This is a genomic window from Mesorhizobium sp. Root695 (genome assembly GCF_001428185.1).
Taxonomy (GTDB): Bacteria; Pseudomonadota; Alphaproteobacteria; order Rhizobiales; family Rhizobiaceae; genus Mesorhizobium.
This window is the reverse complement of sequence record NZ_LMHO01000001.1, coordinates 392990-449214: the sequence shown is the minus strand read 5'-3', so window position 1 is coordinate 449214 and position 56225 is coordinate 392990. Positions and strand designations below refer to the sequence as shown.

Genomic DNA, 56225 nt, shown 5'->3' with positions numbered 1-56225 from the left:
CCGCCCCCGGATCCGGGTGTCTGATGCGGAAAGATGCTCCGAAAGCGGTCGAGGCGAACGCTTGCGTTGCCTCAACCGGCGCTCTCAGCCGGCAAGATGCGGGAAAAGCCCGAGCAGCCCGACGACGATCAGATAGAGCGCGACGATATAGTTCAACAGCCTTGGCATCACGAGGATCAGCACGCCGGCAATCAGCGAGATGAGCGGGGTGAGCGCAAGCGTGGAAATGGTCATGTCGAGTTCCTTTTGGCAGATCCGTCGAAATGAAGACGCGGAACGTCAACGCGTCGCCGTCCTCGGAACGCGCATCCAAGCGAAAAGCTCCGTACGCTCTGCAAAAAGCGGTGACCTCAGGCGGCGTCGCGATAATATTTCGCTGTCGGCACGATGGACAAGGGGGTCAGTCGGTTGATGGCCGGATTGGCAAACATCAGCCGCTGTTCCATCGGCGTCGATCTAAAGAATGGGAACCGTTCGAGCGTCCGACGCATATTCTCGCCGGCGGGGATTTCGAACAGTGCTATCGGGGTAAGAACGCCCGGAAATACTTTTCCTTCGGTCCTCTGCACGGCATTGAAGTAACGGGAATAAAAATTGGAATGCTCGATCTTGACCGGTGTAAGCACCGAGTTCTGGCCAAAGTAGCGCGAGGCGACCATGGCAAGCCTGAGTGTCAGGAAAGGCAGCACTCCGGGCGCCGGCGCGCCGTCGGGATCGGTTGCGAAGCGGGTTCCGTCGATGAAGGTTTCTCCGCGGGCAAGTCGCTCGATCAGTATTTCCGGATAGGCTTCGACGGACGGCGAATGCGGGTGCTCACTGGAAATGTAATGAAAGCGGATCGTGCTGACCAATTCGCCATAGCAATAGACACCGAACCGGTAGGAATTGGGCAGATTGTCCCAGCGATCCTCGAACATCCCGCTGGCGATTGGGCCGCACATGCCTGAGCGCAGATAGGATTTATAGCGAAGTCGGTAAATCGCCTCCAAATCCTCGCCTCCGGTAATGAGGCGATAATCGACATGCTCCAGCAGTTGCATGATCGATCGGTTCAGCACCGAATCCCCTGCTGCGCTGACCGCACCAGACGCATTCCTTGCAGCCCTTGCAGCATCCATTATCTGTCCTCGAAATTCCGCCTACGGATAAGCTATTCGAGTCAAAATGAGACACAAGCAGAAATTTAGATGTTGTTAATTTACTTTCTGTTAACCTTAACAGGTGAGCGCCAAGTAGACATTGGTGAGCAATGCGCCGCCCGGAGAAGGATGTGGGTCACGGCCTCCGAGACATCGCACCTCCGTCGACAAACAGGTGCTTGAGCTAGGCTAACTTGGGTTGAGGATCATCTTGGCGCCCGCGCCAGCGTTCAATCCATTCGAAAGCTGACTCTGGGAAAGACCACTTTTAGCAGCATTGCGCAAAAGCAAATCGCGGCGGAACAGATATCCGGAGTAATTCGCATGAGTTCGAGATCAGGGCAGTACTTGAATCGAAGCACGCCAGGAATCAAGCGAGCTTTGAAATCACAGCACTAAATGGCTGTCCGTTTGCCGGCGAGACGCAGGTCAGCGGCGAATGGCCAAGTGACATTTGACATCGTTTCGATACCCGACGCACTGAGCGCGGCGCCGAACAGGAAGCCTTGCACGAGATCGGGTTTGACCTGCAGGGCCAGGATTTTGAGCTGTTCGAAGGTCTCGACGCCTTCGACAGTTACGGCAAGCCCCAGCGGCCGCGACAGGTTGACTATGCCCTTGAGCAGTTCGAGCGAGCGGGGGTTCTGAGTGACGTCGATCAGGAACGAGCGGTCGATCTTGATCTTGTCGAGCGGCAATTTGTGCAGGTAGCTCAGGCTCGAATAGCCGGTGCCGAAATCGTCGAGCGCGATGCGCACACCAATCTGCTTCAGCTCCTCGATATACTGACGCGTCAGCGACTTGTCGTCGAGCAGCGCCGTTTCGGTGACCTCGATCTCGAGCCGGCTGGCTGTGAGGCCGGAGGCGGCCAACGCATCGCGAACCTTCTGGATGACGTCGCGATTGCGGAAATCCTTGGCCGAGAGATTGACCGAGACGCTGGTCTGGTCCGGCCATTTGGCGCATTCGGTGCAGGCTGCCTGCAGCACGAAGGTGCTGATCTCGGAAATGATGCCCATTTCCTCGGCCAGCGGAATGAAGATGCTGGGAGAGACCGGCCCGAGATCGGGATGGTCCCACCGGCACAGCGCCTCGCAGCTGGCGATGCGCATGGTGCTCATCGCCACGATCGGCTGATAGACCACCCGCAAACCGTGGCTTTCCACGGCGCTGCGCAGATCCGCCTTCATCAGCTGGCGGTTACGGAAGGCGGCATCCATCGCGGCTTCGAACAGCCGCCAGCCGTTCTTGCCGAGTTCCTTGGCTTTGTAGAGCGCAAGGTCCGCCTTGACGATCATGGCATCGACGTCGGTATCCTTGACCCGCGACAGCACCGCGCCGCCGCTGGCCTGGATGCGCAGCCCGTGACCGGCGACGTCGACTTCCCCTTGCAGCCCGGCGAAGATCTCGTCGAGCTGGCTGGTCAGATGGCTCTCATCCTCGACGCGGTCGAAGAAGATCATGAACTCGTCGCCGCCGAAACGGCTGACCGTGATGCCTTGCCCGGCAATGGCGGCAAGCCGCTCGGCAACGGCGTAGATCAATCCGTCGCCGATCGGATGGCCAAGCGTGTCGTTGACGCTTTTGAAATCGTCAAGGTCGAGCACCGCCAGGCCACAGAGACGATCGCGATCGCCTGATACCATGGCCTCGCCGATCAGTTCGTGGAAATAGGCGCGGTTGGGCAGGCCGGTGAGGTTGTCGTAGCGTGCCATGAAGCGGATCTTGTCTTCCGCCTCGACACGGGCGGTGACATCCTCGAAGGTGATGACGCCCAGCTCCTGGCTGCCTTCGCGAGCCGAGAATTCATAGTGCTGGCCGTTGGCGAGGGAAACCAGCACCTTGCGGTCGCGGCCCTCGCGCAGGGCGCGCGTCAGTTGCGCCTCGATATAGCGGCAATCCTTGGGCGCCAGCATGCCGCCGGCGACACCGCGCATCAACAGACCATGGATCGACCGCCCGAGCAACGCATCCCCGGACTTGAGCGACATCAGATGCGCGGCTTCGGCATTGGCCACCGCCACCCGGCCGTCCGGGCCGAGCATGACGAGGCCGTGCGACATGGTGTTGAGCGCGCGATCGAACCTGAGCGCGAGCTTCCTCGCTTCCTTGTGGCCGATGACCGCCGAGAAAAGCACGTCGCGGACGTGGTCGGCGCTGTTGATCGTGACGAAAGTCAACGGAATGATCATCAGCCCGAGAATAACCGAAGGGGCATCCATGCGCAGCAAGAGTGCAAGTGCTGCAGGACCAATGAAGGTCACGGAAAAAATCCGCACCATGAGCGGAGATCCGTAGTTCCGGCCAACAACCGTCACCAAGGTTGCGATGGCCAGCGACGTCGCGGCCAGTTCGGCAAAGGGATCGGGATAAACATAGATCGATATGAAGCACAGCGCGCCCAACCCGAGGCCCTGCAGGCTGCCCTTGAGGATGTAGTTGCGCTCCCACCGCTGCGCCTCCTGGACGTCGGCTATCACACCGCCCGCCTTCCGGAAGCTGCGAATGCCGAAATAGCGGAAAAGGCAGATGGACAGCAGGACAAAAGAGAAAGCCAGGAACAACGGATTGTTCGTGCGCAAGTAGATCATGAATCCGAGGATCCAGTAGCACACGCCGCCAATCACCAGCATGTGGGCGTTGTCGAACAACGACCGCACAAACTGGATATAAACATCCGCCGGGATGTTTTCGGTCTTTGTTCTGCCCATATCGTCGGCCCAACGCTAAGCCTCGTCATCCCACATCCGCCTTAAGAAAGGCTTAGAACAGTGTTTTGGCTGGGTTGCTGAAGGAGCGCAAAAGCAGGACAGACCGGGAAATCAAGCTTCAGGTAAACAAGGCCTTCACTCGGCGGCCTGAAGTGCCGGCCCCGCCGGTGCGTTTGCGAGGCGCTGGAGCAACCGGGAACGTTCGCCGGCTGCCTTTTCGGCACTGGCCTGCCGGACGTGGCCGTAGCCGCGAATGAGAGCCGGCACCGAGGCCAGCGCAAGCGCCGCATCGATCCTGGGCGGGGCCAGCGATCGGGAGATGAGCTCCAGATCCGCCTCGTACTGCGCCAGCAGCCGCCGCTCCATGCGCCGCTCGGCGGTGTAGCCGAACAGGTCGAAGGCTGTGCCGCGCAGACCCTTCATCGCCGCCAGCAGGCGGAAACCCTTCATCATCCAGGGGCCGAAACTCGATTTCCTAGGGCTGCCGTCATTGCCGCGGCGGCCCATGATCGGCGGCGCGAGGTGGAATTCGAGCTTTTCGTAGCTCTGGAACTGTTTTCCGAGTTCGGCGGCGAAAGAACCGTCCGTGTAAAGACGCGCCACCTCGTACTCGTCCTTGATCGCCATCAGCTTGAACAGATTTCTGGCGGCAGCTTCCGACACCGCGCTGGAACCGGGCACGGCCTTCGCTTCGGCCGCACGCAAGACGGCCAGTTTCTCGGCATAACGCCTGCCATAGGCGGCATTCTGATAGGCGGTCAGGAATGCGACACGGCGGGCGATGATGTCGTCCAGCGTCTCGGCGACATCGGCAGCTTGGCCGGTCTTTCCAGCGACGGTTGGGCCCGGCTGGGCGACGAGGCCGCGTACGAAATCCGGCTGATGGGCAGCGCGACGGCCCCAGCGGAAGGCGGCGACGTTCATCGCCACGGCTTCGCCATTGAGCTCGATCGCCTTCTCGACCGCCTCGGCCGACAGCGGCAGGCCGCCATGCTGGAAGGCAAAGCCGAGCATGAACATGTTGGCGCCGAGCGAATTGCCGAAAAGTGCCGTGGCGGTGCGGGTGGCGTCGAAGAAATGCGCCTTGTCGTCGCCCGCGGCCGCACGGATCGCCTTCTTCAGCCGCTCTATCGGCAACGAGAAATCCGCCGAACGGGCGAATTCGCCAGGCATGATCTCGGCGGTGTTGGCGACGAAGATGGTGTGCCCCTCGCGCACCGCGGTCAGCACCTTCTTGGCGCCCGACACGACGAGATCGCAGCCAAGCACGAGATCGGCCTTGCCGGCCGAAACGCGGATGGCATGGATGTCGTCCGGGGTGCGGGCGATGCGGACATGGGTGAACACCGAACCGCCCTTCTGGGCGAGGCCGGCCATGTCGATCATGCCGCAGCCCTTGTCCTCAAGATGCGCCGCCATGCCAAGCACCGCACCAACGGTGACGACGCCGGTGCCACCGACGCCGTCGATGATCGCCGCCCAACCCTGTTCGCCAAGCGGGAACTCGGCCGGCACGGGCACGCCGTCGAGCGGATCAGCCTTGCCGGCCAGACCTTCGGCCTTGCGGATCTTGGCGCCGTGCACGGTGACGAAGGACGGGCAGAAGCCGTTGACGCAGGAGAAATCCTTGTTGCAGCTCGACTGGTCGATCTTGCGCTTGCGGCCGAATTCGGTTTCAACCGGCTGGATCGAGACGCAGTTCGATTGCACGCCGCAATCGCCGCAGCCTTCGCAGACCAGCTCGTTGATGAAGACCCGTTTGTCGGGATCGGGGAATGTGCCGCGCTTGCGGCGGCGGCGTTTTTCGGCGGCGCAGGTCTGGTCGTAGAGCAGCACGGAAACGCCTTTGACATCGCGCAGCTCGCGCTGGACGAGATCGAGATCGTCGCGGTGATGAATGCTGGCGCCGGCCGGGAATTCAGCTTTGCCGGCATATTTATCGGGCTCGTCGGTGACGATGGCGATGCGATCGACGCCCTCGGCGCGCACCTGCCTGGCAATCATGTCGACGGTCAGGTCGCCTTCATGCGGCTGGCCGCCGGTCATGGCGACGGCGTCGTTGTAGAGAATCTTGTAGGTGATGTTGGCGTCGGTCGACAGCGCGAAGCGGATCGCCAGCGTGCCGGAATGGTTGTAGGTGCCGTCGCCGAGATTCTGGAAGATGTGGTCGCGTTTGGAGAACGGCGCCTGGCCGACCCATTGCGCGCCCTCGCCGCCCATGGCCGTGAAACCGACGGTGTTGCGATCCATCCACAGCGCCATGAAATGGCAACCGATGCCCGCCGCGGCGATCGAGCCGTCCGGCACCTTGGTCGAAGAATTGTGCGGGCAACCGGAACAGAAGAAGGGCGTACGCGAGCCGATGTCGGTGGCGTCGGCGAGCATTGCCTGGAACTGGCGCAATTTTGCCACCCGCGCCAAGATCTCTTCAGATGGGCCGATGGTCCTGACGATCCTCTCGCCAAGCGCGATGGCGATCTCGTTGGGATCGAGCGCGCCCTTGGCCGGGAACAGCCAGTCGCCGCGCTCGTCCTTCTTGCCGATAATGACCGGTTGCGTGGCGGTGCCGTAAAGGCTCTCGCGCAGCTGCACCTCGATCAGCGAGCGCTTCTCCTCGACGACGACGATGGTGTCGAGGCCGCGGGCGAAGTCGGCGATGTGATGCAGGTCGAGCGGCCAGGGGCAACCAACCTTGAACAGCCGCACGCCGATGCGGTTGGCGGCCGCCTCGTCGATGCCGATATCCTCCAGCGCCTGGCGGACATCGAGATAGCTCTTGCCCAGCGTGATGATGCCGATCTTCGGGTTGCGGCCGCCCGAATAGACGATCCGGTTCAGCCCGTTGGCATGGATGAAGGCGGAGGCCGCGGCGCGCTTGTGCTCATGCAGCCGCTCCTCCTGGCCTAGCATGTCGATCTCGTGGCGAATGTTGAGACCGCCGGGCGGCATGTCGAAATCCGGCACGACGATGTTCAGCCGCTCGAGCGAGGCATCGACCGAGGCCGTCGATTCGATGTTGTCCTTGACGCATTTGATGGCCGCCCAGGTACCGGCAAAGCGCGACATGGCAAAGCCGTAGAGCCCGTAGTCGATGATCTCCTGGACACCGGCCGGATTGAGGATCGGCACCATGGTGTCGACGAACAGGAATTCGGTGGCATGCGCGTTGGTCGAGGATTCGGCCATGTGGTCGTCGCCCATCAGGGCGAGCACGCCGCCATGTCTGGACGAGCCGGCGAGATTGGCATGGCGGAACACATCGCCGGAGCGATCGACGCCCGGCCCCTTGCCGTACCAGACCGAAAAGACGCCGTCATGGGTGCCCTCGCCCAGCAGTTCCGTCTGTTGGGATCCCCAGCAAGCGGTGGCGGCAAGCTCCTCGTTGAGGCCGGGCTGGAAGACGATGTCGGCCTGCGCGAGCTGTTTCTTCGCCTTCCAAAGCTGCATGTCGAGGCCGCCGAGCGGCGAACCGCGATAGCCGGAGACGAAACCGGCCGTATTCAAGCCGGCGCGGCGGTCTCGCTCGCGCTGCATCAGAAGCATGCGGATGACCGCCTGCGCGCCGGACAGGAAGATGCGCTCCTTTGCAAGGTCGAACTTGTCGTCGAGCGCGACGTCGTGCAGCGTCATCGGGAATTTCCTCTGCGGAGGCCACGCGGGGGCAGGCAGCCAACGTCGGGGTCGGATGACGTATCCTTTCTCCCCTTGCAAGGCAGGTCAAACAAAATCGTAGTTACCAGGCAACGCGCAACGAACAGTCCGTGACCATCTCGAAATCGGGTACGAAAGCGATCGGCGGGCATTGTCCAGCGGACGAAAATTTCAGCCGCAGCCAGGGCTGGCAGCGATGCGTCAGCTGCCCTTCGAGCAATCCGGCTTCGGTTCGCCCGGCAGCTTGCCGTCGGGATGGCCTACGAGATCGGGATTGGCGGTATAGAGCTGGTCGATGACCAATGGCCGGTCGGGCAGCACCGACTGGTCCTCCGTCGACATCAGCGTAGTGTCGATCTTCTGCAGAACCGCGCCGTCGGCGCCCTTGATGCTGATGGCAATCGCATAGGGCTTGTTCTTGACGACGCAGGTCAGCGCCGGGCTCTCCAGCGTCACCTTGTCGAGCTTCGGCCACACCTTCTGCTCGACCACCAGAGGCGCGCCGCCAGCGGGATCCTGGAAACTGGCGACCGCGACCTGGCGCTCTCCCATCGGCTGCAGCGGCCGCAGCGTCACCACATAGGTCGCCCTGGCGAGGCGGTAGTTGAAGACGAATATCTTGCCGGAAATCTCGAACAGCTTGCCTTCGGCGTTGCCGGTATCACGACAGGCGCCGAGCGCCACGACGGCAAAGAGTGCCGCGCCGACAACGATCGAAGGGGAAAGACCTCTAAGCATTCTTGACCTCATTTTCCGCCATGCGGCGGCGGCGATAGTGACGACTTGCCTTCTGCCTGTTGCCGCACACCGCCATGTCGCACCAAAGGCGGCTGGAATTGCGGCTTCTGTCGACGAACAGCCAGGTGCAGTTGGGACAGATCCTGAGCCTTGCGACGGTGTCGTCGCGCAGCAGCGACAGCGCGGACACCGCCAGCGCCGCCTCGAAGGCGATCGGCGTCACCGGGTCGCCGAACGGCCTTCCCGGCGCACCGATCTCGGTCCGGCTGCCGGCCAGACCCTCGGCGCAGGCTCTCAGGAACCCCGGCAGATCGGTGGTGACAACCGCGCCCTTCGACACCGCGCCGCGAAATAGCCGGTCCGTCGCCTCGCGGATCGACAGCACGACGGGTGCGATTGTCTCCGGTGACGGTGCAGCCAGCGGCCTGTCGCCAAGCTCGGCGGCGCGAAAGCGGCTCGCGGCATCGGCGAAGCGGGCAATCTCGGACGGATCATCGAAACGGTCGAAGGTCCGCTCCGGATCGCCGCGGAGCACGACGGTGTTCGCCGTGTCGAGCGCAAGCAGGCCGCCGGTGAAGCGGTGCGGGGTCCAGGATACCGTCATGCCATAAATCTAACCTATAAATCGCATTTGACAAGTTAGATTCAGCGATGCAGTTTCTCCACCAGGCGCGGACTCCGCAGCCTTTGTCTTGAGCATGTCGTTGCCCCAAAACTGCTTTGCATTTTTGGGCGACATGCTCCGAGGGTTTCGCATGCTCTACTTCTTCCAGCAGGTCCTGAACGGGCTGCATTCGGGCGCGCTCTATGCGCTGCTCGCCTTCGGCTATGTGCTGACCAACGGCATCCTCCACCGCACCAACCTCGCCTATGGCGCGCTGTTCGCCTTTTGCGGCCAGACGATGATCCTCACCGCGGCCTTCGGCTATCAGGTGCTATGGCTGACGCTGCTTGCGGCGGTGGCGCTCGGCGTCGTCACGGCTTTCCTCTATGCCGCGCTGATCAGCCACGTCCTGTCGCGCAGCGTCTTCGAACCGTTGGCCGACCGTACACCCAACGCCATCGTGGTGACGACGCTGGGCATATTGCTGCTGTTGTCGGAGGCAAGCCGCATCGCCGCCGACACCCATGACCTGTGGCTGCCGCCGATGCTGGCGCAACCCATCGTTTTCGCGCAGGGCGCGACCTTCAAGGCAACGCTCACGCTCATCCAGCTCATCGATTGCGCGGTGGCGCTGGCGGCAATCGCGCTGGCCAGCTGGGCGTTTGCCCGTTCGAGCTTCGGCCGGCTCTGGCGCGCCGTCTCCGACGATCCCAAGGCGGCGGCGATGTGCGGCGTCGACGTGCGCGCGGTGTTCCGGCATGCGGTGCTGTTCGGCGGTTTCTGCGCCGCGCTGGCCGGCGTCATGGCCGGACTCTATTACGGCAATGTCAGCTTCGGCTCGGGCCTCGTCTACGGGTTGAAGATCCTGTTCGTGACGGCGGTCGGCGGCTATCTGTCGCCGCCACGGGCGGCCCTCGGCGCGGCCGCCTTCGGCATGGCCGAATCGCTGTGGGCCGGCTATTTCCCGGTCGAATGGCGCGATGCGTGGATGTATCTGTTCCTGGTCGCCACCCTGGTGCTGATCGGCGCCGGTCGCGACACCGGCAAGATCGCCTGAGCCATCAGACTTTGGTTGCATGACGTCACGGCAAATGTCCCACAGCCGGCGCTCGCATCTATTTGATGGTGTTTTGTTGCTTCCATCCTTGTTGACCCGTCAGTCCACGCGCGGCATACCGTTGGACCACGCGGCGTGACGGACAAGAAGGGGGAAGCCGGCACGCCTCTGCTACAAGGGAGGAATGCATGGCAGGGCTGCTCGCTCTATCCAGAACCATTGATCGCGCGAACGAATTCATCGGCAAATGGATATCGTGGCTGATCCTGCTGGCGATCCTGGTGAGCGCCGCCAACGCCATCATCCGCAAGGTGTTCGACATATCCTCGAACGCCTGGCTCGAGCTGCAGTGGTATCTGTTCGGCGCCGCCTTCATGCTGGCCGCCGCCTATACGCTGAAGCAGAACGAACATATCCGCATCGACATCGTCTACGGCCTGTTTCCACGCCGCGTGCAGCACTGGATCGACCTTTTCGGCCATGTCTTCTTCCTGATGCCGTTCGTGACGCTGATGGTGATCTATTTCGTTCCCTATGTGTCGCTGTCGTTTCGCAGCGGCGAGATGTCCAACAATTCCGGCGGGCTGATCATCTGGCCGGCCAAGGCCATCCTGCTCGTCGGCTTTTTCCTGCTCGCGCTGCAGGGCATTTCCGAAATCATCAAGAAGATCGCCATCATGCGCGGCGACATGGACGATCCCAATCCGTTCATATCGGCACATGAGCAGGCCGAGCTCGAAGCCAAGGCACTGGCCGACGAGGTGCGCTCGTGATGGAGTTCATCGCGCAGAACATGGCGCCGGTCATGTTCGCCTCGCTGATCATCTTCCTGCTGATCGGCTATCCCGTCGCCTTTTCGCTGGCCGCCAACGGCTTGATGTTCTTCTTCATCGGCGTGCTCCTGTCGCCGTATTCCGGCGGATCGATCAACCTCGCCTGGCCGCTCCTGCACGCATTGCCGGATAATTTCTACGGCAGCCGGGTGATGTCGAACGACACGCTGCTGGCCATTCCGTTCTTCACCTTCATGGGCATCGTGCTCGAACGATCGGGTATGGCTGAAGACCTGCTCGACACGATCGGCCAGCTGTTCGGTCCGATCCGGGGCGGCCTCGCCTACGCAGTGATCTTCGTCGGCGCGCTTTTGGCGGCAACCACCGGCGTGGTGGCGGCTTCCGTCATCGCCATGGGCCTGATCTCGCTGCCGATCATGCTGCGCTATGGCTACGACCGCCGGCTGGCATCCGGGGTCATTGCCGCCTCGGGCACGCTTGCCCAGATCATCCCGCCCTCGCTGGTGCTGATCGTGCTTGCCGACCAACTCGGCCGCTCGGTCGGCGACATGTATGCCGGAGCGCTGATTCCCGGTCTCGTCCTGACCGGCCTCTACGCGCTCTACATCCTGATCGTTTCGATCTTCTGGCCAAAAATGGCGCCGGCGCTGCCCCTGGAAGCGCGCACGCTCGGCCATGGCGTGGTGTCCCTGCTGGTGGCCTTGGCGGTCACGGTTGCTGCCTCCTACGCGGCGTATCGCTATCTGGCGCCGGCGCATGGCGACAATGCCGACATTCTCGGCGCCACTGCCGGGGTGCTCTTCATCTACATCGTGGCCATCGCCGACAAGCGCCTGAACGTCAACATGATGTCCAGGCTCGCGCAGCAGGTGATCATCGTGCTGATCCCGCCGCTGGCGCTGATCTTCCTGGTGCTGGGCACCATCTTCCTCGGCATCGCCACCCCGACCGAAGGCGGCGCCATGGGCTCCGTCGGTGCCTTGATCATGGCGGCGGCAAAGGGCCGGCTGTCGCTGGACGTGGTCAAGCAGGCCCTGACCGCGACGACGAGGCTGTCGTCCTTCGTGCTGTTCATCCTGATCGGCGCGCGGGTGTTCTCGCTGACTTTTTACGGCGTCAACGGCCACATCTGGGTCGAACACCTGCTGACCTCGCTGCCGGGCGGCGAAGTCGGCTTCCTGATCGGCGTCAATCTGCTCGTCTTCTTCCTCGCCTTCTTCCTCGACTTCTTCGAGCTGGCATTCATCATCGTGCCGCTGCTGGCGCCGGCCGCCGACAAGCTCGGTATCGACCTGATCTGGTTCGGCGTGCTTCTGGGCGTCAACATGCAAACCAGCTTCATGCATCCGCCGTTCGGCTTCGCGCTGTTCTACTTGCGTTCGGTGGCCGCCCGCGTGCCCTATCTCGACCGCCTCACCGGCAAGCAGATCGCGCCGGTCACCACCGGGCAGATCTATTGGGGCGCGGTGCCCTTCGTCTGTATCCAGGTGATCATGATCGGGCTGACCATCGCCTTCCCGCAAATGGTGATGCACTACAAGGGAACGACCGTCGATCCGGGCACCATCGACTACAAGGTGCCGGAAGTACCCGGCCTGTCGCCGCTCGGCACGCAGCCGGCCGGCGGCGGCGCGGCACCGGCCGCTCCCGCCGCCCCCGATCTGTCGCAGCCGCCTAGCTTCGGTGACGCACCGCCGGCCCAACCGGCAGCGCCACAGCCGGACCTGTCGCAACCGCCAAGCTTCAATTGAAACCGGCATGGTGACGATGATGAAAGCAGTGCGGCTTGAAGCGGTGGGCAGCATCGTGCTGCGCGAAGTCGACAAGCCTGACATCGGGCCGGACGAGCTTCTGGTGCGGATCGAGGCCTGCGGTGTCTGCGGCACGGACCGGCATCTGTTTCACGGTGAATTTCCGTGCACGCCGCCGGTGACGCCCGGCCATGAATTCTCCGGCATCGTCGAAGCGATCGGAGCATCCGTCTCTGGTTTTGCCGTCGGCGATCGCGTCACCGGCGACCCCAACATCGCCTGCGGGCGTTGCGCACATTGTCATGCCGGGCGGGTCAACCTCTGCAGCAATTTGCGGGCCATCGGCATTCATCGCGACGGCGGCTTTGCCGACTATCTTGCCTTGCCGCAGAAGCAGGCTTTTGTCCTGCCTGCCGACCTGAAGCCGACACATGGCGCCTTCTGCGAGCCGCTCGGCTGTTGCCTGCATGGCGTGGACCTTGCCGGGATCAAACCGGGCAGCTCGGTGGTCGTGCTTGGCGGCGGCGTGATCGGCCTGCTCACCGTACAACTGGCAAAACTGGCCGGGGCCACGACCATCGTGCTGTCGACCAGGCAAGCCTCGAGGCGCGCCCTTGCTAGGGATTTCGGCGCGACAGCGACGGTCGATCCGACCGCCGCCGATGTCATCGATGCCATCGCCGGGCCAGCCGGCCTGATGCCAGGTGGTGCCGACGTCGTCTTCGAATGCGCAGGCGTGCGAGAGACCGTCGAGCAGTCCATGCGGCTGGCCCGCGCCGGTGGCACGGTCGTCATCGTCGGCGTGACGCCGCAAGGCATGAAAGCGGAATTCGAGCCCTTCGACTTGCTGTTCCGGGAACTGAAGGTGCTCGGCTCCTTCCTCAATCCCTACACCCATCGCCGCGCCGCCGAACTCATTGCAGCAGGTGCAATCGAGATCGACAGGCTGATCTCGAGGCAGGTGCCGCTCGAGGACGCGGCGGCAGTGATCGCCAATCCGCCGGCACCAGGCGAGGTCAAGGTGCTGGTGGTGCCGCGCCGGGACTGAGCTGCCCGGGCCGTCATCTGACCTTGTGCGCATGCCTGCTATCCTGGCGGCTTTCACATCGGCTTCTTCGTTGGCGAACCGGACATCGTGCATGCAAAACAGGCCGAGCTTGCCGATGCGGGCCTCGCGCCGGGCGAGGTGCAAGAGCTGACGCGCGGCGGCGTCAGTTCGACGACCTTCTACTGTCATGCGCCGGGTGGAATGCTGATCGAGGTCAGCTCCTCGCTAGCCTGAAAAGAATGACCCCGGGCAAGCAGGCCCGGGGTCTTTTCAAATGAAGGCGATAGGCCGACTACAGTTTGCCGTTGCGTTGCTGCACCATCATGAAGGTGTCGTAATTGTATTCTGCCACCTGCGCCCAGAGATAATGCTCCTTGCGGAAGCCCTTGATCGACTCCCAGATCTTCTTGAACGGGGCGTTGGAGGCTTCCATTTCAGCATAGACGTCGTTGGCCTTTTCGAAACAGGCGGCCATGATCTCCTGGCTGAACGGACGCAGTTTGGCGCCGCCGGCCACCAGCCGCTTCACCGCCGCAGGGTTCAAATAGTCGTATTTCTGCAGCATGTTGGCGTCGGCCGCTTGTGCCGCGGTGCGCAGCAGCGACTTGTACGCCGGCGAAAGCTCGTCGTATTTTGCCTTGTTGAACATCAGATGGACGGTCGGACCGCCTTCCCACCAGCCGGGATAGTAGTAATAGGGCGCGACCTTGTAGAAGCCGAGCTTCTCGTCGTCATAGGGGCCGACCCATTCGGCGGCGTCGATGGTGCCTTTTTCCAGCGCCGGATAGATATCGCCGCCGGCGATCTGCTGCGGCACGACGCCGAGCTTCTGCACCACCTTGCCGGCAAAACCGCCGATGCGCATCTTGAGGCCGGAGAGGTCGGCAACCGTGTTGATTTCCTTGCGGAACCAGCCGCCCATCTGCACGCCGGTGTTGCCGCCCGGCAGGCCAAAAAGGCCCTGCGTGGCGAGAAACTCGTTGAACAGGTCGATGCCGCCGCCATGGTAGTGCCAGGCATTCATACCGCGCGCGTTGAGCGAAAAGGGAACCGCTGCACCGAGCGCCCATGTCGGGTCCTTGCCCCAGTAATAATATGCCACCGTGTGGCAGGCCTCGACCGTACCGGCCGTGGTGGCGTCGGCGGCCTGCAGGCCTGGCACCAGCTCGCCGGCGGCGAAGACCTGGACTTGGAAATTGCCGTCGGTGGCTTCCGACAGCATCTTGGAGAACACCTCGGCGCCGCCGTAGATGGTGTCGAGCGACTTCGGGAAGGACGACGCCAGCCGCCACGTCACCTTAGGATTGGACTGGGCTATTGCGGGCGCCGCCAGCGTGGCCGCCGCCGCCGCGGCGCCGACGCCGGTGACACCGGCCTTGCGAATGAATGAACGACGATCCATGCAGTTCCTCCCTTTTGGATCAAACAGACCGAGACTCGGGAACATCCTCGATATCCCGGCTCAGTCTGGGGCAAAACAATACACAGGCAAGAAGTCGAGTCCAGCACGCCGGCCCGATTTGACGGCGAAGCCCAGCTGCCCTGCAACTATAGTCTAACAGGCCTTTTCGTGGCCCATGCCCACGCTGAAACTTGGCATGGAAAAATAACCAGGGATCGCCTATTTTAGAGGCAGGACATCCCTGCCCAGATGGAACACAGAGCCAAAATGCATCAGCCGCTCGTCGCCATATCGACCGACGTCCGTCAGTTCGACAACTACACCTGGCATGCCGCCCCGCAGCAATATCTGGAAGCGGCAGTTACCGGCGCCGGCGTGTTCCCGCTGCTGGTGCCATCGTTCGGCGACCGGCTCGACTTCGACGAACTTCTGTCGTCGGTCGACGGCGTCATGGTCACGGGCTCGAAATCCAATGTGCATCCTTCGCTCTATGGCGGCGACGCCAGCGAAGCCAATGGCCCCTATGACCCGGCGCGCGACGCCACGACGCTGCCGCTGATCCGCCGGGCGATCGAGCGCGGCGTGCCGCTGCTCGCCATCTGCCGCGGCATCCAGGAATTGAACGTGGCGCTCGGCGGCACGCTGGGCACCGAGATCCAGGAGCGCGAGGGTTCGCTCGATCACCGTGCGCCGGTGAGCGACAATCAAGACGAACGCTTCGCCATCCATCAAACCGTTTCGATCAAGCCCGACAGTTGTCTGGCCGGCGTGTTCGGTGCCGGCGAGATCAAGGTCAATTCGGTACATCGCCAGGCGATCGACCGGCTCGGCCCGAAGCTGCAGATTGAGGCGGTCGCCACCGACGGCACGGTCGAAGCGGTTTCGGTGCGCGACTCCCGCGCCTTCGCCGTCGGCGTGCAATGGCATCCGGAATATTGGGTCAAGTCGGACAGCAACTCGATGAAAATATTCCGTGCCTTCGGCGATGCTGTAAGAGGCCACGCCTTGGCCCGCCAAGCGGCGCGCACGGCGGCAGAGTAGAGACTATCGGGATCCGGCCCTTGGCGCGGATCCCTCGATCACCCCAAATCAGAACTTGTAACTGACGCCGACGCGGACAGCCTGGGTGGTCACGTCGGTGGGATAGAGGTAGCCGCTGTCGGTCGCCGGATTGTCGGTGAATGTGCCGAAATCGCTGTAGCGATACTCGACACGGGTCGTCCAATTTTGCGCGAAGGCATATTCGATACCGGCGCCCACAGTCCAACCTGCCTTTGTGTTGGACGAGTTATCCGTCGTGGTGCCGTCGTCATATTTTGTGTCGAAGTGAGCGACGGCCAGACCGCCCGTGGCGTACAAGAGGGCAGGTCCCGTCGCATAGCCAAGACGTGCGCGCAGCGAACCCTGAACGTCGATCTTGGTTTTGATGTTGCCGGCATATGCCGAATCCACGGAGCCGCTCGCTCCCGAGGCTTCGAGATCGGCTTCGACGCCCACAACGATCGAATTGAAGGCCTGATTGTAGCCGGCGTGGATACCGCCGATCACCCCGTCGGACTTCCACGAGTCAGCCCAGTCGGAATTGCCGTCGTCGATGTTGGCATCGTGGCTATCGACGTGCCCCCAATTGTATCCAAGCTGCGCGCCAACATAGTAGCCACTCCATTCGTAAGCCACCGGAGCTTCGACAAGCGCGTCCGCAGCGAAAGCGCCACCCGAAAGGGCGACAAGAATGGTGGATGCGAGAAGGATGGATTTCACGTTACGCCCCCGGTTGAATAGCGGCATAACGGTCTATCTTCTGCTCTATTACAAGATGCTAAAATATCGCGGCGCTGTTTTTACAATTGGCGTGGCAGAACGGCCACTCCAACTGGCTGGCTGAACCGCCACGGCGGTGCGATACCTGCCCCTTGCAGCGGCAGAATAGGCCACTGGGCATTAATAGCTATTCAGCGACAGCAACGGTAGCGCCGGGGCATAGGATTCGTAGCCGTCGCCATCGGCAACCGCGAAAGTGACGATTGGATCGGTGCCATTGGCGCTGAAGGCGACAGTGCCGTCGTTTTGCTCGCGCCAGAACCTCGCCTGCTCTATGCCCGGCAAGAGCCGGCGGCATTTCGGAGCAACGGTGAGCAGCGACAAACCGTTCGAAATTTCGGCCCCCCGGCTGACTGCACAGGCCGCCTCATCGCCATTGGCGACCAGCCTGTAGCTGTTGGGTGGGGCGGCCTCGTTGGCCACGCTTTCCCCGCTGCCTAGATGAAACAGCTGAACGCCGCCAAACAGCGCCGCGGCAGCGATCAATGCGGAAAGTGCTTTCATCATTCTTCATCCACGCACACGGACAGGATGAAGAATGATTCCAAAGGGTTAAGCTGACGTTAATAAGTGTGGCGGCCAGCCGATCAGCATCATTCTCTGTGTTGACGCAATTCCCAAGGGAAAGCGCTTCGCGCTTTTCCCGGGAAAACCGCTCTACACTTTTCCTGGAATTGCTTTGGCCTTCACATGCGCCGTCTCGGGCACCGGCGTCAGCGGCCGGCGCTCGGTGAACCACGACACCAGATTGTCGACGCACAGATCCGCCATGGCGCGGCGCGTGTGGTCAGATGCCGAGCCGACATGCGGCAGCAGCGACGTGTTCGGCGCGTCGAGCAGCGCCTTGGGCACGTTCGGTTCGTCGGCAAAGACATCGAGGCCGGCAGCGGCGATGGTGCCGTTGGCAAGCGCCGCCGCAAGCGCTGCCTCATCGACCGTGCTGCCGCGGCCGATATTGACGAAGACGCCGCTGGCGCCGAGCGCCGACAGGATTTCGGCGTTGACCGCCTTCTCCGTCGAGGCGCCGCCCGGCGCCACCGAAATCAGCGTGTCGACGGCTTCGGCAAGCCCTTTCAGGGTCGGGTGGTACCGATAGGAAAGGCCTTCGACACGGCGCCGGTTGTGATAGGCGACCGGCAGGCCGAAGGCTTCGAGACGCCGGGCGACGGCTTGCCCGATGCGACCCATGCCAAAGATACCGACCTCGCGCCCGCGCAAGGTCAGCCGGCTTAGCGGATAGTTGCCCTTGCGCACCCAACTGCCGTCGCGCAGCCAGGTTTCGGCACGCGGCAGGTCGCGGATGGTGTTGATCAGCAGCCCGATGGCGGTGTCGGCGACCTCCTCGGTCAACACATCAGGCGTGTTGGTGACCATGATGTTCTTCGCCGCCGCATGGCCGACATCGACCGAATCATAGCCGACGCCGAAGGAGGCGATGAGTTCGAGATTGGGCAGTGCATCCATCATCGCCGCGTTGATGCCGGCAAACGAAGCGATGCCACGCACCTTGCTGCGCATCTCTTCGGTGACGAGGGACGGATCGGCGCGTTCGATCGGGACAGGCCTGAATGTGTGGTTGATGCGGTCGACCGCATGATCGTTGAAATCGCCCGGCACCAGAATGGCGACGGTCTGCAGCTGTTCGGCCTTGGTCATGCACGCTCCACCGGCTTGCCGGTCGACTGACGCACGTGCAGTTCCGGCTTGATCAATTCTTGCGAAGGCCGCACCGTCTGCCCGTTGAGCTTGTCGAGCAGCGCGCTGGCGGCGCGGCGGCCGACCTCGCGCTGGCCGTTCCAGACGGTGGTCAGCGCCGGCGTCGCGATCGCCGCCTCTTCGAGATCGTCATAGCCGGTGACGGAGATATCGACGCCCGGCACCAGGCCGGCACGGGCAATGCCGTTCATCAGGCCGATGGCGACGAGGTCGTTCCAGCAGCAGGCCGCCGTCGGCCTGTCCTTCAGCGCCAGGAACTGTCCGGCGGCCTCGAAGCCGGCCTGCTTGGTGCGCGGGCCGGCGATGCGCCAGGACGGCCTGACTTCCAGCCCGGCCGCCTCCATGGCGTTGACATAGCCCTGGTAGCGGTCGCGACCGGTCGAGGTTTGGTCGGTGCCGCCGATCATGGCGATGCGCTTGTGGCCGAGCGAGATCAGATGATTGGTGGCGAGGCCTGTTCCATAAGAGTCGTCGCCACGAAAGACCGGCACGTCGGCGCCCTCGACGGTACGCGCGATCAGCACCGCCGGCAGGCCGTTCTCCTCGGCCATCACGATGTCGGAAGCCGGTGTGCCGATGGCCGGCGACATGATGACGCCGTCGGCGCCGAGCTGCAAAAGCGTGTCGATGAAAGTGCGCTGCTTTTCGAGCTGATCATAATGGTTGGACAGGATGAAGGTCTGCCGGCTGCGGTCGAGCTCGCTTTCGATCGAGCGCAGGATCTCGGCGAAGAACGGGTTCATGATGTCGTGGACGACGACGCCGACAATGCCCGAACGCGAGGTGCGCAGGCTGGCCGCGCGGCGGTTGTAGATATAGCCGATGGCGCGGGCATGTTCCTTGATGCGGTCGCGCGTCGAGCCGGCAACCAGCGGGCTGTCGCGCAGCGCCAGTGACACGGTGGCCGTGGACACGCCGAGCGCATCCGCGATCGTCGAAAGCTTGATTTTCTGTGCCAGCGCCTTGCGCCCCCCGGACCTGAATTTCCTGACCTAAACTGTTTAAAGGCGGCGTTATGCCATCGATCGAGTGCAAATCAAAGTTTTTTTGCCAGCGCTTCCGCTTCGACATCCGAGGCGGCGCGGCTCTGCAGCCGAAGCCGGTGCTCGCGATGGACGATGTAGAGGCCGCTTGCGACAATGATGGCGGCGCCGAGCAGCGTCCAGCGGTCGGGAAACTGCTTGAAGACGATCCAGCCGGAAATGATCATCCACACCATCTGCGAATAGGGATAGGGCGCTAAGGCGGTGGTCGTCGCCAGCCGGTAGGCCTGGACCAGCAGCCAGTGACCGACGCCGCCGAACACGCCGAGCATGAGCAGCACGAACCAGTGCCAGCCGTCATGCGGCAGGGAAAACGAAAATGGCAGCAAGGGCAACAGCAGCAGCGCCGGCGCCAGCGCCGAAAACAGGATGAGGCTCTCCGACGTCTCGGTCGCCGACATGCGGCGCGTCATGATGACGTAGAAGCAGTTCGACAACATCGAGCCGAGCGCGAACAGGTGCCCGACGCCGAAAACGCCGACGCCTGGCCGGGTAATGATGAGGACACCGGCAAAGGCCGCCAGGATCGCCAGCCAGCGCCGCCAGCCCGCCCACTCGCCGAGCAGCGGGCCGGCCAGCGCCGTGATCACCATCGGCCCGAAGAAATAGATCGAAGTGGTCTCGGCCAGTTGCAGGGAGCGCAGTGCCAGGATGTTGAAGATGGTCGAGCCGAACAGGAACAGGCCGCGCAGGACATGCGCCGGCAGGTTGACCGGGCGAAACCGCACCGGCTGGCGCCAGCCGCGCAGCAGCGTGCCGACCAGCACGACATGCACGGCAAAGCGCACCCAGGCAACGATCAGCACGGAAACCCCGGCAAGGACGAGATACTTGCTGCTGGTGTCGAGGAAGGTGAAGAAGACATAGGTGGAAAGCATGCACAGGATCGCCACCGGGGGCGTCGCGCTTTCTAGATGTCTTTGCGGAGCACTCACTTGCAGGCCGGGTGGGAAGCTGGACTGAAGCTCACCTTTGCGAGAATTGCCGGCTGCCGGCAAGCCAATTGTCGCCTGCCGCGACACCAAAGCCGGCTGGCATAACAAGAGCCCCGGCAGGCTTGGTCCATGCTTCGGAAAACTAGGCGTGCATGCGAGCGCCCTTGGTGATCTTGTCGACCAGCTTCTTGTCGACGCGAAGCGCGATACCGACCACCTTGGCGTCTTCAGGCGCGAATTCGCCGAAGACGGATCGGTTGGCCGCGTCCAAGCCGGTCGCGAACATCTCCTCGACATAGAGCGAGGTGGTTACGCCGCGCTCCAGAGTGCGCCGATGGATGGTGCCCAGTGTTGCCTGGTCGGCGGACAAAACGATGACCGGCTGGATCGACAGCGGGTTGTACAGATTGCCGGCGCGGTCGCGATAGGGCTCGCCGATGATGTCCGGAAACTGGGCCACGATGCCGCTGGTCAGAAAGGCCGTGACGTTGAGTTTCTGCCAGACCGGCAGATCCTCCCTGAGCACGATTGCAAATTTCGTATCGAACATGAGACATTGACCATTTGAGCTTGTGCCCCAATGCGAGGCTGAAGGAGACGATGTCGCACGATCTAGACAGCCAGGCCTTCAGGGGTCTTGGACGTTTGTGCGTCGGTGCGGCGGAAAACTGCATCATTTCCGCCCCCGATCCCGCCGGCATGGAGCGGATCGAGGCGCGCTTCCGTGGCAGCGCGTTCGCGCTGCATCGCCACGACACCTATTCGATCGGGGTGACACTGCACGGGGTGCAGACGTTTCGCTATCTTGGTGCTGCGCGCTACAGCCTGCCCGGTCAGATCATCGTGCTGCATCCCGACGAGTTGCATGACGGCGGCGCGGGTACCGAGGACGGCCTGCGCTACAGGATGCTCTACCTGGAGCCGTCACTGATGCTCGACTGCCTTGGCGGCGCTTCGCTGCCTTTTGTCAGGGATGGCGTGGTGACGGACGCCGCTTTCTGCGCGACGCTGCTTTCTGCGCTGGGGCCGCTGGAGCAGGAACTCGACGAGTTGTTCGTCGACGACTTCCTGACGCAACTGATGCAAAGCCTGACACGGCATGCCGGCCAACCGGCAAAGCCGATGACCAGGACGGCGTGGCGAGCGGCTGCACTTGCGCGCGACTATCTCACGGAAAACCTGACCCGACCGGTGCGCTCCGGCGAACTGGAAGCGGTAACCGGGCTCGACCGCTACGCCTTGTCACGGCATTTCCGCGCCGCTTTCTCGACCAGCCCACATCGCTTCCTGGTGATGCGCGCGCTTCAGCGCGCACGGCGCATGATTGCCGCTGGCGAACCTTTGGCGCAGATCGCGGTCGAAGCCGGCTTCAGCGACCAGAGCCATTTTATCAGGCAATTCAAGAAGGCGTTCGGTATGACGCCGGGGCGCTGGTCGTCGCTGGTTCATGGATTCACTGCGACGGCGGCCTGATCGCCTGCCGCGACGATCGGCTGATCAGTCGTCCGACTCGGCGTCGTCGTCGATGAGCACCAGTTCCTCGTTCGAGAGGTTGGCCTCGATGCGGGCAAGCAGCTTGAACAGCGCCTTCTGGTCCTTCTTGTCGAGGCCCTTCAGTGCCTGCTTCTCTGTCTTCTTAACCGATTTCTCGATGGCGTGGATGATGTCGCGGCCGGTGTCGGTGAGGAAGATGTGCGCCTGGCGAGCATCAGCCGACGAGGCGCGTTTTTCCAGGAAACCCTGGGCCTGCAGCCGGTTGATGGTCTTGGTGATGGTGGGCGGGCGCACACCGAGGCGACCGGCAAGATTGCCAGGCGTCTGGCCGTCCTCGCGGTCGAGCGCCAGCATGATCTGGTCCTGGCCGGCATAGAAGCCGTGCGCCAGGAGCCGTGCCGCCAGCGCGGTTCTTGCCAGCCTTGCCACCGAATGCAGCCGGCTCATTGTCGCAGTCTTGTCCGCCTTGGCCATGGTCATCCCTCTTCGGCCGTACCGGTGCGGGCAGCATAGAGACAGCCGGCCGGTTGGCAATCGACGATCAAAAAGATTCCGGAGCTTCAAACAGCTTTGCCGGCAAGCATTGTGGTGTCCGCCGTGGCTAATGCCAGATGTTTATTTCAGTTAGATGACAAACGAGTTTTCGCGGCCGGAGTTCTTGCCGCAAGCAGGGGCTGAGGGAATGCCGCTCAGCCGGGCTTCTTCGCGACGATCATCAGCGCCTGATAGGCATCCTCCACCTCGCGCAGTGCGGCTTGCGATTGCGGTCCGGCCTGCCTGGCGATGCCGTCGCTGGCATTGGAGGTATCGCGCTTGCCGGGCCGGTCATTGTAGGGTGCGACCGTGGCGAAGATCTGCTCGCTGAGGCTGTCGGGGAAGAACAACTGGCCGGTCATCACCGAACTGTCGTCAGGGAAGACCTTGAAATGGATATGGGTGGTGCGGCCGCGATACCAGCCGGGATAGATGGTAGCGAAGGAAACGATGCCGCTTGCGTCGGTCCTTTGCCAACCACGCAGGAAGGTTTGGCCGACGTGTCGACGTCCCGGCCGTCACCTTGTCCCGGATAGCCGGAATAGGCACCTTGCGCGTCGCAATGCCAGATGTCGACACGAGCGCCGGCAACCGGGCGGCAGCCCGCGTCGACGACCTGCAGCCGGACGTCAAGGGCAATACCCTTCTTGCCTTCGGTGACATCGGCACGTTCGAGTTTCGGGTCGAAATAGAACGGTCCCTCGGTCACTTCAAGCGTAATGGTGCAGACACCAGCGCCGTTTTCGAACAGGGCCAGTCCGGCATAGAGCGAGGCCTGGGTAGCCGAAGATTGGGCGGCCATTGCCGAGGCCGGCAGGAAGGCACCACCTCCGGCCGTGACCGCGATCAAACCAAGCGCCTGGCGTCGGCTCAATGAGAAGGAGGATGGCTTGCCGGACATATCTTGCCTCTCGAATTGGCCTCCCGCGTCCTGATCTAGGCGGTCGCAGCGGCTCTCGCCAGTCTAAATTCGGTAATGTCGGCAAGCCTGTTTGGCCCATCGGTTTGCCCCGTGCAAAAGCCCGGCACACATCCTATATGGAACCGACAATCCCTTTTTCGAGGGCCGGATTTTTCGCGGCCCAGCACCTTCGAGGCAAGCCATGAGCGACGCACAGACGCAGATCCCCGTAACCGTTCTCACCGGCTATCTCGGCGCCGGCAAGACGACACTGCTCAACCGCATCCTGTCGGAAAGCCACGGCAAGCGCTACGCCGTCATCGTCAACGAGTTCGGCGAAATCGGCATCGACAATGATCTGATCGTGGAATCCGACGAGGAAATCTACGAGATGAACAATGGCTGCGTCTGCTGCACGGTGCGCGGCGACCTGATCCGTGTCGTCGAGGGCCTGATGCGCCGGCCAGGGCGCTTCGACGCCATCGTCGTCGAGACCACCGGGCTCGCCGATCCCGTGCCGGTGGCGCAGACCTTCTTCATGGACGACGACGTGCGCTCCAAGACCAGGCTTGACGCGGTGGTGGCGCTGGTCGACGCCAAGCACCTGCCACTGCGGCTCAAGGATTCCAAGGAAGCCGAGGACCAGATCGCCTTCGCCGATGTCGTCGTACTCAACAAGACCGACCTCGTCACCCCCGAAGAGCTCGCCAAGGTCGAGGCGACGATCCGCGCCATCAATCCGGCGGCGAAGATCCATCGCACGACACGCGCCGGCGTCGCCTTGTCCGAAGTCCTCGATCGCGGCGCATTCGACCTGTCCCGAGCGCTGGAAAACGATCCGGATTTTCTCGAGGCGCATGACGACCATGACCATGACGGCCACGATCATCATCACCACGATCATGACGGGCATGACCACCACCATCACGCACATGCTTCCGACATCCATGATGTGACGGTGCAGTCGGTGTCGCTGCGCGGCGGCGAGATGGACCCGAAGAAATTCTTCCCGTGGATCGAGAAGATCACCCAGATGGAAGGCCCCAACATCCTGCGGCTCAAGGGCATCATCGCGCTCAAGGGTGATGACGAGCGCTACGTCATACAGGGCGTGCACATGATCATCGAAGGCGACCACCAGCGCGCCTGGAAGGACGGCGAGAAGCATGAGAGCCGGCTGGTGTTCATCGGCCGCGAGCTGGATGCCGAACGGCTGAAGAAGAGCTTCGACGCCTGCCAGGTGGCTTGATTTCCAAGCCTTATAACGCTAGCGCTGCCCCTTCTGTCCTTCTCCCCTTGTGGGAGAAGGTGGCTGAGCGAAGCTCGGTCGGATGAGGGGTGATCCAGCTTGGCACCGACGGCACTCCGTCCAACACCCTCATTCGTCTCGGCGCTGCGCGCCGATCCACCTTCTCCCACAAGGGGAGAAGGTTGGCGCCACACCTGGCCGCGCTGGCGACTTCTCGGGGATGGCAGCAAACTTCATTGGAATGGTTCTGATGCCCACAGTCGCCCCCCTAGACCTCGAAGGCCATTGCGTCGCCGCCGTCTTCCTCGGCGACGTGCCGCATTTCGCGCTGGCTGACGGCGCGATCCATCGGCTCGACCATGGTCACAAGACGGTTCAGGCCAATGACGGGCTGCTCGCCGCCTTCCACGATGCGGCCAACGACCGGCTCATCACCGGCGGCGAGGACGGCAAGGTGTTTGCTGTGAAGGCGGGCGGCGAAGCCACCGAACTGACCAGTGCCGGAAAGAAGTGGATCACCAGCGTCGCCGCAGGACCGCAAGGCGCGATCGCCTATGCGACGGGCAAGACCGCCTTCGTGCGCTTCGCCGACGGCAAGACCAGGGAATTCGTTCATCCGCGTTCGGTGGAAGGGCTGGCGTTCTCGCCCAAGGGCATGCGCTTCGGTGTCGCCCGCTACAATGGCGCGACACTGCATTTCCCGGCCGCCGAGGGCAAGCCGGTGGAGCTCGAATGGGCCGGCGCCCACACCGGCATCACCTTCTCGCCCGACGGCGCCTTCCTCGTCACCACGATGCAGGAGAACGCGCTGCATGGCTGGAAGCTCGCCGACGGCAAGCACATGCGCATGACCGGTTATCCCGGCAAGGTCAAAAGCCTGTCGTGGAGCGTGAAGGGCAAGTGGCTGGCGAGTTCCGGCGCGCCGGCGGCGATCGTCTGGCCGTTTTCAGGCAAGGACGGGCCGATGGGCAAGGCACCACTGGAACTCGGCACGCGCGGCAACGCCATGGTGACGGCAGTCGCCTGTCACCCCAGCCAGGATGTCGTCGCCGTCGGCTATGATGACGGCATGGTGATGGCGGTGCGCTTTGCCGACGCCAAGGAAGTGCTGTTGCGGCGGCCGGGCAAGGGCGCCATCACCTCGATGATGTGGGACAAGGAAGAGCGCCGCGTCGCCTTTGGCAGTGCCGCTGGCGACTGCGGCGTCATCGACATTTCGGCGTAGTTCAGGACTTATTCAGCCCCGCACGACACCTTGCCCGTCAACTCTTTCGGCTTGCCATCCGTTTCCACGTCGGCGGCATTGTCATAAACGGCAAGTGTGTACTGCCCGTCATAGATCCCTTCGTCGCTGGCCTTGGTCAGGATCGTCAGTTCGACGGAATTGAATGTGTTTGCCACCTCGTACTCGCGGTAGATGTTCAGCCGCAGATCCTTGCCGTCCAGCCAGTACTGGGTCAGGTTGGAATCCTCGAACGTCGTCTTGCGCAGATGATCGTCAACTGACCTCGCCTTGATTTCGAGATCGCCGCGAAAGTTGAAGGTCGGGCCGCCCATGCCCCTGGTGACGCCGGCGCCGACGTCGAATGCCACCGCCGTATCGTCGACGTTGCACCAGATGCCGCCTGAGGCGAAGGCGGCGCTGGCCGACGACAGAAGCATTGTCACACAGATAATCGTCCTCATTTTTGCTGTCCCCACCTCAATTCCCGCTCATATTGGCGCTGACTTCGGCAGCACGGTCAAGCGCCGCTGCCAATGGCTGAGCCAACGCAGGATGGACGCGCGGCCAATTGCGGATGCGGACACGGATTGGCTAAGAGGGATCGACCAGAGGGGTTTTCATGCACAGCGATACTTCCAAGACGTCCATCGGCGGCATCGGTCGCGACCGCATTGCCGAGTTGCGCGAAACCGAGGGGGCAGCCTTCCGCAAGGCGCGGCCAAAGTCGCAAGCCAAGGCCGGCAACGGCCTGCCCGGCTTCTTCGGCGGCGTGCCTATGCACTGGATGAACGACTGGCCGACGCCCTTTCCGATCCTGGTCGACAGCGCCAAAGGCGCGACCATCACCGACATCGACGGGATCAGGCTTGACGATTTCTGCCTTGGCGACACCGGCTCGATGTTCGGCCATTCGCCGCCGCCGGTGGCGCGCGCCATCCGCCGCCAGGCCGGACGCGGCCTGACCTATATGCTGCCTTCGGAAGATGCGCTCGCCATCGGGCCGCTGCTGCAGCAGCGCTTCGGCCTGCCGTTCTGGCAGATCGCGACGACGGCGACCGACGCCAACCGCTTTGCGCTGCGCGTGGCCCGCGCCGTTACCGGCCGGGAGAAAATCCTCGTCTTCAATGGCTGCTATCACGGCTCGGTCGACGAGACGATGGTGCGGCTTATCGACGGCGAGCCCGTCAACCGGCCGGGATTGGCCGGCGAGTTCCGCGACCTGACCCGTACGGCCAAGGTGATCGAGTTCAACGACATTGCCGCGCTGGAAGCCGCGCTCAGGGACAAGGATGTGGCTTGCGTCATTGCCGAACCGGTGCTGACCAATTCCTGCATGGTGCTGGCCGATCCGGGCTACCATGACGCGCTGCGCAGACTGACGCGGGCGGCCGGCACACTGCTTCTGATCGACGAGACGCATACGATCTCGACCGGCCCCGGCGGCTACACGAGGAAGTATGGTCTCGACCCGGATTTCTTCGTCCTGGGCAAGCCGATTGCCGGGGGTGTGCCGGCAAGTGTGTGGGGCATGAGCGACGACGTCGCCTCGCGCTACGCAGACTACAACAGGACCAAGCAGCCGGGCTATTCCGGCATGGGCACGACGCTGTCGGCCAACCCGCTACAGTTCGCTGCGATGCGGGCCACGCTTGAAGAGGTGATGACCCAGGAAAATTATGACCGGATGGATCGTCTGGCGCGGCGGCTCGATGCCGGGCTGTCCGGCGTGATCGACCGCTATCGCTTGCCCTGGCATGTTTCCCGTGTCGGCGCTCGTGTCGAGTTCATCTGTGCGCCCGGTCCGCTGCGCAATGGCGCTGAGGCGGAAGTGGCGCATGCGCCGGAATTGGAGGCAGCCATCCATGTCGCGCTGGTCAATCGGGGCGTGCTGATCGCACCCTTCCACAACATGATGCTGATCTCGCCGGCGACGTCAGGTGCCCAGGTCAACCGGCTGATCACCGCTTTCGGCGCGGTTGCGGCAAAGCTTGCGGCATGAGACAAGCGGCAATGGACCATCCCAATGCCATAATGACCTCACCTTCGGGCTCGACACCCGCCGAGGCGCAAGCCTTTCTCGATGCCCATCCCGAGATAGAAGCCTTCGATATCGTGCTGACCGACGCCAATGGCGTCGGCCGGGGCAAGATCGTGCGCAGGCATGAGCTGAAAAGCATCTTCGAGGGCGGCCGCCATATGCCGATCTCGATCCTCGGCCTCGACATCACCGGCGAGGATGTGCACGAGACCGGGCTGATCTGGACGACTGGCGACGGTGACCTAAGGGCATGGCCGATTCCCGGCACGCTGGTGCCGCTCTACGGCACAAATCCGCCGCGTGGCCAGTTGCTGATGGCGATGTACATGCTCGACGGCCGGCCGATGTCGTCGGATCCGCGGCTGGCGCTTGCGAGGCAAGTCGATATCCTGGCGGCCAAGGGTCTCTATCCGGCTGGCGCCTTCGAACTTGAGTTCTTCCTGCTGGCAAATGAGCGGGACGCCGACGGCAAGGTGCAGCCGGCGCGCGCCGTGCTCGATGGCCGCGTATCGGGCAAGACCGAAGTCTATTCCGTCGATCATCTGCACGGCATGGAGCCGTTGTTCTCCGACATCTATGCGGCAGCCAAGGCGCAGGGCATTCCGGCCGAGACAGTGATTTCCGAATATGCGCCCGGCCAGTACGAATTGACGCTGAACTACCGCAAGGATGTGATGCGGGCGGCCGACGATCTGGTTATGCTGAAGCGGCTGGTGCGGGCGCAGGCGCGCCGCCACGGCGTCACCGCCTGTTTCATGGCCAAGCCGATCGAGAAGTATGCCGGCTCGGGCATGCATTTCCACGTCTCGCTGCAGGACAAGGCAGGCCGAAACGTCTTTGCGGAGGCCGGCGGCGAGAGCTGGTCGCTGCCGTTGCTGCAGGGGCTCGGCGGTCTCATCCAGACGATGGCGGAATCGATGCTGGTGTTTGCACCGCACGCCAATTCCTGGCGGCGCTTCGTCTCGCAATCCTATGCGCCGGTGGCGCCGACCTGGGGCGTCAACAACCGCTCGGTGGCGCTGCGCGTGCCGGCGGGCGACGCCAAGAACCGGCGCATCGAGCATCGCCCATCTGGCGTCGACGCCAACCCCTATCTGATCGCCGCGACCGTGCTGGCCGGCATTATCAAAGGCCTGGATGAAGGTCTCGACCCCGGCCCGGAAACCACCGGCAACGGCTATGAGGCGGCTGTCACGCGCACGACGATGCCTGTCGACTGGCGCGCCGCGATCGAAGCCGCGCGGACCTCCACCTTCCTGAAGAACGCGCTCGGCGAGGACCTGCACCGGACCTTCGTGGCGATCAAGCAATCCGAGTACCTGCGTGTTGCACGCACGGTCAGTGAACTGGATTACCACCTCTATCTGCACGAGGTTTGATGGTTCATGATGGGCGGCGATCACTTTTTCGCCGCCTCCATCAAATGAGGTGGCGTGCCTCTCGCTTAGAACATATCATGAACATATGAGTGCACTCACCGTCCGTGAAAAGCTGGCGATTCTGTCCGACGCCGCCAAATACGATGCCTCCTGCGCCTCTTCCGGTGCGGCGAAAAAGGATTCGCTGAAATCCGGCGGCATCGGCTCGACCGAGGGCATGGGCATATGCCATTCCTATGCGCCCGACGGTCGCTGCATTTCGCTGCTGAAGATCCTGCTGACCAATTTCTGCATCTACGATTGCAGCTATTGCATCAATCGCTCTTCCTCGAATGTACGGCGCGCCCGTTTCACCGTCGACGAGGTGGTGAAGCTGACCATGGATTTCTACCGGCGCAACTACATCGAGGGCCTGTTCCTGTCTTCGGGCGTCATCCGCTCACCGGACGAGACCATGGGCGACATGGTCGAGGTGGCCCGGCGATTGCGGCTGGAGGAGAAATTCTCCGGCTATATCCATCTGAAGACAATCCCGGAAAGTTCGGCGGAACTGGTCGAGAAGGCAGGGCTTTATGCCGACCGGCTGTCGATCAATGTCGAGCTGCCGACCGACGAGGCCGTAAAGCGGCTGGCGCCGGAAAAGAAGCCGGAAACGATCCGGCTTTCCATGGCCAGGCTGCGCCAGAAAATGGAGGAGAAGGCCGAGCCGACACTGAGGACCAAAAAGCGCGAACGCTTTGCGCCGGGCGGACAATCGACGCAAATGATCATTGGCGCCGACAAGACCTCCGACGACGGCATACTGCACACCAGCGCGCGGCTCTATGGCAGCTATCATCTGCGGCGCGTCTACTACTCGGCCTTCAGCCCGATCCCGGATTCGTCGTCGTCCCTGCCGTTGCAGAAACCGCCGCTGATGCGCGAGCACCGGCTTTATCAAGCCGACTGGCTGATGCGCTTCTACGGATTTTCACAGCCGGAGATCCTCGCCGGCAGCGGCGACGGCATGCTCGACCTCGCCATAGATCCAAAGCTGGCCTGGGCCCTGCGCAACCGGGGGCAGTTTCCGGTCGACATCAACCGCGCCGACCGCGAAGCACTGCTGCGCGTTCCGGGTCTCGGCACCAAGGTGATCGCCAAAATCCTGGAGACCCGCCGCCATCGGCGCATGCGGCTGGAAGATGTCGGGCGCCTCTGCCAATCGATCGTCAAGCTCAGGCCCTTCATCATTGCCGAAGGCTGGTCGCCAGGCGCGCTCACCGACAAGGCCGGCTTGCGCGACAAGATCGTGCATCCTTGCGAACAACTGTCGCTGTTTTGACCATGCAACCGGCTGAGCTCAATCTTGCCAGCTACAGCGTGTGGCTCGACAGCGAGACCGACTTTTCCGGCTGGCGCGATGCGGCGCGGCGGCTGGCGCTGAACGAGGTCAGGCCGGAGGTTATCAGTTGGCATGTCGCAACCGGTTCCGACCGACCGCAGAGGGATTTTCCGGCCCCGCCGGCCGGCGCGCAGCTCGTGGTGCCACGCGACTTCATCGGGCATGCGGAAACCGCCTTCTGCCATTCCGATCCCACCCGGTTCGCCTTTCTCTACCGGATGCTGTGGCGGTTGCGCACCGAGCCGAAGCTGCTGGCGATCGCCTCGGATCCAGACACCAAGCGTCTCGAGGCCATGGAAAAGGCGGTACGGCGCGACAGCCACAAGATGCATGCCTTCGTGCGCTTCCGGAAGATCGGCGACGGCGACGAGGAGCGCTATGTCGCCTGGTTCGAACCCGATCATTTCATCGTCGAGCGGAATGCCGATTTCTTCGTCAGGCGTTTCACCGGTATGCGCTGGACAATCCTGACGCCTTATGCCTCCGCCGACTGGGATGGCGAAAGGCTGGCGCTCGGACCGGGTGCGGCCAAGGGCGATGGTCCTGATCAGGACGATATTGAGGCGCTGTGGCGAACCTATTTCGAGAACATCTTCAACCCGGCACGGCTGAAGGTGAAAGCCATGCAGAAAGAGATGCCGAAGAAATACTGGCGGAACCTTCCCGAGGCCTCGCTCATTCCAGACATGATCGCAGGAGCGGACAAGGCAGCCAAAGACATGATTGCCAGAATGCCGACAGCACCCGCGCCGCACCACGCCAAGGTGCAGGCGCGACACTGGCCGAAGCAACAACTAGGCGAGACAGGACAGCACGATGGCGCAAGCACCATTTCCGAACTGGGCGAGGCTTCGAAAGGTTGCCGCCGCTGCCCGCTGTGGCGCGACGCGACGCAGACCGTGTTTGGCGAAGGGCCGGACAATGCCAAGGTGATTTTCGTTGGCGAACAGCCGGGTGATCAGGAAGATCTTGCCGGCAAACCTTTCGTCGGTCCCGCTGGCAAGGTGTTCGATGCCATTCTCGATGATGCGGGCGTGGATCGCCAGAAAATCTACGTCACCAATGCGGTGAAGCATTTCAAGTTCGAGCCGCGCGGCAAGCGCCGCATCCATTCCAAGCCGAATGCCGGCGAGGTTCAGGCCTGCCGCTGGTGGATCGACAGGGAGTTCGCGCTGATCAAGCCGGATCTCGCCGTGGCGCTGGGCGCGACGGCGGCCTTGTCGCTGCTGGGCAAGGCAATCCCAGTGACGAAAACGCGCGGCCAGGTGATCGAGCGCGAAGATGGTTTGCGCGTGTTCATCACCATCCATCCGTCCTTCATCCTGCGCATCCACGAGCCGGCCGACAAGGAAGCCGAACGCGAGCGGTTTTTGCAGGATATGATGCAGGTCAAGCGGCTGATGGCCGCCTAATCCGTTGTTCTGCGCAATTCCGGACGGAAAACCGCTGCACACTTTTCCTTGAATTGCTTCAGCTACCTGATCAGGATTGCCCTGAGGTCGTTGACATTCGTGCCGGTCGGGCCGGGCACGAAGAGATCGCCAACCGCGTTGAAGGCCGTCCAGGCATTGTTGCCGGCGAGCATCGCTTTGGCATCGACGCCCGCTGCAAGCATGCGCTGTACGGTCGAAGCATCGGCAAAGGCGCCGGCATTATCTTCCGAACCGTCTATGCCGTCGGTGTCGGCGGCCAGCGCGTGAATGCCGTCGACGCCATTGATGCCGATGGCGAAGGCAAGCAGGAATTCCGAATTGCGGCCGCCCTTGCCTTTTGCGCGCAGCGTCACGGTTGTCTCGCCGCCCGACAGGATCAGCACCGGCTTCGAAAATGGCCGGTTGAGCGTCGCCACTTCGCGCGCGATTGCCGCATGGACGCCGCCCACCTCGCGCGCTTCCCCTTCGATGGCATCGGAGAGGATGACAGCTTCGACGGCTTGCCGTTTCGCTTCCGCAGCAGCCGCTTCAAGCGACACACCCGCAGAGGCGATCAGATGGACCTCGTTGCGCGAAAAGCGTTCATCATCCGGCTTTGGCGCATCGGCGGCAGGCGAATTGATATGCGCCATGACCGAGGCTGGCAGTTTCATGCCATAGGCCGATATCGATGCCAGCGCGTCTGCGCGGCTGCCAGTGTCCGGTACCGTCGGGCCGGAGGCGACAAGTGCTGGATTATCGCCGGGAATGTCGGAAACGACCAGCGACACCACCTTGGCCGGCCAGGCGGCCGCCGCCAGCCTGCCGCCCTTGATGGCGGAAAGGTGCTTGCGGATGGTGTTCATCGCTGCGATCGGCGCGCCGGAGGCGAGCAGCGCTTCGTTGACGGCGATCTCGTCGGCCAGCGTCAGGCTGCCGGCCGGCGACGGCAAGAGGGCCGAGCCGCCACCCGAAATCAGCGCCACGACCAGATCATCCGCTGTCAGTCCCTGGACCTTGGCGAGCAGACGCCGCGAGGCTTCGAGCCCGGCGGCATCCGGCACCGGGTGCGCCGCCTCGATGATCTCGATGCGCTCGCAGGTTGCGCCATAGCCGTAGCGGGTGACGACCAGCCCTTCGATGGGGCCGTCCCACACCTTCTCGAAAGCCGCAGCCATCTGCGCCGAGCCCTTGCCCGCGCCAATGACGATGGTGCGGCCCTTGGGCTTGGCCGGCAAATGATCCCTGATGGTTCGTTCCGGATCGGCTGCGGCGACGGCCGCGTTGAAGATGGAGGCGAGAAAGGCCTTGGGATCGAGCACGGTCATTCGGCTTCCCGAAGCAATGCCAGCCCGCGCTTGTCGACGCCCAAATGATCGCACAGCGCATCGACCACGACGCCGTGATCCTCGCGCTCCGGCAGTCCGGAAACGGCGATTACGCCAATGACGCCGGCGCCCTTGACGGTAACCGGAAAGCCACCGCCAGCCAGCACATAATCAGCAATATCCAGTCCCTCACCAACCTTGAAGGTGCGGTCGGCGCGCTGCTGTTCCAGCACCATGCGGTAGGTGCTTTTCAGGAACCGTTTAACGACATTGATCTTGCGCCGCGCCCAGTCGGGATTGGAAGCGTTCGAGCCCGGCATCGCCGCATAGAACAGCGGCCTATCGAAGGTCCTGATGTCGACTATAACAGGCAGGTTCTCGGCGAGCGCGCGGTCGCGGATGGCTGAACCGATCTTGAAAGCAGCGGCCTCGTCAAAGGCGGCGAAGACCAGGATCTCTTCCTGTCTCTTGATCAGAGCGATGTCGTCAGCAACGGCCATGTCGTTCCCCTGTCAACTTTGTCGCACGCTTTGACCGATGGCCGCCGCCGGGTCAAGCAAGGAACGCCCCGTAGTGCTCTAATTCGCCATGTCGCTCTTGGCCGACCGGCCTGCGACATAGACCTCGCGCACGGCGCGGTCGTCGCCCAGCGTCTGCAGCAGGAACAGTTCCTGCGCCAGCGTCTCGACCGTTTCCATCCTGAGCCGCATCGCCGGCGTCGCCCTGGCGTCGAGCACGACGATGTCGGCATCGGTGCCTGCCTCCAGCGTGCCGATCTTCTGCGCCACCGACAGCGCCTCGGCATTGCCGCGTGTCATCTGCCAGAAGGACTGGAACGGGTTCAGCTTCTCGCCGTTCAGCGCGATCACCTTGTAGCCCTCGTCCATGGTACGCAGCATGGAATAATTGGTGCCGCCGCCGACATCGGTGGCGGCGGCGATGCGGATCGGCTTGTCGCGGCGGCGGAAGCGTTGATAGTCGAACAGACCGGAACCGAGGAACAGGTTCGAAGTCGGGCAGAACACCGCCACCGAGCCCGAATCCGAAAGCGCATCCGCTTCGCGCTCCGACAAATGGATGCAGTGGCCGAACAGGCTTTTCTTTCCCAACAGCCCATAGTGCTCGTAGACGTCGGTGTAGTCGCGCGACCACGGGTAGAGTTCCTGCGTAAAGGCGATTTCGGCGTGATTTTCCGACAAATGCGTCTGCATGTGCAGGTCGGGGTACTCGCGGCAGAGTGCTGCGGCCATCTCCATCTGCTCCGGCGACGAGGTGATGGCGAAGCGCGGCGTGATCGCACAATGCTGGCGCCCCTTGCCATGCCATTGCGCGATCAGCGCCTTGCTGTCGTCGTAGCCTGATTGCGGCGTGTCGAGCACGCCGTCTGGCGCATTGCGGTCCATCATCACCTTGCCGGCGATGTTGAGCATGTTGCGGTCGTGCGACTCGGCAAAGAAAGCTTCGGCCGAGGCCTTGTGCACCGAGCAGTAAGCGACGACCGTCGTGGTGCCGTGGCGCACCATCTCGTCGAGGAACAGCCGCGCGATGCGGCGGCCATGCTGGGCGTTGGCGAACTTGGTCTCTTCCGGAAAAGTGTAGGTGTTCAGCCAGTCGAGCAGTTCGGCGCCATAGGAGGCGATGATCTGCATTTGCGGGAAATGCACATGCGCATCGATGAAGCCCGGCAGCAGCAGATGCGGCCGATGGTCGATTTTATTCGTCTCCTCGCCGGCCTGCTTTTCGACCTCGGTATAGGTGCCCGTGGCGACGATCCTGCCGTCGCGGATCAGCAAGCCGCCATCCTCCTCGTAGCGCCAGGCGGAATGGTCGTCTATGGTTTCGGGCCAGCGCACAAAGGAGAGCGTGCGGCCGCGCAGAAGTGTCGAGCTCATGCTATTTCCCTGCGCCTTCGAACCAGGCCACCAGCAGCGCCCGCTCCTTGTCGGTGATCTGGCTGACGTTGGCGGGCGGCATGGCGTGGCTGCGGCCGGCCTGCAGATAGATCTCGCGAGCGTGGTTGGCGATGTCGGCGTCGGTGTCGAGCATCACGCCCTTCGGCGCATGATAGATGCCCTCATAGACCGGCTCCGCCGCATGGCACATCGAGCAGCGGCCGAGCACGGTGTCGCGCACAGCCGGGAAATGCGCTGAAGCGACATAGATTTGCGCCGCCGCCGATTCCCTGGGCTCGCCGGTCAGCACCTTCGGCGCGGTCGACAGCCAGATGATGACGATGAACAGGACAAGTGCCGCCATCCAGGTCCAGGTCGGGTTGCCCTTGCGCGCGTGTACGCTGTTGAAATAGTGCCGGATCAGCACGCCGATGATGAACACCAGCGAGGCGATGACCCAGTTGAACTCAGTGCCGAACGCCAGGGGATAGTGGTTCGACAGCATCAGGAACAGCACAGGCAGCGTCAAATAATTGTTGTGCAGGGAGCGCTGCTTGGCGATCTTGCCGTATTTCGGGTCGGGCTTGCGGCCGGCGATCAGGTCGGCGACGACGATCTTCTGGTTGGGGATGATGACCATGAAGACATTGGCCGACATGATCGTGGCGGTGATGGCGCCAAGATGCAGGAAGGCGGCGCGGCCCGTGAACAGGTGCGTCAGCCCCCAGGCGATGAACACCAGCACGCAGTAGAGCACCAGCATCAGCCCGGTGTCGCTTTTTCCAAGCGGCGAGCGGCACAGGAGATCATAGACCACCCAGCCGACGCCGATCGTTGCCAGCGACAGCAGGATGCCGACCGGCACCGACATCGGCAGCACGTTGGGATCGATCAGGAACAGATCGGCTCCGGCATAATAGACGACGCACAGCATGGCGAAGCCGGACAGCCAGGTGGCGTAGGATTCCCATTTGAACCAGGTCAGGTGTTCCGGCATCTCGGCCGGCGCCACCAGATATTTCTGGATGTGGTAGAAACCGCCGCCATGCACCTGCCATTCCTCGCCGAAGGCGCCGACAGGCATGCCCGCGCGCTGGCGCAGGCCGAGATCGAGCGCGACGAAATAGAACGACGAGCCGATCCAGGCGATGCCTGTGACGACATGCAGCCAGCGCACGGCAAAACTCAGCCAGTCCCAGAAAATCGCGAAATCCATCATTGAAGTCGTCCCTGCCGATCCGGTGACTTTACGGGCTGGAGCGCAAACGGAAAGAGGCGGGGTGTGCGATGACTTTCAAAAAAAAATGGAAAATACTAAGCTGTTTCCACGCAGCCGCATGAGAGCCACGACACCGCATGGCCTATCTCGACAACATCGCCGTCTTCGTTCGCGTCGTCGAACTCGGCAATCTGTCGGCGGCCGGCCGTGACATGCGCATTTCACCGGCGGTCGCCTCAAACCGCATCAAGGAGTTGGAGAAGCATCTCGGCGTGCGGCTGTTCAACCGCACCACACGCCAATTGATGCCGACCGAGCATGGCACGGTTTTTTACGGGGGTGCCAAGCAGGTGCTGGAGGCGATCACCGAGGCGGAAGCTGCGGTCTCGGCCCTTTCCGGCCAGCCGCGCGGCACCATCCGTGTGACCGCGCCCCTCGGCCTCGGGCGCCGGCTGGTGGCTTCGGGCATTCCGGATTTCCACGACAAATACCCTGACATCGAGGTGCGGCTGAGGCTCTCGGACCACAATGTCGACATCATGAAGGAAGGCATCGACGTCGCCTTCCGGCTCGGCATCATCGAGGATTCCAGCCTCAGGATGCGCGGCATCATGGAATGCGAGCGCGTGCTGGTGGCGGCGCCGAAATATCTGGAAGCGCGCGGCGAGCCGGTGGAGCCGCAGGAGCTGATCGGCAAGAAACACGACTGCCTGATGCTGCGCTATTCCGGCGCGCGCGAATATGTGTGGACGCTGCAGACCCCCACCGGTCCGCAGAAATTCGAGGTGCACGGGCCTTACGACACCGACGATGGCGACGTGCTGACCGGCTGGGCGCTGTCCGGCCGTGGCATCATCAACAAGCCACGCTTCGAGGTCGAGCCCTTTATCCGCGACCAGCGGTTGAAGGTGATCCTGTCCAGCACCCCGCCGACACCGGTGCAGTTTGCCGCCGTCTATCCGCACAAGAAGCTGCAGGATCCAAAAGTGCGGCTACTGCTCGACTTCATGGCCGAGCGCTGCCAGCGGCTGATCAACGACCTTCTCGCCGGCAAATAGGGACTGGCCGACACATGACCGGCGGTTGGCCCAGCGCCGGCGGTTGCCATCCCAGGACGTGGCGAACATAGTTCCAGCTCCATCTCGTCTCGCAGGAACCGTCGATGGGCGACAACGCCAGAATGCATCTTGCTGTTTCGCTGTTGTCAGGAATCGCCGATCCATCACCGGGGCCGGAATTCGGCCGCCTGGCTGGTTTCGCGCAAAAAGGTTGAAGCAGCCGGCCTGGACATGCTGCTGCTTGCCGATTCCGCGCCGGCTGCCGGTGGTGACGCCGCGAACAGGCCGATGCCCTTCGAAGCAACGACGTTGCTTGCCGCTCTGGCGACCATGACGAGTAGGATCGGCCTGGTCGCAGCGGCGTCGACGATTGCCCATCAGCCCTACAATCTGGCGCGCCGTTTTGCTTCGCTCGACATCATCAGCCATGGCCGCACCGGCTGGAACGCAACCATGATGCAGGGTCCGCAAGAGGCAGCCAATTTCAGCCGGCCGGAAGGGTTTTCATCAGGCGATTTTCGCCGCCGCACGGAGGAATATATCGACATCGTTCAGGGCTTGTGGCGGATGCTGACGCGCTGCTGTTCGACCAAAGCGGCGGTCGCTTCCACGATCCAGAAAAGATGCATCTGCTCGACCACAAGGGCGAGTTCTTTTCGGTGCGCTTAGCCCGCCAGCACCTTGTCCTGCAGGACCTGATGCTCGGCATTTGACTCGGCGGCCTGGACCACCAATGCGGTCATGATCTCGGCCGCCGCCAGCGCCGCGATGACCTGCGGGCGCTTGTCCTTGACGGCGTCGCCGCCGATCGGCGAGACGAGGCGGGCAAACTCGGCTTGGCTGCCGCCCGCCGATTTCAGGAACCAGTTCCTGAACGTCGCTTTCTTTGTCTTCGAGCCGATCATGCCGACATAGGCAGTGTCGCCGCGTTTCAGCGCCTCGGCGACGATCAGGAAATCCAGCGCATGGTCGTGGGTGAGGATGGCGAAGGCTGTGCCAGCGGGGGCGTTTCGCACCTCGGCCTCGGGCATCGGCGTCAGCCGCGTCTCCACGGTTTCCGGCATGCCTTCCAGTGCTTCGGCGCGAGTCTCGATGACGACGCCGTGCACGGGAAGAAGTGCTATAGTCGACGCCAGCGCCTGGCCGACATGGCCGCCGCCGAAGATGTAGACATGCGGCAGGTGCGCCTCCTCGGCTTCCGCAGCCGCAACCAGTTCGGCGGCTAGCGTGGCATCGACGAGCCGGATCAACACTTCAACGCGCCCGCCGCAGCATTGCCCGATTTCCGGCCCGAGCGGGACGTCGAGGGTTGCGCAGATCTCGTCGACCTCGATACAGGCCTCTTTAGCCACCATCTGCCTGGCCTTGTCGATCGCCATATATTCGAGCTGACCGCCGCCGATCGTGCCAAAGATCGTCGTCTGCGAGACGAGCATGAAGGCGCCCTTTTCGCGTGGCGTCGAGCCTTTTGTCCCGGCCACTTCGACCAGGGCAACCCGACCGACGCTGGCGAGAAAGGCTTTCAGGCTTTGCACTTTCGAGTTCATGGTTCACGTTCCCGAATGGGAAATATAGGGTTTTTCGGCCCGAATTGCACGCTTTGCCGAGCCTGGGGCGGGATTCAGGCGACGGCCTCTTTCTTCAGCCGCTCGATCGCCATCAGCACCCGCTCTGGCGTTGCCGGCGCGTCGAGGCGCGGGCAGATCCTGTTGTCGGCGACACTGGCCACCGCGTCCGACAGGGCGTGCAGCACCGACATGCCGAGCGGGAATGGCGGCTCGCCGACCGCCTTTGAACGATGGATGGTAGGCTCGCTGGCTTCCGGCCAGTCGGCCAAGGTGACGTTGAAGATCTTCGGTCGGTCGGAAGCGAGCGGAATCTTGTAGGTCGACGGCGCGTGCGTGCGCAGCCGGCCCTTGGCGTCCCACCACAGTTCTTCCGTCGTCAGCCAGCCCATGCCCTGGATGAAGCCGCCCTCGATCTGGCCGATGTCGATTGCGCGGTTCAGAGATCGGCCGCAGTCATGGAGAATATCGGTGCGCTCGACCATGTATTCGCCGGTCAGCGTGTCGACCGAGACTTCCGAGCACGACGCGCCATAGGCGAAATAATAGAAGGGGCGCCCCTCGCCCTTGTCGCGGTTCCAGTGGATTTTCGGCGTCTTGTAGAAACCCGCCGCCGAAAGCTGGATGCGGGCCATATAGGCTTGCTTGACGAGGTCGGCGAAGGCGATCTCCTGGTTGCCGATGCGCACCCGGTTGGGCAGGAACAGCACCTGATCGCGCGGCACCTGATATTTTTCGGCGGCGAAATCGATCAGCCGATCCTTGATCTGACGAGCGCCATTCTGCGCAGCCATGCCGTTGAGGTCGGAGCCGGACGACGCTGCCGTGGCGGAGGTGTTCGGCACCTTGCCGGTCGTCGTCGCGGTGATCTTCACCTGGTCGAGGTCGATCTGGAACTCTTCCGCCACCACTTGCGCCACCTTGACGTAGAGGCCCTGCCCCATCTCGGTGCCGCCATGGTTCAGATGCACCGAACCGTCGGTATAGACATGCACCAGCGCGCCGGCCTGGTTGTAGTGCGTGGCGGTGAACGAGATACCGAACTTGACCGGCGTCAGCGCCAGGCCACGCTTGATGAAACGGCTGTTGGCGTTGAAGGCCGATATTTCCCGACGCCGCCGCGCGTAGCTGGCGCTTTGCTCCAGCTCAGCGACGATGCGCTGGATGATGTTGTCCTCGACCGTCTGGTGGTAGGGCGTGATATTGCGGTCTGATGTGCCGTAGAAATTCTTCTTGCGGATTTCGAGTGGATCCTTACCGACGGCAAAGGCCACCTCGTCTATGACGCGCTCGGCGCCGACCATGCCTTGCGGGCCGCCAAAACCACGAAAGGCGGTGTTCGACACGGTGTTGGTGTAGAGCGGCGCCGATTGGGCGTGCACCGCCGGCCAGAAATAGGTGTTGTCGCAGTGGAACAGCGCGCGATCGGTTACCGGGCCGGAAAGGTCCGACGAGAAACCGCAGCGCGCCGCGAACATGAAATCGACACCGAGAATGTTGCCCTCGTCATCGAAGCCGATTTCGTAGTCGACGAGGAAATCATGACGCTTGCCGGTGGCGATCATGTCGTCATCGCGGTCGGGTCGAATTTTCACGGCGCGATGGTGTTTCTTCGCGGCGATCGCGGCCAATGCGGCAAACTGATTGCCCTGCGTTTCCTTGCCGCCGAAGCCACCGCCCATGCGGCGGATTTCCACCGTGATGGCGTTGCTCGGCACGCCGAGCGCATGGCTGACCATGTGCTGGACTTCGCTCGGATGCTGGGTCGAGGAATAGATGGTGACGTCCTGGTCTTCGCCCGGAATGGCCATGGCGATATGGCCTTCGAGATAGAAATGCTCCTGGCCGCCGATGCGCATATTTCCTCTCAGCCGGCGCGGCGCCCGACGGATTGCTGCAGCGGCATCGCCGCGCTTCAGCGTGAGGGGCGGCGTGACGAGCTTGTCCTTCTTCGGATCGAGCGCGCCAATGTCGGTGACGAAGGGCAATTCCTGGTATTCGACCTTGGCCAATCTTGTGGCGCGGCGCGCCTGCTCTCGCGTCTCGGCAATGACGCAGAAGATAGGCTGGCCGTAGAATTGCACCTTGCCGTCGGCAAGCACCGGCTCGTCGTGGCGGCCGGTCGGCGAAATGTCGTTCTCGCCGGGCACGTCACTGGCCGTCAGCACGTCGACAACGCCGGGCGCCATACGCACCGCCGAGAGATCCATGCTGGTAATCGTGGCATGCGTGGCGGCAGAAAGCCCGAGGCAGCCATGCAGAGTGCCGGCCGGTTCCGGCATGTCGTCGATGTAGACGGCGGTGCCGCTGACATGCTTGTGGGCGGAGTCGTGGCGCTGATCGGTGGAAACGCCGCCGGCGATCTTTTCAGCCTTGAGGTTGGGGGCAGCGTGCTTGTTCATCATGCCGCCTCGTGCCTTGAAACCTCGACCGGCTCCCCGGTGCCGCTGGTCTCGGCGAAGAAGCGCAGCAAAAGGTTGCGCGCCGCCAGGGCGCGATACTCGGCCGAGGCCCGCATGTCGGTGAGCGGGGTGAAATCCTTGGCATATTCGGCCATCGCCACGTCAACCGTCTGTTCGGTCCACGGCTTGCCGAGCAGCGCTTTTTCGACAGAAGACGCCCGCTTCGGCGTCGCCGCCATGCCGCCATAGGCGATGCGCACCTCCGCGACCGTGCCGTCCTTGGCCAGCGTCAGGAAGAAGGCGCCGAGGGCCGCGGTGATGTCCTCGTCGCGACGCTTGGTGATCTTGTGGACGGCGAATTTTGTGCCCTTGGCGGGAACAGGAACATGCACGGCCTCGACGAATTCGCCCGGCTGCCGGTCCTGCTTGCCATAGGCGATGAAGAAGGTTTCCAGCGGGATCGTGCGCCGCTTCTTGCCCTTGCGCAGGGTGAGGCGCGCGCCGAGCGCGATCAAGGGCGGCGGCGTGTCGCCGATCGGCGAGCCGTTGGCGATGTTGCCGCCGATGGTGCCCATGTTGCGCACCTGTTCGCCGCCGATGCGATCGAACAAAGGCCCCAGCGTCGGGATGCGCCTGGCCAGCGTCGAGAACGCCTCGGTGTAGGTAACGCCGGCGCCGATTGTGATGACGCCCTTGTCTTCCGAGATGGTGCAAAGCCCGTCGAGATCTCCGATGAAAATGGCCGGTGAAATATCGCGCATATGCTTGGTCACCCACAGCCCGACATCGGTCGAACCGGCGACGATGGTGGCGCCGGGATCCTTGTCCAGCACGGCGGCGAAATCATCGACGTTGGCCGGTACAACCAGCCGCGCCTTGCCAACGCCGATCTCGACCCGGGCGCCGTCGTGCATGACTTCCAGCCTCGCGGTGATCGTCTTGCGCTCCGCGGCCAGCGGGTCCTTCGCCGCCTTGCCGTAGCTGGAGATAGCGCGGGCGGCGCGCATGATCGCCTCGTAGCCGGTGCAGCGGCAGAGATTGCCTTGCAAAGCCTTTTCGATGGCCTCGTTCGATGGGTCGGGCGATTTCATCCACAAGCCATAGAGCGACATGACGAAGCCCGGCGTGCAGAAGCCGCATTGCGAGCCGTGGAAATCGACCATCGCCTGCTGCACCGGATGCAACTGGCCGGGTGAACCACGCAGATGCTCGACGGTCACGACATGGGTGCCGTCCAGCGAGCCGAGGAAGCGGATGCAGGCATTGACGCTTTCATAGACCAAGCCGCCCTCCGAGAGCTTGCCGACCAGGACGGTGCAGGCACCGCAATCGCCCTCGGCGCAGCCTTCCTTGGTGCCGCGCAGCGAACGCTCGAGCCGCAGCCAGTCGAGCAGGGTCGCGTCTGATGCCACCGACGAAAGTACCACATCCCTGCCGTTGAGAATGAAACGGATCTCGTTGCGGATATTGACCTTGGCCATGCCTCAGCTCCCCCTGTAGGTCGAGTAGCCGTAGGGCGAGACGAGCAGCGGTACATGATAATGCACCGCTTCGGCCATGCCGAAGCGGATCGGTATCACATCAAGGAAGGCGGGTTTCGGCAGGCTCAGCCCCTGCTGGCGCAAATAGTCGCCCGCGGCGAAGACCAGTTCGTATTCGCCGGTGCGAAACTCCGCTCCGGCCAGCAGCGGCGCGTCGCACCGGCCGTCGGCATTGGTGGCGACAGTCTTCAGATGTGTCCGCGCCTTGCCCTCGACGTGATAAAGCGCGATCGACAGTCCCGCCGCCGGCTTGCCGGTCGCGGTGTCGAGGACATGGGTCGTCAGACGCCCGCCATCGGCTTTCGACGTTTCTGCCATTGGCCGCCTCCCATTTCCGGTACGGGCGAATTGGCCCGGTACGATCAAGTATCAACAGTGAATTGTGCGCCAATTAAAGGCGATGCATAAGCCCCGGTCGAGCGGAGTGCGACAAAAACACTTTCAAAAATTTTCGGGGGAATGCGAGAGGCACCCTTTCGATATCCTGATCTTACTTCGGGCCATGCCCGGCGGGAGGGACGATGCGTTACATCAGAGACATGCGCGGCTATGGAGCCAATCCGCCAGACCCGAAATGGCCTGGCGGCGCGCATGTCGCCGTACAGTTCGTCGTCAATTACGAGGAAGGCGGCGAAAACTGCGTGCTGCACGGCGACAAGGCCTCTGAAGCCTTCCTGTCGGAAATCGTCGGCGCGGCGCCCTGGGTGGGCCAACGCCATTGGAACATGGAATCAATCTACGAATATGGGGCGCGGGCCGGTTTCTGGCGGCTGCTCCGGCTGTTCACCGAGGCCGAGGTGCCAATCACCTGCTATGGCGTCGCCACCGCGCTGGCCCGTTCGCCGGATCAGGTCACGGCCATGCAGGAAGCCGGCTGGGAGATCGCTTCGCACGGTCTGAGATGGATCGACTACCGTGACCATAGCGCCGAAGATGAGCGTCGCGACCTCGAAGCGGCGATCAAGCTGCATTACGAAGTTACCGGCGCGCGCCCGACCGGCTGGTATACGGGTCGCACATCGGTCAACACAGTGCGGATTGTGGCTGAAGAAGGCGGCTTCGACTATGTGTCGGACACCTATGACGACGAACTGCCCTACTGGTTCGAGCACGAGGGCGGCACGCAACTCATCATCCCCTATACGCTCGACGCCAACGACATGCGCTTCGCCACGCCGCAAGGCTTCAACTCGGGCGACCAGTTCTTTGCCTATCTGAAGGACAGCTTCGACACGCTCTATGTCGAGGGCCAGGCCGGCCGACCGCGCATGATGAACATCGGCCTGCATTGCCGCCTCGTCGGGCGGCCGGGCCGGGTCGCGGCGCTGAAGCGCTTCGTCGACTATGTGAAGTCGCACGACAAGGTCTGGCTGGCGCGGCGCATCGACATCGCCCGCCACTGGCAAGAGGTCAATCCTTACAAGCCAGCGGCACTCCGCCCATCGAAGATGGAATTCGAGACCTTCGTCCACACATTCGGCGGCGTGTTCGAGCATTCGCCGTGGATCGCTGAGCGCGCCTACGAACTGGAACTGGGTCCGGCGCATGACACTTCAGGCGGCCTACACAATGCGCTTTGCCGTATCTTTCGCTCCGCCAGCGAAACCGAGCGGCTTTCGGTGCTCAATGCCCATCCCGACCTTGCCGGCAAACTGGCCAAGGCCAAACGGCTGACGGCGGAATCGACCAGGGAACAGGCCTCGGCCGGCCTCGACGCGCTGACCGACAAGGAGCGCGAACTGTTTTCCAAGCTCAACGCCGCTTACGTCACCACCTTCGGCTTCCCCTTCATCATCGCGGTGAAGGGCAAGACGAAGGAGGAGATTCTTGCCGAATTCGAGGCGCGCATCGGCAACAGCCGCGGCGTCGAATTCGAAACCGCCTGCAAACAGGTCGAGCGCATCGCGCTGCTCCGCCTCAAGGACATGCTTCCGCAATAGGTTTGAACCCATGGATACGATCAGGATGCCCGAGCGAACCTATTATGCTCCACACGGCGGCCATTCCGGCCAGAACGAACTTCTGACCGGCCGCGCCGTCTTCACCGAGGCCTACGCCGTCATTCCCCGGGGGGTGATGCAGGACATCGTCACCAGCGCCCTGCCGTTCTGGGACAGGACCCGCGTCTGGATCTTGTCGCGACCGCTGTCCGGATTTGCCGAGTCGTTCTCGCAATACATTGTCGAGGTCGCGCCCGGTGGCGGCAGCGATCGGCCGGAACCCGATGCCGACGCCGAGGGCGCCCTGTTCGTGGTCGAAGGCGAACTGACGGTTCTGCTTGCCGGCAAGAAGCATGTGCTGCGACCGGGCGGCTTTGCGTTCCTGCCGCCGGCCAGCGGCTGGACGGTTCGCAACGAAAGCAAGGCCGACGTGCGCTTCCACTGGATTCGCAAGGCTTACGAGGCGGTCGACGGTCTCGATGCGCCGGAAGCCTTCTTCACTTACGAACAGGAGATCGCGCCGACGCCGATGCCCGGCACCGAGGGCCGGTGGGCGACGACGCGTTTCGTCGATCCGGCCGATTTGCGCCACGACATGCACATGACCATTGTGACGTTGGAACCCGGCGCGGTCATACCCTTCGCCGAGACCCATGTCATGGAGCACGGGCTCTATGTGCTGGAGGGCAAGGCGGTCTATCGCCTCAACCAGGACTGGGTCGAGGTCGAGGCCGGCGACTATATGTGGCTGCGCGCTTTCTGCCCGCAGGCCTGCTATGCCGGCGGCCCGGGCAAATTCCGCTATCTGCTCTACAAGGACGTCAACCGGCATGCCAAGCTCGGCGGCGCAGGCACCGCAAAGCGCGCGCCATGACACGTATCGTCGCGCGGCCGCTGATCCGCGAGAGCTTTGCCCCCTTCGGCGACGTCATCGACATGGGCGGCGACAACCACTACCCGATCAATGGCGGCAAGGCCGAGCGCTATCACGATCTCGCCACCGCCGAAGCAACTGGGCCTAACGCCCGCGTGCTGATCTCCATGGTGCGCGGCACGCCCTACGAATTGCCGCTGAAATTGAGCATGGTCGAGCGCCACCCGTTCGGCAGCCAAGCCTTCATTCCACTGTCGCCGCGCCCCTTCCTGGTCATCGTCTGCCATGACGGCGATGAGGGGCCGAGCGAGCCGCATGCCTTCATCACCGCACCCGGCCAAGGCATCAACTACCGGCGCAATCTCTGGCATGGCGTGCTGACGCCGCTCGGCGAGGCCCAGGATTTCCTGATCGTCGACCGTGGCGGCGACGGCTCCAATCTCGAAGAGTTCCATTTCTCGCACGCCTACGAGATCCATCTCCCCGACGAGAGCCCATAATGACCGATATTTCACTGATCGACCGTCTGCTCGATGTCATCGAGCACGACATCGTGCCGAAGACGGCCGAGGGCGTTGCCCATGGCAACAAGCTGTTCGGCGCGGCGATCCTGCGCAAGGAGGACCGTTCGCTGGTGCTGGCCGAGACCAACAACGAGATGGAAAATCCGCTCTGGCATGGCGAGGTGCACTGCCTGAAGCGCTTCTACGAAATGCCCAAGGCCGAGCGCGTCGATACGAAAGACGCCATCTTCCTCGCCACGCATGAACCCTGCTCGCTGTGCCTGTCGGCAATCACCTGGACCGGCTTCGACAATTTTTATTACCTCTTCAGCCATGAGGATTCGCGCGACAGCTTCGCCATCCCGCACGACCTGAAGATCCTGAAGGAGGTCTTCACCCTCGATCCCGGCGGCTACAACACTGAGAATGCCTATTGGAAGAGTTTTTCCATCCGCAGGCTGGTGCGATCGCTGCCCGAGACCGAGCGCCAGCGCCTGGAGACGCGGATTGGCGAGATCTCGGCACGCTACGACGAATTGTCCGGCGTCTATCAGGCGAACAAGGACGATAACGACATTCCGCTGAATTGACGCGGATTGACCAGCCGAATTCGTTGGCTGGCCCACGACGCGGTACGGCAGGCTCCATCATCTGGCGATCCTGGAGCATGCCATGAAAACCGTCACCGAATTTCCCCGCAAGGTCGTCGAATTCCCGGACATGGCCATCGTCATGCCGGATGGTTGCCGCCTGTCGGCGCGGGTGTGGATGCCGGAAGATGCAGGCGACGATCCGGTGCCGGCAATCCTTGAGCATTTGCCTTACCGCAAGCGCGACGGCACCATCTTTCGCGATCAGCTGACGCATCCCTATTTCGCCGGCCACGGCTATGCCTCGATCCGCGTCGACATGCGCGGCAATGGCGATTCCGAAGGGCTGATGGACGACGAATATTCCGAGCAGGAATTGCAGGACGCCTGCGACGTCATCGCCTGGGCGGCATCGCAGCCCTGGTGCAACGGCAATGTCGGCATGATGGGCATTTCCTGGGGCGGCTTCAACTGCCTGCAGGTCGCGGCCAAGCAACCGCCGGCGCTGAAAGCGGTGATCAGCCTGTGCTCGACCGTCGACCGCTATGCCGACGACATCCACTACAAGGGCGGCTGCCTGCTGATCGAGAATTTCGGCTGGGCCTCGACGATGCTGTCCTACTCGTCGCGGCCACCGGACCCGTTGATCGCCGGCGACAACAGATGGCGCGATCTGTGGCTGACCCGGCTGGAGAACCAGTGCTTCCTGGCGCCGCTGTGGCTGAAGCACCAGCATCGCGATGGCTATTGGAAGCGCGGCTCGATCTGCGAGGATTTTTCCGCCGTCAAAGCCGCGGTGCTGTCGATCGGCGGCTGGCATGACGGCTATCGCAATACCGTCTCGCATCTGGCCAGCAACATCCAAGCCCCAGTCAAGGGCATCATCGGGCCGTGGATCCATAAATACCCGCACTACGCCGGGCCCAAGCCCGCCATCGGCTTCCTGCAGGAGGCGTTGCGCTGGTGGGACCGCTGGCTGAAGGGTGTCGACACCGGCGTAGAGGCCGACCCGGCCTACCGCGCCTATGTCATGGACAGCGTGCGTCCGGCGCGCTGGCATCCCGAGCGGCCGGGCCGCTGGGTTGCGGAAAAGCAATGGCCCTCGCCAGCCATCAAGACGCAAACGGTCGATCTGATCCCCGCAGGCGAAAAACCCGCCATCGTCGCCTCGCCGCAAAGCTGCGGCCTGGCCGGCGGCGAGTATTTTCCCTTCACCTTCGGCCCGGAACTGCCGGGCGACCAGCGCCCCGACGATGCGCTGTCGGTGTGCTTCGACCAGCAGGAACTCGGCGAAGCGATCGACGTTGTCGGCGCGCCGGAAGTCGATCTGCGACTATCCTCCGATCGCTCGCAGGCCAATATCGCGATCCGGCTGTGCGATGTGCACCCGGACGGCGCGTCCGAGCTGATTTCCTATGGCGTGCTCAACCTGACGCATCGCAATTCGCATGAATTCCCTGAAGCACTGGTGCCGGGCGAAACCGTGTCGGCGCGTGTCGTGCTCGATCAATGCGCCTATCGCGTTCCGGCCGGCCACCGCCTGCGTGTTGCCGTTTCGAACGCCTATTGGCCGATGATCTGGCCGTCGCCGGAGCCGGTCCAACTCACCTTGTCGGCGGCGACGCTCAGCTTGCCGCTGCGGCCGCCGGCGACAGACGACGAAGCGACGTTCGCCGAGCCGGAGGGGGCCACTCCCTGGGCAACGGAGACGATCCGCGCCGCCAATTCCGAGCGCCATGTCGATCGGGACGAAAAGACGGGAATCGTGACACTTTCCATAGCAGATGATTTCGGCGAGCTCCGAGATCTCGCCCATGACCTGGCAAACGGCAGCATCGCCCGCGAAACCTGGACGATCCATCCTGACAATCCATTGTCAGCCGCGGGGAAAACACACTGGACGCAGACGCTGTCGCGAAATGGATGGTCGGTGCGTACGGAGACACGGGCCGAGATGCGATCGGACGCACGAAACTTCATCGTCAGCGCCAGAATCGAGGCCTATGAAGGCGAGAAACTTGTTTTCGAACGCTATTTCGAGGAGAAGGTGCCGCGGGCGCTTCTTTGAGCGCCGCTATCATTAGTCCAATTGCGACGCACGATTTACGCCACGGCATGTCGCATTCGGTCTTGCTTACCGCTTTCCCTTGCGGTCATTATTCTCCTCACAAGAAATAAGAAAAACGACCGCAGAGTCGAACCAACAGAGTGAGGAACTCAATATGTCGAACGAACTCGAATTCCTTAGCCGGCGTGTCGCATCGGGCAAACTGAGCCGTCGTGATTTTCTCGGCCGGGCGGCAGCGCTCGGTATCTCCGCACCCTTCGCCAACTCCCTGCTTTCAAGTGCGGCGCGCGCGGCCGGCCCGGTCAAGGGCGGCACGCTGAAGGCCGGTCTGGTCGGTGGTGAATCCACCAACAGCCTTGATCCTGCGCTGATGATGACGCAGGTGCCGTTCGCTTTCGGCAAGTGCTGGGGCGAAATGATCGTCGAGCTGTCACCCGAGGGCAAGCTCGAGAACCGCATCGCCGAGGAGATCGGCTCGTCGGACGACGCCAAGGTGTGGACGCTGAAGATCCGCGACGGCGTCGAATTCCACAACGGCAAGACGGTGACCGCCGAGGACGTGGCCGCCACACTCGAGCGCCATTCCGACGAGAAGTCGAAGTCCGGCGCGCTCGGCTACATGAAGGGCATCGAAACCATCAAGGCCAGCGGCAAGGAAGTGGTGCTGACCCTGAAGGAAGCCAATGCCGACCTTCCCTACCTGCTTAGCGACTATCACCTGATCGTCCAGCCTAACGGCGGCAAGGACAAGCCAGATGCCGGCATCTCGGCTGGCCCTTACGTGGTCAAGACCAATGAGCCTGGCGTGCGCCATGGCGCCGAGCGCTTCGCCAATTACTGGCAGGGCGACAAGATGGGCCATGCCGACCAGATCGAGGTCATCGTTATCAACGACGCGACGGCGCGCACCGCGGCCCTGCAGGGCGGCCAGGTCAACATGATCAACCGCGTCGAGCCGAAGATCGTCGACCTGATCAAGCGCCTGCCGGGCGTCACCATCCGCAATCACGCCGGTCCCGGCCACTACGTGTTCATCATGCATTGCAACACGGCGCCGTTCGACAATAACGACCTGCGCATGGCGCTCAAGCTGGCCATTGACCGCGAGGAGATGCTGGACAAGATCCTGCGCGGCTACGGTTCCCTCGGCAACGACTTCCCGATCAACGCGTCCTATCCGTTGTTTACCGAGATCGAGCAGCGCAAGTACGATCCCGACAAGGCCAAGTTCCACTTCAAGAAGTCGGGCCATGACGGCGCCGTCCTGCTGCGCACCTCGGACGTCGCCTTCCCGGGCGCTGTCGATGCTTCCCAGCTCTTCCAGCAGAGCGCGGCCAAGGCCGGCATCCAGATCGAGCTCAAGCGTGAGCCCGGCGACGGCTATTGGAACGAGGTCTGGAACAAGCAGCCCTTCTGCGCTTCCTACTGGGGCGGCCGCTCTACCCAGGACCAGATGTATTCCACCGCTTATCTCTCGACCGCCGACTGGAACGACACGCGTTTCATGCGTCCAGACTTCGACAAGATGGTGCTGGCGGCGCGCGCCGAACTCGACGAGACCAAGCGCAAGCAGATGTACCATGACATGGCTGTCCTGGTGCGCGACGAGGGCGGCCTGATCCTGCCGATGTTCAACCAGTTCATCGACGCGACCGGTGCCAAGGTCGGCGGCTGGGTTGACGATCCACATCAAGAGCTGATGAACGGCTACGCGCTGGCGAAGTGCTGGCTCGAAGCCTGAGCTTGGCCTTGCGGATATGTCCTCACCCATCTTGAAACTGGTAGCCCAGCGCGTTGCGCTGGGCATTCTCCTCTTGTTGGCCGTTTCGGTCCTGATCTTCGCCGGCACCCAGATCCTGCCCGGCGACGTTGCGCAAGCTATTCTCGGACAGTCCGCGACCCCGGAGTCGCTCGCCAATCTGCGCGAGCAGCTCGGGCTCAACCAGCCTGCCTATCTCAGGTATTTGCATTGGCTCGGCGGCGTGCTGACCGGAGATCTTGGCACGGCCATGTCGAGCGGCCAGGATATCGCGACATCGATCAAGGGCCGGCTGTGGAACACGCTGTTCCTCGCCTTCTGGGCAGCCATCGTGGCCGTGCCACTGGCGATCATCCTCGGCCTGATCGCGGTGCGCTACCGCAATGGCTGGGTCGACAAGCTGATCTCCGGCCTGGCGCTCGCCTCGACCTCCTTCCCCGAATTCTTCATCGGCTATGTGCTCGTCTATTTCTTCGCCGTGAAGTGGCAGATATTCCCCGGTATCTCGACCGTCTATGACGGCATGCCGTTCGGCGAGCGGATGCAGGCGATCGCGCTGCCGGCGACGGCGCTGACGCTGGTCGTGCTCGCCCACATGATGCGCATGACACGGGCGGCGATCCTCAATGTCATGCAGTCGGCCTATGTCGAGACGGCGGAACTGAAAGGCCTTTCGGCCTTCAACGTCATTCGCAAGCACGCCTTCCCCAACGCCATCGCGCCGATCATCAACGTGGTCATGCTCAACCTCGCCTATCTGATCGTCGGCGTGGTCGTGGTCGAGGTGATCTTCGTCTATCCGGGCATGGGGCAGTATCTCGTCGACCACGTCACTAAACGCGACGTGCCGGTGGTGCAGGCGGTCGGCCTGATCTTCGCCGCGGTCTACATCAGCCTGAACATCATCGCGGACATCGGGGCCATCGTCGCCAATCCGCGTCTCAGACATCCAAAATAGGGGGGGCGGATATGCTCGATATCAAACGCATCCCCATCCCCGCGCTGATCGGTATTGTCCTGACGGCGCTGTTCGTTCTGGCGGCGGTCTTCGCGCCGTGGATCGCACCGCACGGCAATGGCGAAATCGTCGGCGACGTCTGGGAGCCTATGTCGGCGACGCATTGGCTGGGCACCGACAACCTCGGCCGCGATCTGCTTTCGCGCATGATCTACGGCGCCCGCATCACCCTATTCATCGCGGTGCTGGCCACCGCGCTCTCGTTCTCGCTCGGCGCGATTCTCGGCTTCTCGGCGGCCGTCTTTGGCGGCTGGTTCGACACGCTGCTGTCGCGCCTTGTCGACCTTTTGATGTCGATCCCGACGCTGATCATGGGCCTCGTCGTGCTGTCCGTGCTGCCGACCAACCTGGTCACGCTGATCCTGGTGATGGGCATTCTCGACTCGACCCGCGTCTATCGCCTGTCGCGCGCGGTCGCCGTCGACATCAATGTCATGGACTATGTCGAGGCAGCGAAACTGCGCGGTGAAGGCAGCGCCTGGATCATCTTCCGTGAGATACTGCCCAATGCGCTGTCGCCGCTGGTTTCCGAACTCGGCCTGCGCTTCATCTACGCCGTGCTGTTCCTGTCGACGCTGTCGTTCCTCGGCCTCGGCGTGCAGCCACCGGACGCCGACTGGGGCGGCATGGTCAAGGAAAACAAGGACGGCATCGTCTTCGGCATCGCGGCCGCACTCATCCCGGCGGCGGCGATCGCCTTGCTGGCGATTTCCGTCAACCTGGTTGCCGACTGGGTGCTCAACCGGACGACAAGCCTCAAGGGAGGACGCGGGTGATGGCCGACAGCAAAGCGAAACCCGGCCTGCTGCTCGACATCCGCAATCTGCGGATCGAGGCCACCGTCTTCCCCCCCGGCGAACCGCCGAAGAACATCGTGCTGGTGCACGATGTCTCGCTGACGCTCGAGAAGGGCAAGGTGCTTGGCCTGATCGGCGAATCCGGGGCCGGCAAGTCGACCATCGGCCTGTCGTCGATGGGTTATGGTCGCGGTGGCGTGCGCATCACCGGCGGCGAGGTCATCCTCAACGGCCGCGACATCCTCAAGGGCGGCAAGGACGGCTTCCGCAAGCTGCGCGGCCGCGAGGTCTGCTATGTCGCACAGTCGGCGGCAGCCGCCTTCAACCCGGCGCACAAGCTGATGGACCAGGTGGTGGAGGCCACGCTGCTACACGGCACCGCGACACGAGCCGAGGCCGAGAAGCGCGCGGTTGCGCTGTTCAAGAAGCTCAGCCTGCCAAATCCCGAAACCATCGGCGAGCGCTTTCCGCACCAGGTTTCGGGTGGCCAGTTGCAGCGTGTAATGACGGCGATGGCGCTGTGCTCGGAGCCGGACCTGATCGTCTTCGACGAGCCGACCACGGCGCTCGATGTGACGACGCAGATCGACGTGCTGGCGGCGATCAAGGATGCCATCCACGACACCCATGTGGCGGCGCTCTACATCACCCACGACCTTGCCGTCGTCGCCCAGGTCTCGGACGAGATCATGGTGCTGCGCCATGGAAGGCTGGTCGAATGGGGCGGCACAAGGCAGATCATCAAGGAGCCGCGCCAGGAATACACCAACGCGCTGGTGTCGGTGCATGAGATCGAGCATGCCGAACAGAAGCCCGGCACGACGCCGTTCCTGTCGGTGAAGAACGTCACCGCCGCCTATGGCCGCAGCCACATCAAGGTGCTGAAGAACGTCTCGGTCGACATCTATCCAGGCCAGACGCTGGCCGTTGTCGGCGAGTCCGGCTCCGGCAAGTCGACGCTGGCGCGCGCCATCACCGGCCTTTTGCCGCCAGAAGAGGGAACCGTCACCTTCGACGGGCGCCCGCTGGCAAACCGGCTGGCCGACCGACCGAAGGAGGACCTGCGGCAGTTGCAGATGATCTACCAGATGGCCGACGTGGCGATGAACCCGCGTCAGACCGTCGGCACCATCATCGGCCGGCCGCTCGAATTCTATTTCGGCATACGTGGCCGCGAACGCGACAAGCGCGTCGCCGAACTGCTCGACAAAATCGAGATGGGCAAGGGCTTTTCCGACCGCTACCCGGCCGAGCTTTCCGGCGGCCAGAAGCAGCGCGTCTGCATCGCCCGCTCACTTGCCGCCAAACCCAAGCTGATCATCTGCGACGAGGTGACTTCAGCACTCGATCCGCTGGTGGCGCACGGCATCCTCGAGCTGCTGCTCGAACTGCAGAAGGAGGAGAACGTCGCCTATCTGTTCATCACGCACGATCTCGCGACGGTGAAGTCGATCGCCGATTCGATCGCGGTAATGTATCGCGGTGAGGTGGTGCGCTACGGTCCGAAGAGCAAGGTTCTGACGCCGCCCTTCGACGCCTATACCGATCTTCTCCTCTCCTCGGTTCCGGAAATGGAGATCGGCTGGCTGGAAAAGGCTATCAAGGGACGACGCATGGCCAGCGCGGGGAACTAGCAAATCAGCGGTCCGCGAGTTCAGGAGAGCCGGCGGGCGTCATCCAAATGCAACACAAGAGTACCACACGCCTTCGGACGGGCGCCGCTTGTGTGACGTTGTTTTGAAAAGGGGTAGGAAAAATGAAAACTGAACTCGACCATCTCGCTGAGCTCGCCGGCCAGGGCCGGATATCGCGCCGCGACTTCCTCGGCCGCACAGCCGCTCTTGGCGTGTCGGCGGCACTGGCAACGACACTGGCCGGCAAGGCTTTTGCCCAGACGCCGGTCAAGGGTGGAACGATCAAGGCCGGCCTGCAAGGCGGCGAGTCGACCAACAGCCTCGACCCGGCGCTCAACCTCAGCCAGGTCACCTACAGCTTCGGCAAGCAGTGGGGCGAATACCTTGTCCGGCTGATGCCCGACAACAGCCTGACAAATCTGATCGCCGAGGAGATCGGCGCCGCCAAGGACGCCAAGACCTGGACGATCAAGGTGCGCGACGGCATCGAGTTCCACAATGGCAAGACCGTCACCGCCGAAGACATCGCGGCCACCATCGAGCGCCATGCCGACGAGAAGTCGAAATCCGGCGCGCTCGGCATCCTCAAGAACATCAAGGGCGTCAAGGCGAGCGGCAAGGAAGTGATCGTCACGCTCGGCGACGCCGATGCCGACTTCCCCTATCTGATGGCCGACTACCATCTCGTCATCCAGCCGAATGGCGGCAAGGACGATCCCAATGCCGGCATCAGCGCCGGGCCCTACAAGGTCACCGTCAACCAGCCGGGCGTGCGCCATGGCGGCGAGCGCTTCGCCAATTACTGGCAAGGCGACAAGGCCGGCCATGCCGACCAAGTCGAGATCGTCGTCATCAACGACGCTACGGCGCGGTTGGCTGCCTTGCAGGGTGGTCAGGTGCACATGATCAACCGCGTCGAGCCCAAGGTCGTGGATCTGGTCAAGCGCATCGCGGGAGTCACCATCGAGAACGTCTCGGGCAAGGGTTACTACCCGTTCAACATGTTCTGCGACACCGCCCCCTTCAACAGCAACGACTTGCGGATGGCGCTGAAACTCGCCATGGACCGCGAGGAGATGCTGGAAAAGATCCTGCGCGGCTATGGCTCGGTCGGCAACGACTTCCCGATCAACGAGGCCTATCCGCTGTTTTCCACCGACATCGAGCAGCGCAAGTTCGATCCGGACAAGGCGGCTGCAGCCTACAAGAAATCAGGCCATAGCGGCTCGATCGTGCTGCGCACGTCGGACGTCGCCTTCCCGGGCGCCGTCGATGCCGCCCAGCTCTATCAGCAGTCCTGCGCCAAGGCCGGCATCAAGATCGAGATCAAGCGCGAGCCCGGCGACGGCTACTGGTCGGAGGTCTGGAACAAGCAGCCCTTCTCGCTCTCCTACTGGGGCGGACGCGCCACGCAGGACCAGATGTACTCCACCGGCTACGTCTCGACCGCCGACTGGAACGACACGCGTTTCAAGCGGCCGGAATTCGACAAGATGCTGTTTGCGGCGCGTGGCGAACTCGACCAGGCCAAGCGCAAGGCGATCTACCACGACATGGCGGTGATGATGCGCGACGAAGGCGGCCTGATCGTGCCTTTCTTCAACCAGTTCATCGACGCGGCCGCCACCAACAAGATCAGCGGCTTTGCCAAGAGCCCGATCGGCGAAATGATGGACGGCTACGCGCTCGGCGAGTGCTGGCTCAACGCTTAACCGAAACCTAATCGTCCGATTTCAGTTATCAAGAACGCCGTGTGCCCAGAACGGCACACGGCGTTCCCGTTTCAACTGCCAAACCGCATGGAGCCGCCCATGGCGCTCAAATCCAAGCTTTTGCTGATCATCCTCGACGGCGTGCCTTACAGGAACTGGCGCCGGCTGATGGGCAATCTCGAAGGCTGGGTGCAATCGGGCGAGGCGCGCATCTGGAAGATGCGCTCCGTGCTGCCGTCGACGTCAGCCTGCTGCTATGCGTCGATCCACACCGGGGTTTCGCCGCAGGTGCACGGCATCCT

At 62.9% G+C, this 56225-nt stretch carries 50 protein-coding genes and 1 pseudogene (1 of these 51 cut by a window edge); 26 read left to right on the top strand and 25 right to left on the bottom strand.

From position 1 onward, the window contains the following. Nucleotides 1-84: 84 nt before the first annotated feature. From ASD99_RS31705 to ASD99_RS02170, 6 genes are all read right to left on the bottom strand, one after another. Nucleotides 85-234, bottom strand: a complete 150-nt coding sequence (locus ASD99_RS31705; protein WP_013528205.1) for a DUF3096 domain-containing protein — start codon at nt 232-234, stop codon at nt 85-87. Between the two features lie 116 nt (nt 235-350). Beyond that, on the bottom strand, nt 351-1058 hold the full coding sequence (locus ASD99_RS02190; protein ID WP_244482902.1) for an N-acyl amino acid synthase FeeM domain-containing protein: 708 nt from the start codon (nt 1056-1058) through the stop codon (nt 351-353). A gap of 476 nt (nt 1059-1534) precedes the next feature. Then, nucleotides 1535-3850 (bottom strand): putative bifunctional diguanylate cyclase/phosphodiesterase, encoded by a 2316-nt coding sequence (locus ASD99_RS02185; RefSeq protein ID WP_057142563.1) that lies wholly within the window; start codon nt 3848-3850, stop codon nt 1535-1537. A 135-nt stretch (nt 3851-3985) separates the two neighbouring features. Continuing rightward, complete coding sequence (locus ASD99_RS02180; protein WP_057142562.1) at nt 3986-7480, bottom strand: indolepyruvate ferredoxin oxidoreductase family protein; 3495 nt, start codon at nt 7478-7480, stop codon at nt 3986-3988. A gap of 222 nt (nt 7481-7702) precedes the next feature. Beyond that, nucleotides 7703-8239 carry a hypothetical protein gene (locus ASD99_RS02175; protein ID WP_082583119.1) on the bottom strand — a complete coding sequence of 179 codons (537 nt, stop codon included), beginning with the start codon at nt 8237-8239 and terminating at the stop codon, nt 7703-7705. Continuing rightward, a complete protein-coding gene (locus ASD99_RS02170) occupies nt 8232-8843 on the bottom strand; it encodes a CGNR zinc finger domain-containing protein (RefSeq protein WP_056589618.1) in 612 nt (203 codons plus the stop codon). Before ASD99_RS02170 ends, ASD99_RS02175 begins: the two co-directional genes overlap by 8 nt. 151 nt (nt 8844-8994) lie before the next feature. Here ASD99_RS02170 and ASD99_RS02165 point away from each other — a divergent pair, with 151 nt between their 5' ends. The 5 genes from ASD99_RS02165 to ASD99_RS02145 all read left to right on the top strand — a co-directional run bounded on the left by ASD99_RS02165 (nt 8995) and on the right by ASD99_RS02145 (nt 13727). Further along, nucleotides 8995-9900 (top strand): branched-chain amino acid ABC transporter permease, encoded by a 906-nt coding sequence (locus ASD99_RS02165; RefSeq protein WP_056589616.1) that lies wholly within the window; start codon nt 8995-8997, stop codon nt 9898-9900. 188 nt (nt 9901-10088) lie between these two features. Next, nucleotides 10089-10673 (top strand): TRAP transporter small permease subunit, encoded by a 585-nt coding sequence (locus ASD99_RS02160; RefSeq protein WP_056589614.1) that lies wholly within the window; start codon nt 10089-10091, stop codon nt 10671-10673. Next, entirely contained in the window at nt 10673-12445 is a 1773-nt protein-coding gene (locus ASD99_RS02155; protein WP_057142560.1) for a TRAP transporter large permease, read from the top strand. The genes ASD99_RS02160 and ASD99_RS02155 overlap by 1 nt, the downstream gene beginning before the upstream one ends. A gap of 19 nt (nt 12446-12464) precedes the next feature. Then, nucleotides 12465-13493: a zinc-dependent alcohol dehydrogenase family protein gene (locus ASD99_RS02150; protein WP_057142689.1), complete on the top strand. Its 1029-nt coding sequence runs from the start codon at nt 12465-12467 to the stop codon at nt 13491-13493. Nucleotides 13494-13580: 87 nt separating this feature from the next. Then, nucleotides 13581-13727, top strand: coding sequence for a hypothetical protein (locus tag ASD99_RS02145; RefSeq protein ID WP_244482901.1), 147 nt, complete (start codon nt 13581-13583; stop codon nt 13725-13727). A 58-nt stretch (nt 13728-13785) separates the two neighbouring features. On the opposite strand, the gene ASD99_RS02140 is transcribed toward ASD99_RS02145, so the two are convergent. Continuing rightward, on the bottom strand, nt 13786-14895 hold the full coding sequence (locus ASD99_RS02140) for a TRAP transporter substrate-binding protein (RefSeq protein ID WP_057142559.1): 1110 nt from the start codon (nt 14893-14895) through the stop codon (nt 13786-13788). A 267-nt stretch (nt 14896-15162) separates the two neighbouring features. Here ASD99_RS02140 and ASD99_RS02135 point away from each other — a divergent pair, with 267 nt between their 5' ends. Continuing rightward, nucleotides 15163-15936, top strand: coding sequence for a gamma-glutamyl-gamma-aminobutyrate hydrolase family protein (locus ASD99_RS02135; RefSeq protein ID WP_057142558.1), 774 nt, complete (start codon nt 15163-15165; stop codon nt 15934-15936). 48 nt (nt 15937-15984) lie between these two features. Here ASD99_RS02135 and ASD99_RS02130 read toward each other — a convergent pair whose 3' ends face one another. The 6 genes from ASD99_RS02130 to ASD99_RS02105 all read right to left on the bottom strand — a co-directional run bounded on the left by ASD99_RS02130 (nt 15985) and on the right by ASD99_RS02105 (nt 20960). Further along, nucleotides 15985-16683, bottom strand: coding sequence for an outer membrane protein (locus ASD99_RS02130; protein ID WP_082583117.1), 699 nt, complete (start codon nt 16681-16683; stop codon nt 15985-15987). Between the two features lie 153 nt (nt 16684-16836). Beyond that, nucleotides 16837-17220 carry a hypothetical protein gene (locus ASD99_RS02125; protein WP_057142688.1) on the bottom strand — a complete coding sequence of 128 codons (384 nt, stop codon included), beginning with the start codon at nt 17218-17220 and terminating at the stop codon, nt 16837-16839. Between the two features lie 153 nt (nt 17221-17373). Further along, nucleotides 17374-18372, bottom strand: coding sequence for a 2-hydroxyacid dehydrogenase (locus ASD99_RS02120; RefSeq protein WP_057142556.1), 999 nt, complete (start codon nt 18370-18372; stop codon nt 17374-17376). Continuing rightward, entirely contained in the window at nt 18369-19391 is a 1023-nt protein-coding gene (locus ASD99_RS02115) for a LacI family DNA-binding transcriptional regulator (RefSeq protein WP_082525534.1), read from the bottom strand. Before ASD99_RS02115 ends, ASD99_RS02120 begins: the two co-directional genes overlap by 4 nt. Nucleotides 19392-19468: 77 nt before the next feature. Further along, the gene (locus tag ASD99_RS02110; protein ID WP_056589594.1) at nt 19469-20353 is read right to left on the bottom strand and encodes a DMT family transporter; all 885 of its coding nucleotides are present in this window, start codon (nt 20351-20353) and stop codon (nt 19469-19471) included. A gap of 199 nt (nt 20354-20552) precedes the next feature. Further along, nucleotides 20553-20960 carry a DUF2000 family protein gene (locus ASD99_RS02105; RefSeq protein WP_057142555.1) on the bottom strand — a complete coding sequence of 136 codons (408 nt, stop codon included), beginning with the start codon at nt 20958-20960 and terminating at the stop codon, nt 20553-20555. Between the two features lie 50 nt (nt 20961-21010). Here ASD99_RS02105 and ASD99_RS02100 point away from each other — a divergent pair, with 50 nt between their 5' ends. Continuing rightward, entirely contained in the window at nt 21011-21883 is an 873-nt protein-coding gene (locus ASD99_RS02100) for an AraC family transcriptional regulator (RefSeq protein ID WP_057142687.1), read from the top strand. 24 nt (nt 21884-21907) lie between these two features. On the opposite strand, the gene ASD99_RS02095 is transcribed toward ASD99_RS02100, so the two are convergent. The 3 genes from ASD99_RS02095 to ASD99_RS02090 form a co-directional block, all read right to left on the bottom strand. Continuing rightward, nucleotides 21908-22378 (bottom strand): MarR family winged helix-turn-helix transcriptional regulator, encoded by a 471-nt coding sequence (locus ASD99_RS02095; RefSeq protein ID WP_056590127.1) that lies wholly within the window; start codon nt 22376-22378, stop codon nt 21908-21910. Between the two features lie 215 nt (nt 22379-22593). Next, nucleotides 22594-22800, bottom strand: a complete 207-nt coding sequence (locus ASD99_RS35245; protein WP_320410749.1) for a hypothetical protein — start codon at nt 22798-22800, stop codon at nt 22594-22596. Continuing rightward, nucleotides 22800-23339: a hypothetical protein gene (locus ASD99_RS02090; protein ID WP_320410748.1), complete on the bottom strand. Its 540-nt coding sequence runs from the start codon at nt 23337-23339 to the stop codon at nt 22800-22802. The genes ASD99_RS35245 and ASD99_RS02090 overlap by 1 nt, the downstream gene beginning before the upstream one ends. 202 nt (nt 23340-23541) lie before the next feature. Between ASD99_RS02090 and ASD99_RS02085 the strand changes: the two genes are divergently transcribed. Together ASD99_RS02085 and ASD99_RS02080 are read left to right on the top strand one after the other, a co-directional pair. Beyond that, nucleotides 23542-24588: a CobW family GTP-binding protein gene (locus tag ASD99_RS02085; protein ID WP_057142554.1), complete on the top strand. Its 1047-nt coding sequence runs from the start codon at nt 23542-23544 to the stop codon at nt 24586-24588. Nucleotides 24589-24838: 250 nt separating this feature from the next. Next, nucleotides 24839-25813 (top strand): WD40 repeat domain-containing protein, encoded by a 975-nt coding sequence (locus tag ASD99_RS02080; RefSeq protein ID WP_056590124.1) that lies wholly within the window; start codon nt 24839-24841, stop codon nt 25811-25813. An 8-nt stretch (nt 25814-25821) separates the two neighbouring features. Here the strand turns inward: ASD99_RS02080 and ASD99_RS02075 are convergent, their stop codons facing one another. Beyond that, a complete protein-coding gene (locus ASD99_RS02075; protein ID WP_056589583.1) occupies nt 25822-26274 on the bottom strand; it encodes a hypothetical protein in 453 nt (150 codons plus the stop codon). 158 nt (nt 26275-26432) lie between these two features. Between ASD99_RS02075 and ASD99_RS02070 the strand changes: the two genes are divergently transcribed. From ASD99_RS02070 to ASD99_RS02055, 4 genes are all read left to right on the top strand, one after another. Further along, complete coding sequence (locus tag ASD99_RS02070; protein ID WP_056589580.1) at nt 26433-27812, top strand: aspartate aminotransferase family protein; 1380 nt, start codon at nt 26433-26435, stop codon at nt 27810-27812. 32 nt (nt 27813-27844) lie between these two features. Continuing rightward, complete coding sequence (locus ASD99_RS02065; protein ID WP_057142686.1) at nt 27845-29230, top strand: glutamine synthetase family protein; 1386 nt, start codon at nt 27845-27847, stop codon at nt 29228-29230. A gap of 85 nt (nt 29231-29315) precedes the next feature. Next, complete coding sequence (locus ASD99_RS02060; protein ID WP_056589577.1) at nt 29316-30551, top strand: putative DNA modification/repair radical SAM protein; 1236 nt, start codon at nt 29316-29318, stop codon at nt 30549-30551. 2 nt (nt 30552-30553) lie between these two features. After that, a complete protein-coding gene (locus tag ASD99_RS02055; protein WP_057142553.1) occupies nt 30554-32023 on the top strand; it encodes a UdgX family uracil-DNA binding protein in 1470 nt (489 codons plus the stop codon). 62 nt (nt 32024-32085) lie between these two features. Here ASD99_RS02055 and ASD99_RS02050 read toward each other — a convergent pair whose 3' ends face one another. The 4 genes from ASD99_RS02050 to ASD99_RS02035 all read right to left on the bottom strand — a co-directional run bounded on the left by ASD99_RS02050 (nt 32086) and on the right by ASD99_RS02035 (nt 36462). Then, the gene (locus tag ASD99_RS02050) at nt 32086-33351 is read right to left on the bottom strand and encodes a glycerate kinase (RefSeq protein ID WP_056589574.1); all 1266 of its coding nucleotides are present in this window, start codon (nt 33349-33351) and stop codon (nt 32086-32088) included. Further along, entirely contained in the window at nt 33348-33851 is a 504-nt protein-coding gene (locus ASD99_RS02045; protein ID WP_057142552.1) for a heme-degrading domain-containing protein, read from the bottom strand. Before ASD99_RS02045 ends, ASD99_RS02050 begins: the two co-directional genes overlap by 4 nt. 78 nt (nt 33852-33929) lie before the next feature. After that, entirely contained in the window at nt 33930-35243 is a 1314-nt protein-coding gene (gene guaD / locus ASD99_RS02040) for a guanine deaminase (RefSeq protein ID WP_057142551.1), read from the bottom strand. A gap of 1 nt (nt 35244) precedes the next feature. Beyond that, nucleotides 35245-36462 carry a urate hydroxylase PuuD gene (locus ASD99_RS02035; RefSeq protein ID WP_056589565.1) on the bottom strand — a complete coding sequence of 406 codons (1218 nt, stop codon included), beginning with the start codon at nt 36460-36462 and terminating at the stop codon, nt 35245-35247. A 137-nt stretch (nt 36463-36599) separates the two neighbouring features. Here ASD99_RS02035 and ASD99_RS02030 point away from each other — a divergent pair, with 137 nt between their 5' ends. Then, nucleotides 36600-37520 (top strand): LysR family transcriptional regulator, encoded by a 921-nt coding sequence (locus tag ASD99_RS02030; protein ID WP_057142550.1) that lies wholly within the window; start codon nt 36600-36602, stop codon nt 37518-37520. Between the two features lie 104 nt (nt 37521-37624). Beyond that, nucleotides 37625-38185 (top strand): annotated as a pseudogene (locus ASD99_RS02025) (LLM class flavin-dependent oxidoreductase); the annotation flags it as partial. Here the strand turns inward: ASD99_RS02025 and xdhC are convergent. From xdhC to uraH, 4 genes are all read right to left on the bottom strand, one after another. Next, complete coding sequence (xdhC, locus tag ASD99_RS02020; protein WP_057142549.1) at nt 38186-39067, bottom strand: xanthine dehydrogenase accessory protein XdhC; 882 nt, start codon at nt 39065-39067, stop codon at nt 38186-38188. It abuts the pseudogene before it with no gap. 74 nt (nt 39068-39141) lie between these two features. Next, on the bottom strand, nt 39142-41487 hold the full coding sequence (xdhB, locus tag ASD99_RS02015; RefSeq protein ID WP_057142548.1) for a xanthine dehydrogenase molybdopterin binding subunit: 2346 nt from the start codon (nt 41485-41487) through the stop codon (nt 39142-39144). Further along, on the bottom strand, nt 41487-42968 hold the full coding sequence (gene xdhA, locus ASD99_RS02010; RefSeq protein ID WP_057142547.1) for a xanthine dehydrogenase small subunit: 1482 nt from the start codon (nt 42966-42968) through the stop codon (nt 41487-41489). Before xdhA ends, xdhB begins: the two co-directional genes overlap by 1 nt. Before the next feature lie 3 nt (nt 42969-42971). Further along, on the bottom strand, nt 42972-43346 hold the full coding sequence (gene uraH, locus ASD99_RS02005; RefSeq protein WP_057142546.1) for a hydroxyisourate hydrolase: 375 nt from the start codon (nt 43344-43346) through the stop codon (nt 42972-42974). A gap of 203 nt (nt 43347-43549) precedes the next feature. On the opposite strand from uraH, the gene puuE reads away from it, so the two are divergent. The 11 genes from puuE to ASD99_RS01950 all read left to right on the top strand — a co-directional run. After that, a complete protein-coding gene (puuE, locus tag ASD99_RS02000; protein ID WP_057142545.1) occupies nt 43550-44968 on the top strand; it encodes an allantoinase PuuE in 1419 nt (472 codons plus the stop codon). Between the two features lie 10 nt (nt 44969-44978). After that, nucleotides 44979-45842: a bifunctional allantoicase/(S)-ureidoglycine aminohydrolase gene (locus tag ASD99_RS01995; RefSeq protein WP_056589544.1), complete on the top strand. Its 864-nt coding sequence runs from the start codon at nt 44979-44981 to the stop codon at nt 45840-45842. Further along, nucleotides 45839-46342 carry an ureidoglycolate lyase gene (locus ASD99_RS01990; RefSeq protein WP_057142544.1) on the top strand — a complete coding sequence of 168 codons (504 nt, stop codon included), beginning with the start codon at nt 45839-45841 and terminating at the stop codon, nt 46340-46342. The genes ASD99_RS01995 and ASD99_RS01990 overlap by 4 nt, the downstream gene beginning before the upstream one ends. Next, complete coding sequence (locus tag ASD99_RS01985) at nt 46342-46935, top strand: nucleoside deaminase (protein ID WP_057142543.1); 594 nt, start codon at nt 46342-46344, stop codon at nt 46933-46935. Before ASD99_RS01990 ends, ASD99_RS01985 begins: the two co-directional genes overlap by 1 nt. An 82-nt stretch (nt 46936-47017) precedes the next feature. After that, on the top strand, nt 47018-49003 hold the full coding sequence (locus ASD99_RS01980) for a CocE/NonD family hydrolase (protein ID WP_057142542.1): 1986 nt from the start codon (nt 47018-47020) through the stop codon (nt 49001-49003). Between the two features lie 154 nt (nt 49004-49157). After that, nucleotides 49158-50744 carry an ABC transporter substrate-binding protein gene (locus tag ASD99_RS01975; RefSeq protein WP_056589531.1) on the top strand — a complete coding sequence of 529 codons (1587 nt, stop codon included), beginning with the start codon at nt 49158-49160 and terminating at the stop codon, nt 50742-50744. 16 nt (nt 50745-50760) lie between these two features. Then, nucleotides 50761-51720: an ABC transporter permease gene (locus tag ASD99_RS01970; RefSeq protein ID WP_057142541.1), complete on the top strand. Its 960-nt coding sequence runs from the start codon at nt 50761-50763 to the stop codon at nt 51718-51720. Nucleotides 51721-51731: 11 nt separating this feature from the next. After that, entirely contained in the window at nt 51732-52556 is an 825-nt protein-coding gene (locus ASD99_RS01965; protein WP_056589525.1) for an ABC transporter permease, read from the top strand. Then, nucleotides 52556-54211, top strand: coding sequence for an ABC transporter ATP-binding protein (locus tag ASD99_RS01960; RefSeq protein ID WP_056589521.1), 1656 nt, complete (start codon nt 52556-52558; stop codon nt 54209-54211). Before ASD99_RS01965 ends, ASD99_RS01960 begins: the two co-directional genes overlap by 1 nt. Nucleotides 54212-54333: 122 nt before the next feature. Beyond that, a complete protein-coding gene (locus ASD99_RS01955; protein ID WP_057142540.1) occupies nt 54334-55923 on the top strand; it encodes an ABC transporter substrate-binding protein in 1590 nt (529 codons plus the stop codon). A 99-nt stretch (nt 55924-56022) separates the two neighbouring features. Beyond that, nucleotides 56023-56225: the 5' end (the start) of an alkaline phosphatase family protein gene (locus ASD99_RS01950; RefSeq protein WP_057142685.1), read on the top strand. Its footprint extends 637 nt past the window's final position; 203 of the gene's 840 nt are visible here — the first part of the coding sequence; it begins with the start codon at nt 56023-56025; its stop codon lies off the right edge, out of view.

What these genes read in the sequence shown, in the direction of transcription:
- ASD99_RS31705 (WP_013528205.1), bottom strand. Translation starts at nt 234, where the DNA reads ATGACCATTTCCACGCTTGCGCTCACCCCGCTCATCTCGCTGATTGCC.
- ASD99_RS02105 (WP_057142555.1), bottom strand. Translation starts at nt 20,960, where the DNA reads ATGTTCGATACGAAATTTGCAATCGTGCTCAGGGAGGATCTGCCGGTC.
- ASD99_RS02110 (WP_056589594.1), bottom strand. Translation starts at nt 20,353, where the DNA reads ATGCTTTCCACCTATGTCTTCTTCACCTTCCTCGACACCAGCAGCAAG.
- ASD99_RS02045 (WP_057142552.1), bottom strand. Translation starts at nt 33,851, where the DNA reads ATGGCCGTTGCTGACGACATCGCTCTGATCAAGAGACAGGAAGAGATC.
- ASD99_RS01970 (WP_057142541.1), top strand. Translation starts at nt 50,761, where the DNA reads ATGTCCTCACCCATCTTGAAACTGGTAGCCCAGCGCGTTGCGCTGGGC.
- ASD99_RS02165 (WP_056589616.1), top strand. Translation starts at nt 8,995, where the DNA reads ATGCTCTACTTCTTCCAGCAGGTCCTGAACGGGCTGCATTCGGGCGCG.
- guaD (WP_057142551.1), bottom strand. Translation starts at nt 35,243, where the DNA reads ATGAGCTCGACACTTCTGCGCGGCCGCACGCTCTCCTTTGTGCGCTGG.
- ASD99_RS02185 (WP_057142563.1), bottom strand. Translation starts at nt 3,850, where the DNA reads ATGGGCAGAACAAAGACCGAAAACATCCCGGCGGATGTTTATATCCAG.
- ASD99_RS02120 (WP_057142556.1), bottom strand. Translation starts at nt 18,372, where the DNA reads ATGACCAAGGCCGAACAGCTGCAGACCGTCGCCATTCTGGTGCCGGGC.
- ASD99_RS01995 (WP_056589544.1), top strand. Translation starts at nt 44,979, where the DNA reads ATGGATACGATCAGGATGCCCGAGCGAACCTATTATGCTCCACACGGC.
- ASD99_RS35245 (WP_320410749.1), bottom strand. Translation starts at nt 22,800, where the DNA reads ATGACCGGCCAGTTGTTCTTCCCCGACAGCCTCAGCGAGCAGATCTTC.
- ASD99_RS02030 (WP_057142550.1), top strand. Translation starts at nt 36,600, where the DNA reads ATGGCCTATCTCGACAACATCGCCGTCTTCGTTCGCGTCGTCGAACTC.
- ASD99_RS02130 (WP_082583117.1), bottom strand. Translation starts at nt 16,683, where the DNA reads ATGCCGCTATTCAACCGGGGGCGTAACGTGAAATCCATCCTTCTCGCA.
- ASD99_RS02055 (WP_057142553.1), top strand. Translation starts at nt 30,554, where the DNA reads ATGCAACCGGCTGAGCTCAATCTTGCCAGCTACAGCGTGTGGCTCGAC.
- ASD99_RS01990 (WP_057142544.1), top strand. Translation starts at nt 45,839, where the DNA reads ATGACACGTATCGTCGCGCGGCCGCTGATCCGCGAGAGCTTTGCCCCC.
- xdhA (WP_057142547.1), bottom strand. Translation starts at nt 42,968, where the DNA reads ATGGCCAAGGTCAATATCCGCAACGAGATCCGTTTCATTCTCAACGGC.
- ASD99_RS01965 (WP_056589525.1), top strand. Translation starts at nt 51,732, where the DNA reads ATGCTCGATATCAAACGCATCCCCATCCCCGCGCTGATCGGTATTGTC.
- ASD99_RS01980 (WP_057142542.1), top strand. Translation starts at nt 47,018, where the DNA reads ATGAAAACCGTCACCGAATTTCCCCGCAAGGTCGTCGAATTCCCGGAC.
- ASD99_RS02160 (WP_056589614.1), top strand. Translation starts at nt 10,089, where the DNA reads ATGGCAGGGCTGCTCGCTCTATCCAGAACCATTGATCGCGCGAACGAA.
- ASD99_RS02125 (WP_057142688.1), bottom strand. Translation starts at nt 17,220, where the DNA reads ATGAAAGCACTTTCCGCATTGATCGCTGCCGCGGCGCTGTTTGGCGGC.
- ASD99_RS02140 (WP_057142559.1), bottom strand. Translation starts at nt 14,895, where the DNA reads ATGGATCGTCGTTCATTCATTCGCAAGGCCGGTGTCACCGGCGTCGGC.
- ASD99_RS02070 (WP_056589580.1), top strand. Translation starts at nt 26,433, where the DNA reads ATGCACAGCGATACTTCCAAGACGTCCATCGGCGGCATCGGTCGCGAC.
- ASD99_RS02095 (WP_056590127.1), bottom strand. Translation starts at nt 22,378, where the DNA reads ATGGCCAAGGCGGACAAGACTGCGACAATGAGCCGGCTGCATTCGGTG.
- ASD99_RS02170 (WP_056589618.1), bottom strand. Translation starts at nt 8,843, where the DNA reads ATGACGGTATCCTGGACCCCGCACCGCTTCACCGGCGGCCTGCTTGCG.
- ASD99_RS02135 (WP_057142558.1), top strand. Translation starts at nt 15,163, where the DNA reads ATGCATCAGCCGCTCGTCGCCATATCGACCGACGTCCGTCAGTTCGAC.
- ASD99_RS02150 (WP_057142689.1), top strand. Translation starts at nt 12,465, where the DNA reads ATGAAAGCAGTGCGGCTTGAAGCGGTGGGCAGCATCGTGCTGCGCGAA.
- puuE (WP_057142545.1), top strand. Translation starts at nt 43,550, where the DNA reads ATGCGTTACATCAGAGACATGCGCGGCTATGGAGCCAATCCGCCAGAC.
- uraH (WP_057142546.1), bottom strand. Translation starts at nt 43,346, where the DNA reads ATGGCAGAAACGTCGAAAGCCGATGGCGGGCGTCTGACGACCCATGTC.
- ASD99_RS02180 (WP_057142562.1), bottom strand. Translation starts at nt 7,480, where the DNA reads ATGACGCTGCACGACGTCGCGCTCGACGACAAGTTCGACCTTGCAAAG.
- ASD99_RS02080 (WP_056590124.1), top strand. Translation starts at nt 24,839, where the DNA reads ATGCCCACAGTCGCCCCCCTAGACCTCGAAGGCCATTGCGTCGCCGCC.
- ASD99_RS01955 (WP_057142540.1), top strand. Translation starts at nt 54,334, where the DNA reads ATGAAAACTGAACTCGACCATCTCGCTGAGCTCGCCGGCCAGGGCCGG.
- ASD99_RS02035 (WP_056589565.1), bottom strand. Translation starts at nt 36,462, where the DNA reads ATGATGGATTTCGCGATTTTCTGGGACTGGCTGAGTTTTGCCGTGCGC.
- ASD99_RS02175 (WP_082583119.1), bottom strand. Translation starts at nt 8,239, where the DNA reads ATGCTTAGAGGTCTTTCCCCTTCGATCGTTGTCGGCGCGGCACTCTTT.
- ASD99_RS02050 (WP_056589574.1), bottom strand. Translation starts at nt 33,351, where the DNA reads ATGACCGTGCTCGATCCCAAGGCCTTTCTCGCCTCCATCTTCAACGCG.
- xdhC (WP_057142549.1), bottom strand. Translation starts at nt 39,067, where the DNA reads ATGAACTCGAAAGTGCAAAGCCTGAAAGCCTTTCTCGCCAGCGTCGGT.
- ASD99_RS02060 (WP_056589577.1), top strand. Translation starts at nt 29,316, where the DNA reads ATGAGTGCACTCACCGTCCGTGAAAAGCTGGCGATTCTGTCCGACGCC.
- xdhB (WP_057142548.1), bottom strand. Translation starts at nt 41,487, where the DNA reads ATGAACAAGCACGCTGCCCCCAACCTCAAGGCTGAAAAGATCGCCGGC.
- ASD99_RS02100 (WP_057142687.1), top strand. Translation starts at nt 21,011, where the DNA reads ATGTCGCACGATCTAGACAGCCAGGCCTTCAGGGGTCTTGGACGTTTG.
- ASD99_RS01975 (WP_056589531.1), top strand. Translation starts at nt 49,158, where the DNA reads ATGTCGAACGAACTCGAATTCCTTAGCCGGCGTGTCGCATCGGGCAAA.
- ASD99_RS02090 (WP_320410748.1), bottom strand. Translation starts at nt 23,339, where the DNA reads ATGTCCGGCAAGCCATCCTCCTTCTCATTGAGCCGACGCCAGGCGCTT.
- ASD99_RS02085 (WP_057142554.1), top strand. Translation starts at nt 23,542, where the DNA reads ATGAGCGACGCACAGACGCAGATCCCCGTAACCGTTCTCACCGGCTAT.
- ASD99_RS02075 (WP_056589583.1), bottom strand. Translation starts at nt 26,274, where the DNA reads ATGAGGACGATTATCTGTGTGACAATGCTTCTGTCGTCGGCCAGCGCC.
- ASD99_RS01960 (WP_056589521.1), top strand. Translation starts at nt 52,556, where the DNA reads ATGGCCGACAGCAAAGCGAAACCCGGCCTGCTGCTCGACATCCGCAAT.
- ASD99_RS02155 (WP_057142560.1), top strand. Translation starts at nt 10,673, where the DNA reads ATGGAGTTCATCGCGCAGAACATGGCGCCGGTCATGTTCGCCTCGCTG.
- ASD99_RS01985 (WP_057142543.1), top strand. Translation starts at nt 46,342, where the DNA reads ATGACCGATATTTCACTGATCGACCGTCTGCTCGATGTCATCGAGCAC.
- ASD99_RS02065 (WP_057142686.1), top strand. Translation starts at nt 27,845, where the DNA reads ATGACCTCACCTTCGGGCTCGACACCCGCCGAGGCGCAAGCCTTTCTC.